Here is a 57,671-nt window from a genome sequence, read left to right on the forward strand (position 1 = left end):
TCAAGCGCCTGGTCGACTTCACGCCGAAAGAGGAATTGATGGAGATCGCCGGCCGCATCGCCACGCTGGGCTGGCACGTCGTGATCTATTTCGAGGCGCGGGACCTGCCCGAGTTGCGCGACTTCTTCACCGCCCTGCCGACCATCGTCGTGGTCGACCACATGGGCCGCCCCGACGTGGGCAAGCCGGTGGACGGGCCGGAATTCGCGCTGTTCCTCGCCTTCATGCGCGACAACGCCAATGTCTGGTGCAAGGTCAGCTGCCCGGAGCGGCTGTCCGTGCAGGGGCCGCCGGCGCTCGATGGCGAGGGCCGCGCGTACCGGGACGTGGCGCCGTTCGCGCGCCGCATCGTGCGGGAGTTCCCGGACCGCGTGCTGTGGGGGACGGACTGGCCCCACCCCAACCTCACCGACCACATGCCGGACGACGGCCTGCTGGTGGACTTCATCCCGCACATCGCGCCGACGCCCGAATTGCAGAGGAAGCTGCTGGTCGACAACCCGATGCGCCTGTACTGGCCCGAAGAACTGTAAAGACAAGAACAAGGAGACATAGTGAAAACATTCATACAAGACCCGAAGGAATTCTGGTCCGGGGCCATCTTCGCCGCCTTCGGGCTGGCGGCGGTGGCCATCGGCCAGGACTACCCGGTGGGCACCGCCGGGCGCATGGGGCCGGGCTACTTTCCCATCGCGCTAGGCGCGATCCTGGGGCTGATCGGCCTGGTGTCCATCGCGCGTTCACTGTTGCGGCCGGGCGAGGCGCTGGAACGCTTCGCCTTCAAGGAGGCGGCGCTGATCCTGTCCGGCGTTCTGCTGTTCGGCCTGCTGGTGCGCGGCGCGGGCCTGGCCGTGGCCATCCCCGTGATGGTGCTGCTCAGCGCCCGCGCCAGCGCCGGGTTCCGGCTGAAATCCACGCTGCCGCTGGCCGCGGCCGCCACCCTATTCTGCGTGCTGATCTTCGTCGCCGGGCTGGGCCTGCCGATGCCGGTGCTCGGCTCCTGGTTCGGCGGCTAGGAGCGCGGGCATGGAATTACTAAGCAACCTGGCGCTCGGCTTCGACGCCGCCCTCACGCTAACCAATCTGTTCTACTGCCTGGCCGGCGTGTTCCTCGGCACCGCCATCGGCGTGCTGCCCGGCCTGGGGCCGGTGGCCACCATCGCGATGCTGCTGCCGGCCACCTTCGCGCTGCCGCCCATCACCTCGCTCATCATGCTGTCGGGGATCTACTACGGGGCCCAGTACGGCGGCTCCACCACCGCCATCCTGGTCAACCTGCCGGGCGAATCGTCGTCCGTGGTGACCGCCATCGACGGCTACCAGATGGCGCGGCAAGGCCACGCCGGCAAGGCGCTCGCCACGGCCGCGCTGGGGTCCTTCTTCGCCGGCACGGTCGCCACCTTCCTGCTGGCCATGTTCGCCCCGCCGCTGGCGGCGCTGGCGCTCAAGTTCGGTCCGGCCGAATACTTCTCGCTGGTGGTGCTGGGCCTGGTGGCGTCGGTGGTGCTGGCGCACGGCTCGCTGTTGCGCGCCATCGGCATGATCGTGCTGGGGCTGTTGCTGGGCATCGTCGGCACCGACGTCAATTCCGGCGCGCCGCGCTACACCTTCGAGCTGCCGCAACTGTCGGACGGCATCAACTTCGTCATCGTCGCCATGGGCATGTTCGGCATCGGCGAGATCATCCGCAACCTCGAGCACGAGGAGACCCGCACGGTCGCCCTCAAGAAGGTGACCGGGCTGATGCCGACCAGGGAGGACTTGAAGCGCATCGTCGCGCCCGTCCTGCGCGGCACGGCCATCGGCTCGATGCTGGGCATCCTGCCCGGCGGCGGCGCCATGCTGGCCTCGTTCGCGGCGTACGCGGTGGAAAAGAAGGTGTCCAGGAACGCGGCCAACTTCGGCAAGGGCGCGATCGAGGGCGTGGCCGCGCCCGAGGCGGCCAACAACGCCGGCGCGCAGACGTCCTTCATCCCGATGCTGACCTTGGGCATCCCGTCCAACCCGGTGATGGCGCTGATGATAGGCGCGATGATCATCCAGGGCATACAGCCCGGGCCGGCCGTGATGACGGAACAGCCGGCGCTGTTCTGGGGCATCATCGCCTCCATGTGGATCGGCAACTTCTTCCTGGTGGTGCTGAACCTGCCGATGATAGGCCTGTGGGTGCGCATGATCATGGTGCCGTACCGGCTGCTGTACCCGATGATACTGATCTTCTGCGCGATCGGCGTGTTCAGCCTGAACAACAGCGACTTCGACATCCACCTGATGGTGCTGTTCGGCCTGTTCGGCTACGTGTGCGCCAAGTTCGACATGGAGGCTGCGCCCATGCTGCTGGGCTTCATCCTCGGCCCGATGATGGAAGAGTATCTGCGCCGGGCGCTGCTGCTGTCGCGCAGCGATCCCATGGTCTTCGTCGAGCGGCCGATCTCCGCCGTCATGCTGGCCATGGCGCTGGCGGCGCTCACCGCGGTTCTGCTGCCGGCCTTGCGGCGCAAGCGCGAGGAGGCGTTCGTGGAGTAGCGGCGCAAGCCTGGCACCGGCACAACACCATTTCTTAAATACAAAGGACAATAAAATGAAACATCTACTCAAACTGGCCCTCTCGGCTATTCTTTTCCTCTCCGCCTGCCCCCGGTGTCAGAATAGTTGTCGCCTGAACGTTGCATTTATGCCGCTTTTTTGAGTTCTGCTTTTCCCTCCTTTTTGTTGACGGGTTCCTTGACGTTTTTTCTGGATTCAGGTGCACGATCGTGACTGGCTCCCAGTTCCGCGTATAGCCGCTCCAGCGCGGTGGCACCCTTCATCGGACTGCCGTTATCGGAGTGCAGAACCACCTGCTGTGGCGCGATATTCTCCCGCGCACAAATAGCACAAGGCGCGCCACAACAAACGCCGCCTGCTGCAGAGCCCGTTCGTCAAGTTGCTGGCCGAACGCCTGGCGGCTACGCGCGCTGCCGGGCTGCATGGCGGTGCCGATCATCGCGGTTTCCGCCAGCACCTTCAGCCAGGACGAGGAACGCTATCTCGCCTCCGGCGTGAATGCCTTTCTTTCGAAGCCGATAGACCATGACAGCCTGCTCGCGAAAATCGCCCCCCTGTTGCAGCTGCCCTGATCTACGAACACTTCAATGTGGAATCGATGTTGGGCGAGTCGGTGATCGACGCGCTGGTGGTGCCGCCGAATGAACAGATCGAAGCCCTGTATCGACTCGCGCGGCTGGGCAACATGGAGGATGTCCTGCGCTGGTCCAACCGGCTCGATGCGCTTGACGAGCGCTATTGGCCGTTTGCCGATCAGTTGCGCGCATTGGCAAAGGGATATCAATCGAAGGCGATCCTGAATTTTGCGAAGCGCTACTATCTGGATGAGACGGAAACCTCCTTGGATCACGATACCTCGACGTTAGACAGGAAATAGAAACGATAAGTTGCTTGCATTGAAGTGGAATAGCGGTAAACTCAGGCTTGTTCTCCCAATGCAGTGCGAGGGGGGCGATGCGTCCGGCACCTTGTGAAACTGGAAGGAATTGATCGCATGCAATCCTTGGTGTCCGGTTTGTTCGCATCGCGGATACTGTTCGCCGCGGCCGATGGCACGGCACAGTCGGGCATGTCGCCGACCGAGCCGGTCAAGGCCAAGGGCGGCGGCGTGGTCACCGTCGTCAAGGTGGGCGACATCGTGCCACCCAGGGTGGCGCCGCCATGCAAGCCCGGCAGTTGCCTCTTCGCCGGTCAAAGCGTGACGGTGATCGTGTCGGACAGCGTCATCTATTCCTCCATCCTCGAAGGGAAAAAGGAATTCGAGGCCGCCACCGGCGCCCGGCTCAACATCAATCGGGTACCGTTCAGCGAGAATTTCGAAAACTTTTTTTCCGATCTGAGCAGTCGCAGCGGCAAGTACGATTCATCGATTGCTGGCGCCTGGTGGCTGGGCGAACTGGTGGGCGGAGACCATCTGCTTTCCTACGACAAGTACTACAACGATCCGCGCTTTCCGAAATGGAACATCGACGACGTATTGACGGCGCCGCGCAGCCTGCTGTCGTATGGCGGCAAGAAATACATGGTGGCCAACGATCACGACGGCCAGGTCATGTATTACCGACGCGATCTGCTGGCGGATGCACAGCATCAGGCGGCGTTCCGTCAAAAGTACGGCTACGCGCTCGATGTGCCGAAGACCTGGGCGCAGTTCCAGGATGTGGCCGAGTATTTCAACGGCAAGGATCTCAATGGCAACGGCATGCCGGACCACGGCGTGACGATGGCCTTGTATGCGGCGCGCGGCTGGGACGGTATCGATCCCGGGAGAACTTTTCATTTCCTGCCACCCGACGGCACCGGACAGATTGAAACCTATCTGAAAGCCGGTTGGAACGGAGCCGATGTCCGCAACTATCTGCATGCCTATTTCGATACCTTTGGCAACAGGCAGCAATTGCCTTACTTGCGTATTTCGGGCAACTACAGCTATTGGCAGGTACTTGATTTTCACCTGGCGCAGGCGACCGCCGGCCGATTGAGCCAGGAGTCGGCACCGAAGGCGACCGCTGTCGATTTCGAAGAGATGACGATACGCCTCGGACGCGCGCGACAGAGGGGTGTTTACCGGGCGTCGCTCGGATTTCAGTAGCGAAGTATTTGCCGCCGGTCATGACGGCCGTCGACAAGGAACGAACCATGGACAGGAACATGAATAGGAACGTAAGGCGGCTGGCAATGCTGATTGCGGCATGCTCGGTTTCGATGATGGTTGCGGCCCAGGAAGCGAAGCCGAAACGGGAACTCTATGAAGCAACGGTCGTGAAGACCGGGGAAATCGTTCCACCCCGGGTCGTGCAGCCATGCAAGCCCAGCCACTGTCCGTTCGCCGGCCAGACCGTCACGGTGCTGCAGGGAAAAAGGCAGAGAGGCGGCGCGATCGACGAGTTGAAGGATGAATTCGAGGCGGCCACCGGCGCCAGGCTCAATCTGGTTCAAATTGCGCACGAGGAGCAGTATCCGAATTTCATTTCCGATCTGACCAACCGCGGCGGCAAGTACGATGCGGCATACACTGCCGCCTGGTGGTTGGGCGAGCTGGCGGGCGAGGGTTATCTGCTTCCCTACGACAAGTACTACAACGATCCGCGCTTTCCGAAATGGAACATCGACGACGTATTGCCGGCGCCGCGCAGCCTGCTGTCGTATGGCGGCAAGAAATACATGGTGGCCAACGATCACGACGGCCAGGTCATGTATTACCGACGCGATCTGCTGGCGGATGCACGGCATCAGGCGGCGTTTCGCCAAAAGTACGGCTACGCGCTCGATGTGCCGAAGACCTGGGCGCAGTTCCGGGATGTGGCCGAGTATTTCAACGGCAAGGATCTCAATGGCGACGGCGTGCCGGATCATGGGCTCTCCATGCATCTGAAGGTGGGAGCGCAGGGCATGTTTCATTTCATGTCGTTTTCGGCGCCGTTCGTGATTGGGCCGGGCAATCCTCAGCTGTACTGGTTCGATCCACAGACGATGAAGCCGCTGATCGAGAGTCCGGGCCATGTGCGGGCGCTCACGGCGCTGGTCGATCTGGTCCAGTTCGGACCAAAAGAGATGCTCAATTGGGATCTGGGAAAAAGCTGGGACCACTTTCTGGCCGGCCGCGCGGCGCTTGCTTTCACTTGGGGCGATCTTGGCGCGCTGGCGCAGGAAAACGGCAGCAAGGTCAAGGGCAAGATCGGTTCCGCGGTGCTGCCCGGCACGCGCGAGTACTACAGCATCGCGCAGCACAAGTGGGTCAAGACGGCGCAGCCTAACCTGGTCGGTAATACCACCGGCGGCTCGTGGGCTGGCGTCATCTCGAAGCAATCGAAAGTGCCGGCGGCGACCTATTACCTCTTCGCCATGCTGGCGACCCGGGAAAAATCGCAGGTGTATGCGGCGCGCGGCTGGGACGGTATCGATTCCGGGAGAACTTTTCATTTCCCGCCGCCCGACGGCACCGGACAGATTGAAACCTATCTGAAAGCCGGCTGGGACGAGGTCGACATACGCGATTATTCGAAGGCGTATTTCGAAACGTTCACCAACAAGCTTCAGTTTCCCTATCTGCGCATTTCCGGCGCCTACGGTTACTGGCAGGCGCTCGACGTGCACCTGGCGGAAGCGGCCGCCGGCCAATTGAGTCCGGCGGCGGCACTGAAGGCAACCGCCGTCGATTTCGAAGAGATCACGATCCGCCGGGGACGCGAGCGGCAGCGGCGATCCTATCGTGCATCGCTGGGACAGTAGCGTGCGAGCCGGGGAATTCTTCACTCCGCTCATTCACTATCTGAAGCCGTTCAGTATCGGCCGCAAGCTGACGATCGGATTTGGTGCACTGGCCATCGTCACGCTGCTGGTTGCGACACGAGCCTTCGTTGCGGGGCGCAACGCCACCGAGGACATCCGTCTTGTCGAAGCGGTGCGCGCACCCGCGTCGCTGACTTCGGCGCAGGCGCAGGCTGGCCTGCTGAGAATGCAGCTGCATATGCGCGGCTATCTGGTGTTGTCCGACCCTGTCGACATCGAGGAATTCCAAGTGGCCCGGCATGCCTTCGAGGAGCGCCTTGCGTCCTTGCAGGCGATGTCCCGCAACTGGCCCGAGGAAGAGGCGAAGTGGGTCGTCGAACTGACTACCACCTATGCGCGCTGGGCCAAGCTGCCGCCGCATCTGTTCGAACTGCACGACAATCCGCTCAAGAACCGGCCGGCCTTGCGCATTGCCAGGGGTGACATCCAGGAACTGCGGATACGGATTCTCGATAATATCGATACCATGATCAGCATCCAGAAAGCGCGCGGCATGCAGCCGCAGAGCCGGGAATTGCTGGCCGACCTGCTGGGATTCCAGACCTCGTTCGATGCCATGGCGACCAACCTGATGGCGTACGGCGCGTCGGGAGAACTCAATTTCGAGCTGGCCTACGGACCGCAATTGGGAACCAATGCAGCGATCTGGAATACCCTGTCCGGCAAGCGCGCGCTGCTGTCGGACGAACAGCGGAGCAAGTTCGACATGATTTCCCGCGATCGGGCGAAAGTCGCGGAGCTGGCCTTGCAACTCATAGGCATAATCAACGGCGAGCATGCCTATGAGGATCTGTATCTATTCCGTACCGAAGTCACGCCGCAGGCGGAAGTTCTGCTCGGCCTGCTCAACAAGATCACCCAGCGGCAACAGGTGCAATTGCAAACCGATCTCGCACGGGCGCGCAGCAGCCTATCGGATGCGCACCTGCAAACGGCGGCCGGCGGTATGCTTGCCGTTGTTTTCAGCGTCGCGCTGGCCTATCTGTTCCGGCGCAGCATTGTCGATCCGGTACGCCGGCTGACCGAGGTGGCCGAGCAGGTCGCGGCCGGCAATCTTTCCACGCGCGCCGAGGTCGAGTCACGCGACGAGATCGGCGTGCTCGGAATCAGCATCAACATCATGACGAAGCGGCTGGCCGAAACCATTGAGCATCTCGAAGCGGTGTTCGCGGAAGCACAGCGTGCCAGGGATGCCGCCGATGCCGCCAACCGTGCCAAGAGCGAGTTCCTTGCCAACATGAGCCATGAGTTGCGCACGCCGCTCAACGGCATTCTGGGGTATGCCCAGATCCTGCAGCGCGACAGGACACTGGGCGAGCAGCAACTGTCCGGGGTGAACGTGATCCGGCACAGCGGCGAGCATCTGCTTACCCTTATCAACGATATCCTGGATCTGGCCAAGATCGAAGCCGGCAAGATGGAGCTCTACCTGGTCGACCTCCAGCTGGCCGGCTTCGCGCGCACCCTCGTCGAGATGGTCGAGGTGAAAGCGGTGCAGAAGGGCCTGGCGTTCGTCTGCGACCTGGCGCCGGATTTGCCGCGGTCGGTCCGGGCCGACGAAAAGCGGTTGCGCCAAGTGCTGCTCAATTTGCTGTCCAATGCGGTCAAGTTCACCGACCACGGCCAGGTGACACTGCGGGTGCGCGCCGTGTCGCCCGCCCGGCTGCGCTTCGAGGTGCAGGATAGCGGCGTGGGCATCAGTACCGATCAATTGGGCGCCCTCTTCCAGCCGTTCGAGCAAGTGGGCGAGGCGCAGCGCCGTCTGGGCGGTACCGGCCTGGGACTGGCCATCAGCCGGCAATACGTGCGCCTGATGGGGGGCGATATCCAGGTCGAGAGTCGGATCGGCCAAGGCAGCACGTTCTGGTTCGAACTGGCTTTACCGGTGGTGGTGGCCGATACGGCCACGGCATTGGCCCGCATCGTGACCGGCTACGCCGGGCCGCCTCTGAAGGTGCTGGTGGTGGACGATGTGGCCGGGAATCGGGCGGTGGTGGTCGATCTGTTGACGCCGCTCGGCTTCGAGGTGGTCGCGGCAGTGAACGGCCGCGAAGGGCTGGAAATGGCGCAGCGTTTGCGGCCGCATCTGATCCTGATGGATATGGCGATGCCAGTGATGGATGGCCTGGAAGCCACGCACCGCTTGCGCGAACTGCCGGCCTTCCAGGACGTGCCGATCATTGTGCTATCGGCCAGCGTTTCCGCGAGCGATAGTGAACAATGCCTGGCGGCCGGGGCGAATGCGTTTCTGCCCAAGCCGATCGACGTGGACCGGCTGCTGGGCCAGATTGCGACCTTGTTGCCGCTGGAGTGGGTCTACGCTCGGCCGGAAGCAGAACCTACTTCAGAACGGGACGCGAGCGAGGCGTTCGTGGTGCCGCCGCAGCAGGAAATGGAAGTGCTGTACCGTCTGGCCCTTCGTGGAAACATGCGAGACATTTTGGCGCACGCAGCGCACCTGGCCGAACTCGACCCGCGCTACGGCCCGTTCGCCGGCCAATTACGCGTGCTGGCCAAGAGCTTCCAGTCCAAAGCCATTTTCAGCCTGGTGGAGCGCTATCTGAATGGAAACCAGGTGCAATGACAGGGTTGATTTCGCTGTCGTGCCTTGCTATGGCGCTGAATCCAGCTTGGCATAATATTATGAATATTGCAATAAAATTCGATGTGCGCTTCCCACCATGCGTAACATTGCGCAGCTCGGTCGCCGATACAGTTATGCGCGGTAGGGCTCCACGGATCGTATCGTATAGGTACACGCTGAAGGAGCGTGGCGTCACGCTCAAGGCGACCGAGCAACCCATAGACACCCGCAGCGCGGCTGGCAAGGCATTCCTGGACATGCTGGGCGTGTTCGCGGAATTCGAAACGAACCTCCGGCGCGATCGAGGGCGTGGCGGCGCCCGAGGCGGCCAACAACGCCGGCGCGCAGACCTCGTTCATCCCGATGCTGACCCTCGGCATCCTGTCCAACCCGGTGATGGCGCTCATGATAGGCGCGATGATCATCCAGGGCATACAGCCCGGGCCGGCCGTGATGACGGAACAGCCGGCGCTGTTCTGGGGCATCATCGCCTCCATGTGGATCGGCAACTTCTTCCTGGTGGTGCTGAACCTGCCGATGATAGGCCTGTGGGTGCGCATGATCATGGTGCCGTACCGGCTGCTGTATCCGATGATACTGATCTTCTGCGCGATCGGCGTGTTCAGCCTGAACAACAGCGACTTCGACATCCACCTGATGGTGCTGTTCGGCCTGTTCGGCTACGTGTGCGCCAAGTTCGACATGGAGGCTGCGCCCATGCTGCTGGGCTTCATCCTCGGGCCGATGATGGAGGAATACCTGCGCCGGGCGCTGCTGCTGTCGCGCAGCGATCCCATGGTCTTCGTCGAGCGGCCGATCTCCGCCGTCATGCTGGCCATGGCGCTGGCGGCGCTCACCGCGGTCCTGCTGCCGGCCTTGCGGCGTAAGCGCGAGGAGGCGTTCGTGGAATAACGGCGCCCGCCCATAAATAAATAACCCAGGGTTATTTTGAAATTACCCCTGGGTTAATTAGCCTTGCTGTTGGAACGACACTAGGTTCAGACGAACTCGCCCACCTTGGCCACCACCGCCTCGCGCACCGAACCGCTGGTGACGAAGGAGTGGGCGACCTGGATGTCGTTGTGGAACCAGCGGTCGCCGTCCAGGCAGGCCGGGATCTGCTTGCGGATCTCGTCGTAGGCCGCTTGCGTGCCCTCGCCCAGCTTGAAGCCCGGCAGCAGGTCCTCGGTCATGGTCAGCGCCTGCGCCGCCAGCAGCATTTCCACGCCCACGATGTATTGCGTGTTCTGCACGATGGTGTAGGCCTTGCGCGCGCACCAGGTGGAGTTCGAGATGTGGTCTTCGCTGTTGGCCTTCGACGGGATCGAGTCGACGCTGCCCGGCATGGACAGGGTGCGGTTTTCCATCACGAGCGAGCTCAGCGAGCACTGCACCACCGGGTAGCCGGTGTTCACGCCGCGCAGGCCGGACATCAGGTTGCGCGGCAGCCCCCACGACAGCGTCGGGTCGATCAGGCGGGCGACGCGGCGCTCGCAGATCGAGCCCAGGTCGGTGATGGACATGGCCAGCAGGTCCATCGCCTGCGCCAGGTACTGGCCGTGGAAGTTGCCGCCCGAGATTATCTCGAAGCCGCCGCCTTCCTTGCCGAAGATCAGCGGGTTGTCGGTGGCCGAGTTGATCTCGTTCCTGACGATGGTGTCGATGTAGTCCAGCGCGTCGAACACGGGGCCGTATACCTGCGGCGTGCAGCGCAGCGAGTACACGTCCTGGATGCGCGGCGAGTACGGGATGTCGGTGCGGCGCAGCTCGTCCGGGAACTGGATCGCGCGCGCCTCGTGGGTGGTGCGGGTCGAGCCCTTGAGCAGCTTGCGCACGACCTTGGCGGTCTTGATCTGGCCGGGGTGCGGACGGGCCAGCTGGATGCGCGGATCGAAGCCGGCCATCTCGGCGCGCATCGCCTCCAAGGTCAGGCCCAGCGACAGGCAGGCGTCGGTCAGCAGGTCGCGCGCGTCCTTGGCGGCCATCACGGCCACGGCCAGCGAGGCGGTGCAGCCGTTGATCAGGGCCGAGGCGTCCTTGGCTTTCAGGTCGAATTTCACGGGGCCGATCTCGGCCTTGGTGATGGCCTCGGCGGCCGACATGCGGCGGCCGTCGTACATCACCTCGGCCTCGTCGAAGCCGGCGATGGCGGCGGCCAAGTAGGCCAGCGGGGCCAGGTCGCCGGAGGCGCCGACGGAACCTTTTTGCGGCATGATGGGGTGGATGCCGGCGTTGATGAAGGCGATCAGGCGGTCCACCACTTCCACCCGCGGCGCGGAGTAGTTGGAGGCGAAGGCGTTGGCGCGCAGCAGCATGGTGGCGCGCGACACTTCCTCCGAGAACGGCTCGCCGATGCCGCCCGAGTGGGCCTTGATCAGTTGGGTCTGGAACAGCTCGATGTGCTCGACCTTGATGCGGGTGTCCTTCAGCAGGCCGACGCCAGTGTTGAAGCTGTACATCATCGGCGCTTCGTCGTGCATCCAGGTCGATTCGATGTAGTCGCGGCTCTCCTTCAGGGCTGCGCGCGACGAGGCGGCCAATTCCACCTTGGCGTGGGGCGCGCGCGCCACGGCGAGCACTTGCTCGGCGGTGAGGGTGAAGCCGTCGATGGTTACGGTAGTCATATTCTTTCCTTCGTGTGGGGACGTGGCGTGCCGGGCGGCGGGCGCCGCCCGGCGTACTCTTATCAGTTCGCGCCTGCTTCGAACCAGGTGCCGATCAGTTGGCGTTCCGCGTCCGTCATTTGCGTCATGTTAGCCAGCGGCATGTCCTTGCTCTGCACGGCGCGCTGGAACACCTTGGCGGCGTGCTGGCGGGTCTGCTCTGGCGTGTCCAGCATCACACCGCCGGGGGCGGAGGCGAAACCGGCCTGGGTCGGCGCCGCCGAGTGGCATGACACGCAGCGCTGCGTCACCACCGTTTGCACGGCGGCGATGTCGGCGCCGGTGGCCGGCGCCGAGGCGGCGTCGGCGTGGCCGTGGCCGTCGGTCGCCGCGGCGGCGGCCGCCGGCGCCGAAGGTTGGGCTGCCACCGCCTTGCGTGGCGCCGGAGCGATGGCGATGGCCACGGCGACCAGCAGGATCACACCGGCCACCGGGAAGCCCAGCGACACCTTGCCGGCGTGGCGCAGGTTGAAGAAGTGGCGGATCAGGACGCCGGCGGCCATGATGGCGGCCAGAATCAGCCAGCTGTAGGCGTGGCTGTAGGTCATCGCGTAGTGGTTGCTGATCATGATCAGCAGCACCGGCAAGGTGAAGTAGTTGTTGTGCACCGAACGCACCTTGGCGCGCTTGCCGTGGATCGGGTCGGGCGACTGGCCCTTCTCCATCGCTTCCACCAGCTTGCGCTGGCCGGGGATGATCACGAACAGCACGTTACCCACCATCATGGTGCCGATCATGGCGCCGACGTGGATGTAGGCGGCGCGGCCGCTCAGGGTGTGCGTCAGCACGTAGGCGGCGGCCACGATCAGCACGAACAGCACGGTGCCCAGCACGGCGGGCGTCTCGGCCAGCTTGGTCTTGCACAGCAGGTCGTACACCAGCCAGCCGCCCAGCAGCGTGCCCAGGCCCACGGCCACGGCTTGCGTCGAGGACAGGTCGGCGACGTTCTTGTCGATCATCATCGCCGAGGCGTTGAAGTAGTAGACGATGAACAGCATCGCGAAGCCGGAGATCCAGGTCGCGTACGCTTCCCATTTGAACCAGTGCAGGTCGGACGGCAGTTCCGCCGGCGCCACCAGGTACTTCTGCGGGTTGTAGAAGCCGCCACCGTGCACGGCCCACAGTTCACCGGACACGCCGGCCTTGGCCAGCGGGCTGCCGGGTTTCGGCGGCCGGATCGAATTGTCCAGCCAGACGAAGTAAAACGACGCGCCGATCCACGCGATACCGGTGATCAAATGCAGCCAGCGCACCAGCAGATTGAGCCACTCCACCCCATACGATCCGAATAAAGCTTCCATGATTTTCCAATTGTTAGTCTTGTCATCTGCCTCTGGCGGGCACTTCAGATGAGCGAGGCTCGCGCCCCCAATCCAGTCGTTATCCTGCCGCCGCTACGACCGCGAAGGACACCGCCTCGGCGATGCCCGTTCAACCACTCCCCGGCCTTGGAAAGGCGTCTCCTCTGCCGCCGGGATGGTGGAACGATATCGCTGTTGCCGCCCCCAGTCCTGCACCCATCCGTATAACCCGCATACGTTTCCCCTTATAGCTGTTGCATGCGGGAATGTGCGAACCTGTTATGCATAAGTCGAAATAACCAACTCGAGGAGAACACGATGTCACGACTGCCCGAACACCTGGACCTGCACCTGATCCGGATTTTGTATCTGCTGCTGTGCGAGAAAAACGTCTCGCGCGTGGCGCTGAAGCTGAACCAGCCGCAGCCTTCGATCTCCGCGTCGCTGCGCAAGCTGCGCGAGCTGACCGGCGATCCGCTGCTGGTGCGCGGCGGCCGCGGCATGGTGCCGACCCAGCACGGCGAGAGCCTGCTGAAGCCGGCCAAGCGCATCCTGGACGAGACCGAAAGCCTGTTCAGCCCGAAGACCGCCTTCGTGCCGCAGGAGGAGGCGCGCACCTTCCACATCGCCGCGCCGGACTACATGAACACCCAGTTCTTCACCGAGGTGATCGCCCGCGTGCGCCGCGAATCGCCCAAGAGCCGCCTGGTGATCCACGCGCTGGGACCGGACGCCGACTACGTGCGCCTGCTGTCGGACGGCGAGCTGGACCTGGTGGTGGCGAACTGGGACGAGCCGCCCCACCACCTGCACATCTCGAAGCTGTTCGACGATCCAATCGTGTGCCTGATGCGCGCCAACAGCGCCTACGCGCGCCGCACGCCGAAGGACGGCATGACCATCGAGGATTACCTGACCCTGCCGCACGCGGCGCCGGCGCTGATCCTGCCCGGCTACCACGGCAACATCGACGCCTTCCTGGAGCAGCAGAACATGGAGCGCAACATCGTGGTGGAGTCGGCGCACTTCCGCATGCTGCCCTACATCGTCGCGCAGACCGACCTGGTGCTGACGGCCGGCCAGCAGTTCGCCAGCTTCTACGAGAACACGCTGGGGCTGAAATCGTACAAGGTGCCGGTGAAGTTCCCGCCGCTGCGCTTCTACCAGTTGTGGCACGAGCGCGCCCATCACGCCACCGAGCACAAGTGGCTGCGCGCGCAGGTCAGCACGGCGGCGCGCTTGCTGACGAAATAGCGGAAAGACTACGCTGCGATCCGCTATAGCCGCTATCGATTCGACCATATAAATCCGTCCATCCGGCCCACTATTATCAAATTGCAATAACCCTGACCCCTCTACCTGGAGCGGGCGGCGTCCACTGCCGCCCGATTGCACGATGACGACTCTGAAGCAACTGAACACATGCGACGTGCTGGCATTCAGCGCCACGCTGCACGGCCTGTATGAACACTCGCCGTGGATTCCGCGGCGCGCCGCCGAGCGGCGGCCGTTCCGCACCGTGGAGGCGCTCAAGCTGGCGCTGCAGCAAGTGGTGGCCGAGGCCACGCGCGACGAACAATTGGGCCTGATCCGGGCCCACCCGGAGCTGGCCGGCAAGGCCGCCGTGGCCGGCGAGCTGACGCCGGAATCGACCGGCGAGCAGGCCAAGGCCGGCCTGCACCTGTGCAGCGCCGAGGAGTTCGCCGCCCTGCACGAATTGAATGCGGCGTACAACAACCGCTTCGGCTTCCCCTTCATCGTCGCGGTCAAGGGCGCGGACGGCAAGGGCCTGACGCGGCAAGCCATCATCGCCACCTTCCGCCGCCGCCTGCGCAACCAGGCGGCCGACGAGCGGCGCGAGGCGCTGCGCCAGATCAACCGCATCGCCGAGATGCGCCTGAACGCGCTGCTGCAGTTCGAGCCCGTGATGGGCAACGCCGTGATGGCCTGGGCCGAGACCATCGGCGCATTCAGCGAGGACGAGCAGGGCCTGACCTGCACCTACATGACGGAGACCCACCGCCGCACCGCCAGGCAGCTGGCGCAGTGGATGCGCGAGGCCGGCATGCACGCCCACATCGACGCGGTGGGCAACGTGGTGGGCCGCTACCTGTCGACCGATCCGCTGGCGCGCACCCTGATCACCGGCTCGCATTACGACACGGTGCGCAACGGCGGCAAGTACGACGGCCGCCAGGGCATCCTGACCGCCATCGCCGTGGTCAAGCAGCTGCACGAGCGCGGCGAGACCCTGCCCTTCCACTTCGAGGTGATCGCCTTCTCGGAGGAGGAAGGCGTGCGCTTCAAGAGCACCTTCCTGGGCAGCAGCGCGGTGATCGGCGCCTTCGATCCCGAACTGCTGGACCTGCGCGACCGCGACGGCGTGCAACTGCGCGACGTGCTGGCCGACTCGGTGCAGGACATGGGCGCCATCACCGCGCTGGCGCGCGACCCGTCCGACCTGCTGGGCTATGTGGAACTGCATATAGAACAGGGCCCGGTGCTGCTCGACCGCGGCCTGCCGGTGGGCGTGGTGACGTCGATCGCGGGCAGCAACCGCTACCTGGTGGAATTCAAGGGCCTGGCCAGCCACGCCGGCACCACGCCCATGGGCATGCGCAAGGACGCCGCCGCGGCCGCCGCCGAGATCATCCTGTACGTGGAACAGCGCTGCGCGCAAGACCCGGACTCGGACCTGGTCGGCACCGTCGGCCAGCTCCAGGTGCCGGGCGGCTCCACCAACGTGATCCCGGGCCGCTGCCACTTCTCGCTCGACATCCGCGCCGCCAACGACGCCGCGCGCGACGCGGCGGTGGCCGATATCGTTGCCAAGATAGAAAATGTGTGTCTTTCCCGCCACATCGAATACACGATGGAACTGGTCGTCTCCGCCCCTTGCGCGCCGTGCGCGCCGTGGCTGATGCAGCAGCTGGCCGCCGCCACCGAGCGCGCCGGCGTGCCGCCCTTCCAGCTCGCCTCCGGCGCCGGACACGACGCCATGCTGATGGCCCGCGTCACCGACGTGGCCATGCTGTTTTCCCGCTGCGGCAATGGCGGCATCAGCCACAACCCGCTCGAGACCATGACGGCCGACGACGCCGACGTGGCGGCCCGCGTGCTGCTCGACTTCCTGCGCAACTTCAAGGCCCGCCCCGCGCGCGCGGCGAAAGAGGCGCGCGAGGCCAGGGAGGCGGCGCGCGAGGCCCGCGAATATACGGAATAGCTGATAACGAATATGTCCAGGCCCATAGGCCGCCGAGGAGCCCATAGACCAAAGTACAGATACGCGAAAGCGGGGATCGTCCGCAAGGACCGCCAAATTTGTCCGTCTCCAAGACGGGTTTCAGGCGTATAAAAATTAATCATGAGACAAGCAAAATGAACTTCCTGGATAACTACTTCAAGCTCAGCGAGAACGGGACCAATGTCCGCACCGAGGTGCTGGCCGGCCTCACGACGTTCCTGACGATGGCTTACATCATCTTCGTCAACCCGTCGATCCTCGGCGACGCGGGCATGCCCAAGGACGCCGTCTTCGTGGCCACCTGCGTGGCGGCGGCGATCGGCACCCTGATCATGGGCCTGTACGCCAACTTCCCCATCGGCCTCGCGCCGGGCATGGGCCTGAACGCCTACTTCGCCTACGGCGTGGTGCTGGGCATGGGCTTCCCCTGGCAATCGGCGCTGGGCGCGGTGTTCATCTCGGGCTGCTGCTTCCTGGTGGTCTCGCTGCTGGGCGTGCGTGAGAAGATCATGAACGCGATCCCGCCGTCGCTGCGCACCGCGATCCCCGCCGGCGTGGGCTTGTTCCTGGCGCTGATCTCGCTGAAGAACTCCGGCATCGTGGTGGCCAATCCCGCCACCTTCGTGACCCTGGGCGACCTGCACAAGCCCGAGCCCGTGCTGGCCATCATCGGCTTCCTGACCATCGTGGCGCTGGACCGCCTGCGCGTCACCGGTGCCCTGCTGATCGGCATCATGGTCGTCACCGCGCTGAGCTTCGTCTTCGGCGGCAACGAGTTCCGCGGCATCGTCGCGCCGCCGCCGTCGATCGAGCCAACCTTCATGCAGCTGGACGTGGTGGGCGCGGTCTCGAAGGGCCTGCTGAACGTGGTGCTGGTGTTCTTCCTGGTGGAGCTGTTCGACGCGACCGGCACCCTGATGGGCGTGGCGCAGCGCGCCGGCCTGATGAAGGAAGGCAAAATGCCCCCCGGCATGAACAAGGCCCTGCTGGCCGACTCCGGCGCCATCATCGCCGGTTCCGTGATGGGCACCTCGAGCACCACCGCCTTCATCGAAAGCGCCGCCGGCGTGCAAGCGGGCGGCCGCACCGGCCTCACCGCCGTGACCATCGCCGTGCTGTTCCTGCTGGCCCTGTTCATCGCGCCGCTGGCCGGCGTGGTGCCGGCCTACGCCACCGCGCCCGCCCTGTTCTTCGTGGCCTGCCTGATGCTGCGCGAACTGACCGAGATCAACTGGGCGGAGACCACGGAAAGCATCCCCGCCGTGATCACCGCGCTGGTGATGCCCTTCACCTACTCGATCGCCAACGGCCTGGCGCTGGGCTTCATCAGCTACGCCGGCCTTAAACTGCTGACTGGCAAACACCGCGAAGTCAGCCTTATGCTCTGGGGGATCGCCGGCATCTTCCTGTTCAAGACGATTTACCTGCCCGGCTAAAAAGAAATAGAGGAGTCCCACAATGTCACACCCAGTGTCTCAACCGATACGTTTTTACTATCAGGGCCGCGTCCAAGAAGTCGCGTCCGCTTCACCGACCCGCACTTTGCTGCAGCACCTGCGTGAAGACCGGCATTGCACCGGCACCAAGGAAGGCTGCGCCGAAGGCGACTGCGGCGCCTGCACCGTGGTGATCGGCTCGCTGGTCGACGGCGAACTGGAAATGCGGAACGTCAATTCCTGCATCCAGTTCCTGCCCACGCTGGACGGCAAGGCGGTGTTCTCGGTGGAAGACCTGAAGCAGCCGAACGGCGAACTGCACCCGGTGCAGGAGGCGCTGGTTGAATGCCACGGGTCGCAATGCGGCTTTTGCACGCCCGGCTTCGCGATGTCCCTGTGGAGCTTGTACCTGAAGCAGGAGGGTCAGTCCGAGCCCCTGTGCCGCAAGACGATCGACGAGACACTGTCCGGCAACCTGTGCCGCTGCACCGGTTACCGCCCCATTATCGACGCGGCGCACCGCATGGGCGAACTGCCGCCGGTGCGCTTCGACCGGGAGGCCCTGGCGGCCGCCCTGCAAGACCTGCAACGGGAAACCATGTTCAGCTACACCCACGACGGCCAGACCTTCCACGCACCGCGCACCCTGGCGGAACTGGCGGAACTGCGCACCGCGAAACCGGCGGCCACCATCCTGGCCGGCTCCACCGACGTGGGCCTGTGGGTGACCAAGCAGATGCGCAACCTGGGCGACGTGATCTACGTGCGCCAGGTGAAGGAACTGCACAAGCTGGGCATCGTGGACGGCATGCTGGAGATCGGCGCCGCCGTCTCACTGGACGACGCCTACCAGGCCGTGCTGGCGCATTACCAGGACGCCTCGCTGCACGAGCTGTGGCAGCGCTTCGCCTCGCAACCGATCCGCAGCACCGGCACCCTGGGCGGCAGCGTCGCCAACGGTTCGCCGATCGGCGATTCCGCGCCGTGGATGATCGTGCTCGGCGCCGAGATCGTGCTGAACGGTTCGCAAGGCCGCCGCTCCATGCTGTTGCAGGACTTCTACCTCGACTATATGAAGAAGGACTGGCAGCCGGGCGAATTCGTGGAGGCCGTGCGCATCCCGATGCCGAAGGCGAACCAGCGATTCCGCACCTACAAGCTGGCCAAGCGCTACGACCAGGACATTTCCGCCGTCGCCGCCGCCTACGCCATCACGCTGGAGAACGGCGTCGTGCGCGACGCGCACATCGCCTACGGCGGCATGGCCGCCACCTCGAAGCGCGCCCCGCTGGCCGAGGCCGCGATCAACGGCAAGCCGTGGAACGAGGAGACGCTGAAGGCCGGCATGGCCGCGCTGGCGCGGGATTACACGCCGCTGACCGACATGCGCGCCACCGCAAGCTACCGTATGAAAACCGCACAAAACCTGCTGCGCCGCTTCTGGATGGAAACCCGTACCGAAGACGCGCTGCCGGCATCCTCCGTCAATGCCTTTGCCTTCAATGAAAGGAGCGCGGCATGAACAGCAAGTCCGAAGCATTCATGACCCTGGGCGCGGCCAAGGGCTGGTCCGAGGTCGGCCAGAACCATCCGCACGAATCGGCCATCCTGCACGTACTGGGCGAGGCCACCTACACCGACGACATCCCCGAGGCGCAAGGCACGCTGCACGCCGCGCTGGGCCTGTCCACCAAGGCGCACGCGCGCCTGCTGTCCATCGACCTGGAGCCGGTGAAAGCCATGCCGGGCGTGGTGGCGGTGTACACCTACAAGGACATCCCCGGCACCAACGATTGCGGCCCCATCATCCACGACGACCCCATACTCGCCGAGGAAAAGGTCGAGTACGTGGGCCAACCCATCTTCATCGTCGTGGCCGAAACGCACGACCAGGCGCGCCACGCCGCGCGCAAGGCCGACATCCAGTACGAGGAACTGCCCGCCATCCTGACGCCCGAGGCGGCGCGCGACGCGGAATCGTTCGTGGTGCCGCCGATGCGCCTGCAGCGCGGCAACGCCGAGGAGGCGTTCAGGCATTCGAAGAACTTCCTCAAAGGGAAGCTGCACGTGGGCGGCCAGGAGCAGTTCTACCTGGAGGGCCAGATCTCCTACGCCCTGCCGAAGGAAGGCAAGGGCATGCACGTGTACTGCTCGACCCAGCACCCGACCGAGATGCAGCACGTGGTGGCCCACGCCCTGCACTACCCGTCGCACGCGGTGGTGATCGAATGCCGCCGCATGGGCGGCGGCTTCGGCGGCAAGGAATCGCAGTCCGCGCTGTGGGCGGCCTGCGCCGCCGTCAGCGCCGCCACGCTCAAGCGCCCGGTGAAGCTGCGCGCCGACCGCGACGACGACATGATGGTCACCGGCAAGCGCCACTGCTTCTACTACGAGTACGAGATGGGCTATGACGACAACGGCCTGATCACCGCCGCCAGGGTGCAGATGGTGACCCGCGCCGGCTTCTCGGCCGACCTGTCGGCGCCGGTCGCCACCCGCGCGATCTGCCACTTCGACAACACCTACTACCTGAGCGACGTGGACATCCGCGCCATGGCCGGCAAGACCAACACCCAGTCGAACACCGCCTTCCGCGGCTTCGGCGGCCCGCAGGGCGCGATCGCGATCGAGTACATCGTCGACGAGATCGCCCGCAACCTGGGCAAGGACGCGCTGGACGTGCGCAAGGTGAACTTCTACGGCCGCAACGACGAGGAAGGCCGCAACTACACGCAGTACGGCCAGAAGGTGGTCGACAATGTCATCCACGACCTGGTGGGCCAACTGGAAAACGAGAGCGCGTACCGCGCCCGCCGCGAAGCCATCGACAAGTTCAACGCCACCAGCCCGGTGCTGAAGAAGGGCCTGGCGCTGACCCCGGTGAAATTCGGCATCGCCTTCAACGTGACGCACTTCAACCAGGCCGGCGCGCTGGTGCACATCTACACCGACGGCTCGGTGCTGGTGAACCACGGCGGCACCGAAATGGGCCAGGGCATCAACACCAAGGTGTGCCAGGTGGTGGCGCACGAGCTGGGCATTCCGCTGGCCAGGGTGCGCGCCAGCGCGACCGACACCAGCAAGGTGGCCAACACCTCCGCGACCGCCGCCTCGACCGGCGCGGACTTGAACGGCAAGGCCGCGCAGGACGCCGCCGCCACGCTGAACAAGCGCCTGCGCGCCTTCGCCGCCGCCACCTACAACTGCGATCCGGACGAGGTGGTGTTCGCCAACGACGTGGTGTACGCCGGCGGCGCCACGGTCGGCTTCCCGGACCTGGTGCAGAAGGCCTACCTGGCCCGCGTGCAGCTGTGGTCGGACGGCTTCTACGCCACCCCCGGCCTGTCGTGGGACCGCGAGAAAATGAACGGCAACCCGTTCGGCTACTTCGCCTACGGCGCCTCGGTGTCGGAAGTGATCGTCGACACGCTGACGGGCGAATGGAAGCTGCTGAAGGTGAACGCGCTGTACGACGCGGGCAATTCGCTGAACCCGGCCATCGACGTGGGCCAGGTGGAGGGCGCGTTCATCCAGGGCATGGGCTGGCTGACCACCGAGGAACTGTGGTGGAACAAGGCCGGCAAGCTGATGACGCACGCGCCGTCGACCTACAAGATCCCGGGCGTGTCCGACTGCCCGGAGGACTTCGACGTGCGCCTGTTCAAGAACCGCAACGCCTTCGACAGCATCCACCGTTCCAAGGCCGTGGGCGAACCGCCGCTGCTGCTGCCCTTCTCCGTGTTCCTGGCGATCCGCAACGCGATTGCCTCGGTGGGCGGCCACAAGATCAATCCCCCGCTGCGCGCCCCCGCGACCAGCGAGGCGATCCTGGACGCCGTGGAGGCGGTGCGCGAACAGGCCGCCGCCTGATCGCGCCGGTTGATGGAAAATGAAAGCCGGGCCTGACTAAGGCCCGGTTTTTTTTCGCCCGCCGGCGGTGTTACTACTTTGACAGTAGTGACCCGGCTGGCCCGTTTGGTGCCGACATGAAGACTATCTTTTTCAGTATGCTGCTTCTGCTGCAAGCCGCGCACGCGACGGCCGGCGGCGCGGAGCCCGAGCTGCGCGTGTGCAGCCTGACCCTGGCGCCGCAGACCATGGAGGACGCGGACGGGCGGCCCGCCGGCTACGCGGTGGAGATCCTGCGCCATGTGGCCGCCGCGCTGCGCTGGCGCATCAGGATCGATTACATGCCCTGGGCCAGGGTGGCGTCCGAAACGCGCGCGGGGCGCTGCGACATGGCGATGACGGTCCTGTACTTCAAGGACTACGCGGAATACATGCTGTTCCCGCGCGAATCCATCCTGGACCAGAAGAACGTGCTGGTGGTGCGCCGCGACAGCAGGATCAAGTACGACGGCGACCTGGAGAAGTTCATGCGGCGGCGCTCCATCGGCCTGTACGCCGACAAGCGCGTCAACGACGAATTCGAACAACTGCGCCACGCCTCCTGGGCCAGGGTGGACACCGTGGCCACCGCCGCGCTGAACATGCGCAAGCTGCTGGTCAAGCGCTTCGACGCCATCGTCGAGAACGACTTGAACATCATCCACGAGATGCGCAAGCTGGGACGGCTGGACGACGTGGAGATCCTGTCGCCGCCGCTCAGCGTGACGCCCGCCTACATCGTCTTCGCGCACAAGCCGGAATCGGAGGCCAGGGCCAGGCAGTACGACCAGGCGCTGGCCAGCTTCAAAAAGACCGCGAAGTTCAAGACGCTGACCAGCCAATATCTTCCCGAGACGGCCGTGGCCGATTGAGTGTCGCCCGCCGCGCGGTGATTATTGCGCTGCTGACCGCCCAATTAAGAGTATAGTTATTTGCCTCGGAACAGGAATTAGCAGCGAGGATTTACCATGAACAAACTCATACTTCAAGCCGCGATGGCGCTGGCGTTCACGGCCGCATCCGGCTACGCGTGCGCGGGAGCCACGGTCACCTACGTCAACCCCGACAAGATGACCGATGTGCCCCGATTCAATTCGGAACTGGAATCCATGGAAGCCCTCTTCCGCGAACACGTCGACAAGCTGGCCGCCAAGCTGCCGGCGGGGCAGGAGTTGAAGGTCGAGTTCCTGGACATCGATCTGGCCGGCGACGTGTTTCCCCGCGTGCCGGTCCAGGACGTGCGCATCATGCGGGGCCGCGCGGACTGGCCGCGCATCCATCTCCGCTACAGCGTGGAACAGGACGGCAAAGTGCTGCGCAGCGGCGAGCGCCGCCTGGCCGACGCGGCTTACCTGATGGGCTACAACCACTACAACAACGAGTTGTACGGGCACGAGAAGCAGATGCTGGACGACTGGTTCCGCAAGGACGTACTCGCGGCCCGCTAGGGCCGGCCGATCTATCGGCTCTGCTGCTTCACATACCTCATCTGGTTGACGAAGGTGTCCACCCAGTACACGTCCTTGTGCGCGGCGAGGTGCTTCAGCAGTTCCTCGTGCGCCTCGGTGGACACGCTCGAGTAGTCGCCCCCGACGCCGTGGAAGGTGATGTTCGCCATCGTGCCTTTCGCGGCGGCCTCCCGCACGATGGCGATCAACTGCTGGCCCGTGACGCCGCTCGGGAAGGACACGCCCACCGCGTAGGGATCGAGCTTGCCCATGTCGGCCGTCACGCCGCTGCCGCCTTCGAGCTTGATGGCGACGAATTCCGACTTGACGGCGTCGATGTAGTTCCGCCCGCCCGCGTTCTTGTCGATGCAGGGCGCGGTGAAGCTGCGTTCGCGCTTGCCGTCGATGGCGTACAGCATGGTGTTGGCCATGACCACCTGGTCGCGCATCTGGGCCACGCTCATCTTGTCCAGGTCGCGGTGCGCCGCCACCCACTCGCGCCCGGCGGGTGAGCCCGAGCACTGGTGGAACAGCGTGTGGTTGGCCAGCTCGTGGCCCCGTTCCGCGGCGGCGCGCCATTCCGGCAGGCGCCGCTCTATGGTCTCGCTGGCCAGCGACAGGTAGAAGGTGCCCTTCAGCCCATGCTGGTTCAGCGCCGGTATCGCATGGTCGAGCTGCGAGGGCAGCGCGTCGTCGTAGGCGAGGTTGACGGCCGCCTTCTGCCCGTTCGGCCACTTGAACGCCGCGTCGGCCGCGCCGGCGCCGGCCGGGAACAGCGCGGCGCCGGCGCACAGGGCCAGCATCAGGCGGATGCTCACGCCTTGCCCCGCGTGTTGAGCGCGCGGTAGCGGAAGTCCCGCATGCGCACCGTGCCCTGCCCCGCGCTGTAGACGCCGACCTTCAGGCTGAGGAAGCCGCCCAGCACATTGTGGTGCATGCCCGACACCTCCATTTGCCACGGGTGCTGCGTCCAGTTCTTGCCATCGTGCGAGTAGCTGAAGGTCACGATGTGCCGGTCGTTCCGCACGCGCAGGTGCACGGTCGACGTGGGCATCTCGGTCCGCATCCAGCTCTGCTCCTCGCCGTAGTTCCAGGTGTACATGTGCGTCCCGCTGAAGCCGAGGCCGACGAACATGCGGTCGCTGTAGTGCAGCAGCAGGCCGCCCTGCGCGCCGCCGGAAATGTCGAGCGTCACCGTGGCCTCGTAGGCGCGGTCGCCGACGATGAAGGTGAGCGGCGAGCAGTTGGCGGGCGCGGTGCCCTTGCCGGCCACCGAGATGGCCCGGTCCTCGAATCGCACGCGCTGCATTTCACCGGGCGCGGGGTTGAAGAAGCTCCACTGCACGCCGAATTTGTCGGCCGGGAAGCCGCCCGACTTGGCGTAGTCCGACGGACCGGCCTTGCCTTTCCTGGGCATCGGCAACGGCGACGACAGGTCGCCGCCCTTCACCTTGAACCAGCCGTCGCTGGTCCATTCCACCGGTTGCAGCAGCGTCTGCCGGCCCAGCGTGCGGTAGCCGTTTTCGTAGCCGTGGTAGACCATCCACCAGTCGCCGGCCGGCCCTTCCACCAGCGTGGCGTGGCCGCGCGACCACCACATCTCGTCCGCGCTTTGCGTCCGCAGCAGCGGGTTCTGCGGGCAGTGCTCCCAGGGCCCGTGGATGGAACGGGAGCGCGCGGCGATGACCATGTGGCTGGTGGGCGGGCCGGAGGTGCCGCCAACGGCGGTCACCAGGTAGAACCATTCGCCGCGCCTGAGCAGCTTGGGCCCCTCGGGCGCGAACATCTCCACCACCCAGTCCTTGGGATACTGCCACGGCGCGTAGGCCTGTTCCAGTTCGCCGTCGGTGGCCAGGCCGTCGTCGGTGAGGCGGATGCGGCGCACGCCGTTGACGAACAGGTAGCGCTTGCCGTCCTCGCCGACGATGTGGCCGGGGTCGATGGCGCCCGAGATCTTCAGGTCGACCGGCTCGCTCCACGGGCCCTTGATGTCGTCGGCCCAGATCACGAAGATGGACTGCTTGCCATCCGGGTCGGCCGGGATGTAGATGAAATAGCGGCCATTGTGCTTGATCAGGTCCATGGCCCACACGCTGCCCAGGGGCTTGGTGAGCGCCGGTCCGATCGGCGCCCAGTTCACCAGGTCGCGCGAGTGCCAGATGATGGCGCCGGGATAGGAGAAGAACGACGAGAACGTCATGTAGTAATCCGCGCCGTCCTTCAGGATGGTGGGATCGGGGTGGTCGCCGGCGATGATGGGGTTGAGGAAGGTGCCATTGCCCAGGTCGGCCTTGCGCTGCCCCTCTATGCCGGCGGCCCACACCGGCTCCGCCGGTTTCGTCGCGCAGGCGCGGGCCGGCGCGGCCTGCGAGACCTGCGGCGCGATCGCGGCGCCCGCCAGCAATGCCTTCAATGTGGTGCGTCTGCTTGCTTTCATTTACTCTCCTGGTTTGTGATGGCCAGACGCAGCACCAGCGCGCTGCGCGGCGCGATGCGGGTCTCTAGTTTGGTGCTGGTGTCGCCCGTCCGCTTGCCCCAGACGTCGCTCCAGCGGTAGGTGGTTTTACCGAATTCGGCCGAGCGCTTGCTGACGTCGTCGCCTATCGGATGCTCGCGCCAATCATGGCGGTAATCGATGGCCTGGCCGGAACGGTTCAGGAACATCAGCGCCCACTGTCCGTCGGCCAACGGCCTGGCCCAGACTTCCATCCGGCCGTCGGCGTAGGCGCGGAACGCCGGTATGCCCAGCTTGTCCTGGTTGATGGCGATGATGCCCGCGTGGGTCAGGATGCGGCGCGTCGCTTCCGGCATCGTACGCAGGTCGTTGCCGGAGATGAGCGGCGAGGCCAGCATGGCCCAGATCGACATGTGGGCGCGGTCCTCGTCCTCGGTCATGCCATTGCCCACCTCCAGCATGTCCATGTCGTTCCAGTGGCCGGGACCGGCGAACTTGCGCGCGGGCGCCTGCTTGTCGAGGATGCGCAGCACGCCCAGCGAACTCCAGCTGCCATGGCCGATCTCGCAATCCCAGCATGGCGCGATGTCGCCGGTGGTGCGCCACGAATGGCCGACCGGGCCGGCCCATTCCCACGGCTTGTTGTCGCCCCACTCGCAGATGCTGAACAGCATGGGGCGGCCGGCGGCGCGGATGGCGTCGCGCATGGTGGTGTAGGCCGCCTCCGCGTTCAAGCCCTTGGTGTCGCACCAGTCGTACTTCACGTAGTCGATGCCCCAGCGCGCGTAGGTGATGGCGTCCTGGTATTCATGTCCCCGGCTGCCGGGGTGGCCGCCGCAGGTGGTGGCGCCCGCGTCCGAATAGATGCCCAGCTTCAGGCCCTTGCCGTGCACATAATCGGCCAGCGCCTTCATGCCGGACGGGAAGCGCTTGGCGTCCGGCTGGATGTTGCCGTCCGCGTCGCGCACGCCATGCCAGCAGTCGTCGATGTTGATGTACTGGTAGCCGGCGTCCTTCATGCCCTGCTTCACCATGGCGTCGGCGGTCTCGCGTATCAGGCGCTCGTCGATCTCGCAGGCGAACTTGTTCCAGCTGTTCCAGCCCATTTGCGGCGTGGCGGCCAGCTCTTCGAACTTCTGCGCCATGGCGTGGCCGGACAGCGCGGCGCCCAACAGCATGCACGCCCCCAGACGCGCCTTGAACCTGAACTTCATGGTGTCTCCTGGTGTAGTGTCACGGCGCGGGCTTGCCGTAAACGATGCCCCGGCCGGCGGTGCTCATGTAGACCACGCCGTAGGTGTTCATGTCGCCCGCCACGAACTGGCCATTGCCCGGGCCGCCGTACTGGTGCCGGTCGTCGTTCACGCGCACCCAGCTGGCGCCTGTATCGATGGAACGGTACACGCCGCGCACGCCGTCGACGGTGCCCCAGATGTAGATGGCCGGATAGGCGGCGCCGGCCGCGGCCTTGCCGAAGCCGACCGCGCCGCAATGGCTGACGCTGGCCAGCGTGGCGAACGAGGCGCCGGAATCGGTCGAGCGGGCCAGGCCGCCGTTGTTCAGCGCCACCCAGACATCCCCTTCCCGGTCCGGCGCGACGCGCACCACGTTGGAACCGCCGGCGGCCAGCGAGGCCCTGGCGCCGAAGGACGCGCCGCCGTCGGTGCTGACCCGCATCACGCCGTTGTCGTAGACGTAGAATTTGCCGGAGTCGACGGGGTCCGCCACCGGGCGGAGGTTCGCGGCCGCCAGGCCGCGGATCGCCGTCCAGGTGGCGCCGGAATCGATGGAACGGTAGCTGGTGGTGGAACCCTCGGGGCTGTGCAGCAGCGTCGCGCCGTCCGCGGACAGGGCGACCTGGCCCTTGCCGCCGTTCAGGCTGGCGGTCTTGGTCCAGCTGGCACCGCCGGTGGTCGAGTAATACATCTCCTTGCCCACTCGTACCATCGCCGCGGTGTTGGCCGCCGCCACGGCCAGGCCGGTGGTGGTGCCGATGCCGGGCTTGTGGATGGACGCGTAGCGCGTCACGTCGTCATGGCGGAAGCCGTCGTAGTCGCCGATGACCGAGACCAGCGGTCCGCCCGGGACGCTCACCAGGCCCAGCGGCACCGTCTCCTCCAGGCCCGCGACGTTGAAGGTCCAGGTGGTGGTGGCGGCGTTGATGTCGGCGGTCTTGAAGATGCCGTTGCCGGACGTGACCCATGCCGCCTTGGTGTCGAAGGGATCGAACACGATCGTGCTCGCCCAGTGGATCGCGTGGCCGTTGATCCATGATATGCCGGCCGTGTTCTTGGCGAAGCCGCGCGCCACCACGTCGGTCCAGCTGGCGCCGCCGTTGGTGGACAGGAAGAGGCGGTCGCCCTTGGCGTCGCCCTGCGGCAGATAGGTGCTGATGGTGGAAGCGGCCAGGCGTTGCGGATTGTTCGGATCCACGCTGATGCCGCTGAACGAGGCGCTGTAGCCCGACGGCGTGACGTCGGTCCAGGCGCCGTTGCCGGTGTTGTACTTCCATATCTGGCCCTTGTCCATGGGCTCGGGCCGCGACGGGTGGCCGTGCGGACCGGCGCCGTTGGCGTAGGTGAGGTACAGGTTGCCGGCGCCGTCCAGCGCGGCGCGCTGCGGCATCAGCGTGGCGGGCGCGCCACCCACGGCGGTGAAGCTGGCGCCCGCGTCGTCGCTGCGGTAAAGACTGGGGCCCACCGAGCCGTAGCGCGACACGCCCACATACAGGCGCCGCGCCACGCCGCCGGACACGCTGGCCGGGTCGGGCATGACGAAGCTGATGCCGGCCCCGTTGGGCGTGGTGGTGACGTTCAGTCCCGCCATGCGGGTCCAGCTCGCGCCCGAGTCGGTGCTTTTGAACAGGCCGTTCCAGCGCGTGCCGGCGTACAGCACGTTGCCCGAGCCCGGGTCGACCGCCAGCCGCTCGCCGTTCTGCCGTCCCATGCCGTTGCCGTGCGCCTTGAACTGGGCGGTGACTTCGGTGACGGCGAAGGTCTTGCCGTAATCGCTGGAGCGCAACACGACGCTCCTGCCCTTGTTGGCATAGCCGATGCCGGCCACCATATACACCTTGGCCGCGTTCTTGGGATCGACCGCCAGCGACTCGACGCCGAGGTGGCCGCCCTCGTCCTCCGCCACCCAGTCCAGCAAGGGCATCCAGCGCGCGGCGGCCTTGTCCCAGCGATAGGCGCCGCCCACGTCGGTGCGGGCGTAGACCACGCCCGCTTCCGCCGTGCTTGGAATGACGGCGGAAACGAAGCCGCCGCCGCCGATGGCGACGCTGTCCCACGCGTAGTTCGCCGACGGGGCGGCGTGGCTGGCGCAGTGCGCCAGCGCGGCGGCCACCAATAGGGTTTTCAGCAGTGTCATCCGCCGCTACTCCTTTGTTTATTCCAACTCGTTCCCGCTTCCGCCGAAACGACAAAAAGGCAGCGCCCCGCTTGCGCGGGGGCACTGCCGAGTGGCCGTCGTAAAACAGTTACGGCTTGCCAACCACGATGCCGCGGCCCGCCGTGCTCATATACACCACGCCGAAGGTGTTCATGTCGCCGACGACAAAATTACCGTTGCCCGGGCCGCCGTACTCGTGCGCGTCGTCGTTCACGCGCACCCAGCTCGCGCCGGTGTTGGTCGACCTGAACAGCCCGCGCACGCCGCCCACCGTGCCCCAAATGTACACGGTCGGGTAGGTGGCGCCCACGTCGGCCTTGCCGAAGCCGACCGCGGCGCAGTTGCTCACGCCGGAAATGGTGCTGAACGAGGTGCCCGAATTGGTCGAGCGGGCCAGGCCGCCGCCATTCAGCGGTACCCAGATGTCGCCCTCCCTGCCCGGCGCGACGCGGATCAGGTTCGAACCGCCGGACGCCATCGTGCCGCGCGCCTGGAAGGACGCGCCGCCATCGGTGCTGACCATCATGGTGCCGTTGTTATAGGCGTAGAACTTGTTCGAGTTGACGGTGTCGCCCACCGGACGCAGGTCGGCGGTCGACAGGCCGCTGATCGCCGTCCAGCTGGAGCCCATGTTCCACGAGCGGTAGCTGGTGGTCGAACCCTGCGGGCTGTGCAGCAAGGTCCCGCCGTTGGCCGACAGGGCCACCTGGCCGAAGGTGCCGTTCATCACCGGGGACTTGGTCCAGCTGGTGCCGCCGTCCCAAGTGTAATACATGCTGCCGTTGCCCGTGCGCACCATCGCGCCGTTGTTGCCCACGGCGTGCGCCAGGCCGATGGTGGTGCCCATGCGCGGCGCGTGGATGGGGGCGTAGGACGCGACGTTGGTGTGGCGGAAGCCGTCGTAGTCGCCGATCACCGACACCACGGGGCCGCCCGGCACGCTCACCAGGTTGAGCGGCACGGTCTCCTCCAGTCCCTTGACGTCGAAGCGCCAGGTGGTGGTGGTCGCGTCGATGTCGGAGGTCTTGAAGATGCCGTTGCCGGACGTGACCCACACCGACTTGCTGTCGTAGGGATCGAACTCGATCGATCCGGCCCAGTGGATGCTCTCGGTCGAGATCCACGACACCCCGCCGGTATCCATGGCGTAGCCGCGCGCGATCACGTCGGTCCAGCTGGCCCCGCCGTTGGTCGAGATGTAGACGCGGTCGCCCCATGCGCTGCCCTGCTGCATGTAGGTGTTGGTGGTCGAGGCGACCAGGCGCTGCGAATTGCCGTTGGCCACGCTGATGCCGCTGAAGGCGCGGTTGATGCCGGCCGGCGTGACGTTGGTCATGGCGCCGGTGCCCACGCTGTACTTGTAGATCTTGCCCTGGTCCATAGGCTCCGGCTGCGACGGGTGGCCATGCGGCCCGGCCCCGTTGCCGTAGGTGATGAACATGTTGCCGGCGCCGTCGTAGACGGCGCGCTGAGGCATCAGGTCCGATGGCGAGCCGCTCACCGCGGTGAAGGTGGCGCCGGCGTTGTTGGTGACGTACAGGTTGGTGCCGACCGAGCCGTAACGCGACACGCCCACCAGGATGCGCTGGGCCACGCCGTTGAACAGGCTGTGCGGATCGGGCAGCACGAAGCTGATGCCCGCCTCGTTCGGCGTGGTGGTCACGTTCAGGGCCGTCATGCGGTTCCAGGTGGCGCCCGAGTCGACGCTCTTGAACAGGCCGTTCCAACGGGTGCCGACGTACAGCGTGCTCGAGGTGCCGGGATCGACCACCAGCCGTTCGCCGTTCTGGCGTCCCATGCCGTTGCCGTGGGTTTTGAACTGGGCGGTGACGTCGGTGATGGCGTAGGTCTGGCCGTAGTCGCTGGAGCGCAGGATCACGGTCTTGCCGCCGTTGAAGTAGGAGATCCCGGCCAGCATGTAGACCTTGGCCGCGTTCTTGGGATCGACGGCGAGCGAGTCGACGCCGAGGTAGCCGGTTTCGTTTTCCGACACCCAGTCCAGCATGGGCTTCCATTTGAGCGCGGTTTTGTCCCAACGGTAGGCGCCGCCCACGTCGGTGCGGGCGTACACCATGCCCTGCTCGGTCTTGCTTGGAATGACGGACGAGACGAATCCGCCCCCGCCTATGGCCACGTTGTCCCACGTGTACGCGGCGGCGCTGCTGGCGGCGAACGCGAGCACCGCGGCCAGCATCGGCATTGATTTCAATACTTTCATTGCGCTTCTCCGGTTGGTTTCTTGAAGTTGCAAGACAGGTACTGCTGTGCGATTCCGGCTGGAACGTTAGCCGAGATGCGCGTCACGGCCGGCACGCCGCCGCCGCGTCCAACCCAGGGCCGCCACGCCCAGCCCGATCAGCGCGATGCTGCCCGGTTCGGGCACGTCGCTGGCCCGGCTGAAGGACAGGTCATCCATGACGAACCAGCCCTTGTCGCGCGTGATGCTCAGGCGCGCGACATTGCTGAAGCTGGCGGCGATGAAGGCGTAGTTGGACGTGATGGCCATGTTGCCGGTGCTGCCGATCAGCTGGTTCGCGCTGTTGTACGCGCTGATGTTGACCCAGCTGGCCTTGGCGCCGTTGGTGCCGGGAGTGGCGAACCAGGCGCCGGCGAAGTTGAAGGGATCCAGGCTGCTCATGGTCAGCAGGTTGTTGGCGCCGAAGCCGTTGCTCAGGAACTTGGTGCCCGAGTGCGCGGCGTTGCCATAGCCGGCCACCGAGGTGTCGCCCAGGAACATGTTGCCGCCCCACGTGAAGCCGGCGTAGGGAGTGGGGCTGGCTTTGTTGATGCCGGCCAGTTTGCCGCCCGCGTTCAGATCGTCGAAGTTGATGACGGTGGCGTGCGCCATCGATGCCATGGTCAGGCCGGTGCTGGCGATCAAGCCGATCAGGAAGTTTTTCATGATGTCCTCTTGTGCTGTGGGGAGGCGCCGGGGGCGCCTCCGATCGATATCAGTTGCAGGCGGCGCCGGTGACGGCCGGCACCGTCGCGGCGTTGTAATTGCCGACCACCATGCCGACACTCACGGTCGCGCCGGGGGCGATGTTGGTGTTCCAGCTCTCGGTGGCGGTGGCCGTGAAGGTCGGCGACGTGCCCGAGATACCGCCGTTCCACCAGCCGCTGATCGTCGAGTTCTCGCTGTAGGTCCAGCTGACCGACCAGCCGTTGACGGTGGTGGAGCGGTTGTTGGTGATGCGGATATCGGCGATGTGGCCACCCTGCCAGGAGGCGGTGATCACGTATTCGCACTTGTTGGCCGGCTGCGCCGGCGCCGTGACGACGCTGGAGTTGACGGTGGAGACCGTCACATCGCCGTCGTTCCCGGCCGTCGAGCCGTACACCATGCCGCGGCCCACCGAGCTCATATACACGGTGCCGTAGGTGTTCATGTCGCCGGTGACGAACTGGCTGTTGCCGGGGCCGCCGTACTGGTGCGCGTCGTCGTTGATGCGCACCCAGGTGACGCCCTTGTCGATGGAACGCAGCATGCCGCGCACGCCGCCCACCGTGCCCCACATGTACAGCGTGGGGTAGTTGGCGCCCGGGGCGGCCTTGCCCAGGCCGACGGCGCCGCAGGCGGTGACGTTGCCGATCTTGCCGAAGGTGGCGCCGCTGTCGGTGGTGTGCGCCAGTCCGCCGCCGGACAGGCAGGCCCAGACGTCGCCTTCGACGCCCGGGGTGGCGGCGATGAGCTTGGACCCGCCGGCGGTCAGCGCGCCCTGCGCGCTGAAGGACACGCCGCCGTCGTTACTCACCAGCATGCGGCCGTTGGCGTTGTCATAGGCGTAGAAGCGCAGCGGATTGACCGCGTCCGCCACCGGTTGCGCGTCGCGCACGCTCAGGCCGGTCACGGTGGTCCAGCTGGCGCCGAAGTTGGCGGAGCGGTAGGTGGTGGTCGAACCGGACGGCGTGTGCAGCAGGATCTGCCCGTCGGCCGACAAGGCCACCTTGCCGAAATTGCCATTGATGACCGCGGCCTTGGTCCAGCTGGCGCCGCTGTTGGTGGAGTACTGGATGGCGTTGCCCACGCGCGCCAGCACGCTGCCGTCGGCGCTGGCGGCCAAGCCGGTGGTGGTGCCCATGTGCAGGTTATGGCGCGCGCCGTATTGCGCCGGGCTGGCCTGGGTGAAGCCGTCGAAGTCGCCGATCACCGACACCAGCGGGCCGTTCGGCACGCTGATCGCCGCGAACGGCACGCTCTCCTCGATGCCGGCCACGTCGAAGCCCCAGGTGGTGGTCGGCGCGTCGATGTTGGTGGTGCGGAACAGGCCGTTGCCGGAAACGACCCAGGCGCTCTTGCTGTCGAAGGGATCGAACTCCACGCTGCCGGCCCAGTGGATGGACTCGCCGTTGATCCAGTTCGCGCCTTTCGGGTCGATCGCGAAGCCGCGGCCAATCACGTCCACCCAGGTGCGGCCGGCGTCGCGCGAGGTGAAGATGCGGTCGCCATAGTTGCCGCCCTGCGGGTACCAGACGTTGGTGGTGGACGCCACCAGGTGCAGCGGATCGGCCGGGTCGATGCTGATGCCGCCGAAGGGGCCGCTCATGCCGGCCGGGGTGATGTTGGTCCAGTTGCCGCCGGCGGCGTCGTATTCCCACACTTGGCCGGCGTTCATCGCCTCCAGCGTGGTGGGATGCGGGCCGGCGCCGTTGGCGTAGGTGATGTACAGCTTGCCCTCGGGCGACATCACCGCGCGCTGCGGCATCAGGCCGGTGGGGCCGCCCTCGACCGGCTCGAAGGTCTCGCCGCCGTCATAGCTGAAATACAGGTTGGGGCCGACCGAGTCCAGGCGGGACACGCCGACGAAGATGCGCTGGGCGGGGCCGCCGTCCACGCTGGTGGGGTCCAGCAGCACCAGGCTGATGCCGTTGTCGTTCGGCGTGGACGTGACCGGCAGCGAGGCCACCCGGCTCCAGGTCGCGCCCGAATCGGCGCTCTTGAACAGGCCATCGCGGCGGGTGCCGGCGTACAGAACGTTGCTGGCGCCCGGATCGACCTGCAGCTTCTCGCCGTTCTGGCGACCCATGCCGTTGCCGTGCACCTTGAATTGCGACGTGATGTCGACCAGGTCGAAAGTCTGGCCGTAGTCGCTGGAGCGCAGGATGGCGCTCTTGCCGTTGTTGAAGTAGCTGGTGCCGGTCATCAGGTAGACATTGGCGGCGTTGTTCGGATCGACCGCCAGCGATTCCACGCCCATCAGGCCGTCGCGCCCCTCGGGCAGCCAGTCCGTCAGCGCCACCCAGCGCGCGCGGTTCTGGTCCCAGCGGTAGGCGCCGCCGACGTCGGTGCGGGCGTAGACCACGCCGCGCTCGGATTTGCTCGGGATCACGCCCGACACGAAGCCGCCGCCGCCCATGGCCACGGCGTCCCATTTGTAGGTTTCCGCCTGGGCGGTCGACATCAACAGCGCGGCGGCCAGCAGCGCACACATAGGTTTCAAAGTCACAGGCACTCTCCTTCAGTTATTTTTTTAATCACGGCACAGGCGATATCCATCCCGCCCCCGTGTGGAGGGGGCAGGTGGAAACAAGGGGAATCAGGCGACGGCGTGGCCGTGCGCCGGGCGCGCTATCGCGGCGCCGACGGGGGCGCCGATGATATCGGTTTCATGGATTGCATTTGATCGTCTCCCAATTTTTTCGTTATTTTCCGGTGTCTGGCACCGATGTGTTTCTTTTCAGAACCATTAGTTCCTGAAATCGTTTTCACGTTACTATTAAACCGCTAGCCGTGGTCAAAGTCAATCGAATTGATGATTATTTGATCGGCCAGCAACGGAGGGGCGGCTCGGACGCGCGAGCCGCCCCCCCCACCTCAAGGCGCCGGCTTGCCGTAGGCTATGCCCCGGCCGGCGGTGCTCATGTAGACCACGCCGTAGGTGTTCATGTCGCCCACCACGAACTGGCCATTGGCCGGGCCGCCGTACTCGTGCTGGTCGTCGTTCACGCGCACCCAGCTGGCGCCGGTGTCGATGGAACGGTAGACGCCGCGCACGCCGTCGACGGTGCCCCAGATGTAGACGGCCGGATAGGTGGCGCCGGTGGCGGCCTTGCCGAAGCCGACCGCGCCGCAATACGTGACGTTGGACAGCGTGGCGAACGACGTGCCGGAATCGGTCGAACGGGCCAGGCCGCCGTTGTTCAGGGCGACCCACACGTCCCCTTCCCTGTCCGGCGCGACGCGCACCACGTTGGAACCGCCGGCGGCCAGCGAGGCCCTGGCGCCAAAGGTCGCGCCGCCGTCGGTGCTGACCCGCATCACGCCGTTGTCATAGACGTAGAATTTGCTGGAGTTGACCGGGTCCGCCACCGGGCGGATGTTCGCGGCCGCCAGGCCGCTGATCGCCGTCCAGCTGGAGCCGGAATTGACGGAGCGGTAGCTGGTGGTCGAATCCTGCGGGCTGTGCAGCAGCGTCGCGCCGTTCGCGGACAAGGCCACCTGGCCCTTGACACCGTTCAGGCTGGCGGTCTTGGTCCAGCTGGCGCCAGTGTTGGTCGAGTAATACATGTCGTTGCCCACCCTGACCATCGCCGCGGTGTTGGCGGCCGCCACGGCCAGGCCGGTGGTGGTGCCGATGCTGGGCGTGAGGATGGCCGAGTACTGCGTGACGTCGGTATGGCGGAAGCCGTCGTAGTCGCCGATGACCGAGACCAGCGGTCCGCCCGGGACGCTCACCAGGTTCAGCGGCACCGTCTCTTCCAGCCCCTTGACGTTGAAGGTCCAGGTGGTGGTGGTGGCGTTGATGTCCGAGGTCTTGAAAATGCCGTTGCCGGACGTGACCCATGCCGCCTTGGTGTCGAAGGGATCGAAGGCGATCGTGCCCGCCCAATGAATCGATTTGCCGGTGATCCACGATATGCCGGCCGTGTTCTTGGCGAAGCCGCGCGCCACCACGTCGGTCCAGCTGGAACCGCCGTTGGTCGAGATGAAGAAGCGGTCGCCCCAGGCGTCGCCCTGCTGCATATAGGTGTTGATGGTGGACGCGACCAGGCGCCGGCTGTTGTTCGGATCCACGCTGATGCCGCTGAACGGCGTGGTGAAGCCCGACGGCGTGACGTTGGTCCAGGCGCCGTTGGTGGTGTTGTATTTCCAGATCTGCCCCTTGTCCATGGGCTCGGGCTGGGCCCAGTGGCCGTGCGGACCGGCGCCGTTGGCGTAGGTGATGTACAGGTTGCCGGCGCCATCCAGCGCGGCGCGCTGCGGCATCAGCGTGGTCGGCGCGCCGCTCACGGCGGTGAAGCTGGCGCCCGCGTTGTTGCTGCGGTAAAAGCTGGGGCCCACCGAGCCAAAGCGCGACACGCCCACGTACAGGCGTTGCGCCACGCCGCCGGACACGCTGGCGGGGTCCGGCATGACGAAGCTGATGCCGGCCTCGTTGGGCGTGGTCGTGACGTTCAGCCCGGCCATCCGGTTCCAGGTCGCGCCCGAGTCGGTGCTTTTGAACAGGCCGTTCCAGCGCGTGCCCGCGTACAGAACGTTGCTGGAGCCCGGATCGACCACCAGCTTCTCGCCGTTCTGCCGTCCCATGCCGTTGCCGTGCGCCTTGAACTGGGCGGTGACATCGGTGGTGGCGAAGGTCTGGCCATAGTCGGTGGAACGCAGGATGACGCTCTTGCCGTTGTTGAAATAGCTGATGCCGGCCAATATGTAGACCTTGGCCGCGTTCTTGGGATCGACCGCCAGCGACTCGACGCCGAGGTGGCCGCTTTCGCCTTCCGCCACCCAGTCCAGCAAGGGCACCCAGCGCGCGGCGGCCTTGTCCCAGCGATAGGCGCCGCCCACGTCGGTGCGGGCGTAGACCACGCCCGATTCGGTCTTGCTCGGGATGACGGCGGAAACGAAGCCGCCGCCGCCGATGGCGACGCTGTCCCAGGTGTAGTTCGCGGATGGGGCGGCGTGGATGGCGGCATGCGCCAGTACGGCGGCCGTCAATGATAACGTTTTCATAAACTTCATCTGCTGTGGCTCCTTTGGTTATTAGTATTTTCCAGCGAGAAAGCAAGTAGAACAGGCTTCTGCGAGCCTTGCCATCGGCGGGAAAGGTCCACGGCGACAAGCCAGGGAGCCTTTACCTACGTGGTTATTTCGGGAAAAAAGTTCCCGGGAGAAAAAATAAAGCGCAAGTCATGCACAACGCATCCGGACCCCGCCCGAAACCCGCCGGGTGGGTCATTTTATGAAATCGTTTTCAGATGCAGGGCTTATTAAACTGCTTACGCGCGGCGAAGTCAATCGGCTTGATGAGTTTTTTGCGGCGGAGCGGCGCGGGCGTGTACGCCGCGCAACTCCGCCCGCGAGGCGGGATCAGTCGAACTGTTTCTTGAACTCGGCGAACTGCATGGCCAGTTCGCCCACTTCCTGGCGCAGCTGCGCCACTTCGGCTTCCAGCTGGGCCACGCGGCCGCCCTGCGCGGGCGCGCTGGTGCTGCCGCCGTAGCTGGCCGCCGTTTCCTCGCGCGCCAGCGCCTCCTCCCCGCTCAGCAGGTGGCCGTAGCGCGGCTCCTTGGTGCCGGGCGCCAGCGCCAGCTTGGACACCAGCGGCGGGTATTTGTCGATCAGGAACTGCAGCGCCTGCTCGACGTCCGGCACCGACTTGAAGTCGTGCAGGCGGCCGGTGCGGGTGCGGATCTCGCCGGCGGTCTGCAGGCCGCGCAGCATCAGCACCGTCAGCACCGCCACCTTGTCCTGCTCCAGCGACCATTTGATGCGCACGCGGTGCTCGTACTTGGTGACGCGCGCGCCGGCCTGCGTGATGCCGTTGACGAATTTGCGCTGCATCAGCCGCTGCAGCGTCTCGGCCACGGTCTCCTCCGACAGCGACATCACCGGGTCGCGGCTGGACAACTGGTTGCAGCCGTTGGTGATGGCATTCAGCGACATCGGATAGTTGTCGGGCGTGAGGGATTCTTTTTCTGCCAGCACGGCCAGCACCCGGACTTCAAACGGGTCCAGCAGGTTGGGGTTGTCCGCTTCGTTAGTCATGCGATTCTTCCTTAGTCGACAAGCTTGTTCAGTTGGGCTGAATCGAATTTATCACACTCTGGCACGCCCTTGCAGTCCAGCCCGGCCGCCTGCATGGTGGCGAGCATGCGTTCGATCTGCTGCTCCTGCGTGGCGGCCTGGTCGATCAGCGCGCGCAGGGCCTTGGACAGCGGGTCGTCGCCGTTGGCGGTGAGGCCGTAGGCCGAGAACAGCCGCGAGCCGGCGCTGGACGGGCCGCCGTCCTTCTGCACCACGTGGGCCGGGTTGCCGACCGCGGTGGCGCCGGCCGGCACGGGTTTCAGCAGCACCGCGTTGGAGCCCACCTTGGCGTATTCGCCCACCGTGAAGGCGCCCAGCACCTTGGCGCCGGCGCCGACGATGACGCCGCGCTCCAGCGTGGGGTGGCGCTTGCTTCCGCTGTGCAGCGAGGTGCCGCCCAGCGTCACGCCCTGGTAGATGGTGCAGTCGTCCCCCACCACCGCGGTTTCGCCGATGACGACGCCGAAGCCGTGGTCGATGAAGACGCGGCGGCCGATCAGCGCGCCGGGGTGGATCTCGATGCCGGTGACGATGCGCGCCACATAGGAGATGAAGCGGCCCGGCCATTTCAGGCCGCGGGTCCAGCACCAGTGCGCCCAGCGGTGCATGACGATGGCCTGCAGGCCGGGGTAGCAGGTCAGCACCTCCCAGCCGTTGCGGGCGGCGGGATCGCGTTCGATGATGCTGTTGATGTCTTGGCGCAGGTGGCGGAACATGGCGGCGGGAGGTCTATACCGGATGATTCATGGTAGCGCATTCGGTACGGGACGCGAAACCGGGGACAGACCGTACGCGCCACCGGCCCCGGAATTCGGCCGAGGCGCGGACCGCGGGGTCTGTCCCCTCGGAGACGGCGGCGGCCGATCAGCCTTCTTTGACCAGGCGCTGGCGGCGCGCCTCGTACAGGCAGACGCCGGAGGCCACCGACACGTTCAGGCTCTCGACGGTGCCGAACATGGGGATGCTGACCAGCATGTCGCAGGTCTCGCGCGTCAGGCGGCGCATGCCCTCGCCCTCCGAACCCATCACCAGCGCGGTGGGGCCGGTGAAGTCGGACTGGTACAGGTTCTTCTCGCCGTCGTCGGAAGTGCCGATCAGCCAGATGTCGCGGTCCTTCAGGTCGCGCAACGTGCGCGCCAGGTTGGTGACCGTGATGTAGGGCACGTTCTCGGCGGCGCCGCTGGCGACCTTGGCGGCGGTGGCGTTCAGGCCGACCGCGCGGTCCTTGGGCACGATCACCGCGTGCGCGCCGGCGCCGTCGGCCACGCGCAGGCAGGCGCCCAGGTTGTGCGGATCGGTGATGCCGTCCAGCACCAGCAGCAGCGGCGGGCCCTCGATGGCGTCCAGCAGCTCGTCGAGGTTGCGCGCCAGCGAGATCTGCTGGGCGAAGGCGATCACGCCCTGGTGGCGGTGCGTGCCGACGATCTTGTCGAGACGGCTCGAATCGACCGGCATCACGCGCACGCCCAGCGATTTGGCGTTGGCGACCAGGTCGGTCATGCGGCGGTCGTTGCGGCCGACGTCGACGAAGATCTCTTCCACGGACGAGGCCTCATGGCGCAGGCGCGAGGTGACGGCGTGGAAGCCGAATATCATTTTGTTCTTGGACATTGCTAGGTTTCTTCTTACAAAAGTGACCGTGGCCGCAGCGGTTGGCGGCGGCCACGTCGCTCCCGCGAAGGCGGGAGCCTGGTTTGCGTCCCGGGCGCCGCCGTGGCGGCCCCGGGTTCGCGACAACGGGATGGGCCGTTATCGCTTCTTCTTGCCCTTGGCGGCGGGCGCCGGCGCCTTGGCGTGCTTCGCCGCCTTCGGCTTGGCGGCCGACTTGCCGCCCGCGGATTTGCCGCGCGAGGACGACGGCGCGGGCGCCGCTTCGTAGCGCGACTGCGTCTTCGGACCGGGCTTGACGTTGGTGCGCGCGTCGGCGTTGGCGCGCGGCTTGCGGCCGCGGCCCGGCGACTCCTCGTCAGCGCCGTTCAGCGCGCTGACGCGCGGACCGCCGCGGGTGCCGGCGATGGCCGCCTCGGCCCCCGCCAGGCGCAGGTCGATCTTGCGGGTTTCGAGGTCGACTCGCACCACCTGCACGTTGACCTTGTCGGTCAACTGGTAGCGCTTGCCGGTGCGGTCGCCGCGCAGTTCATGGCGCGCCTCGTCGTACTGGAAGTAGTCCGCGCCCAGGTCGGTGATGTGCACCAGGCCCTCGACGTACAGTTCCTGCAGTTGCACGAAGATGCCGAAGGTGGTCACGCCGGTGATCATGCCGGTGAATTCCTCGCCCAGCTTGTCCTGCATGAAGTAGCACTTCAGCCAGGACTCGACGTCGCGCGAGGCCTCGTCGGCGCGGCGCTCGTTGGCCGAGCAGTGCACGCCCAGCGCGTCCCACACGGTCAGGTCGCCGGCGGCCTTGCGTTCCTTGCCCTCGGCCTTGTCCTTCGCCTGCTGGCGGCGGGTGGCGTTCGACACGGCGGTGTTCAGGATGCTGGTGTCGGCCACTTTCGGCTCGTACTTCTTGCCCAGCAAAATGGCCTTGATGGCGCGGTGCGTCAGCAAGTCCGGGTAGCGGCGGATCGGGCTGGTGAAGTGGGCATAGGCCTCGTACGCCAGGCCGAAGTGGCCGATGTTGTCAGGGCTGTAGACGGCCTGCTGCATCGAGCGCAGCAGCATGGTCTGCAGCAGCGACGCGTCCGGACGCTCCTTGATCTTGCGCATCAGCTCGGCGTAGTCCGAGGCGGCCGGCGTGTCGCCGCCGCCCAGGCTGAGGCCGACCTGCTTCAGGAAGTTGCGCACCTGGGTGAGCTTTTCCTTGGTCGGGCCGGCGTGGATGCGGTAGGTGCCGGGATGCTTGTGGCGCAGCAGCAGGTCGGCCGCGCACACGTTGGCGGCCAGCATGCACTCCTCGATCAGCTTGTGCGCGTCGTTGCGGGTGCGCGGGATGATCTTCTCGATCTTGCCGGCGGCGTTGCAGACGATGTAGGTCTCGGTGGTCTCGAAGTCGATCGCGCCGCGCTCCATGCGCGCCTTCAGCAGCGCGTGGTAGACGTCGTGCAGGTTCTGCAGGTGCGGCACGATGCCGGGACGGCGCGCGGCCTCCGGGCCCTTGGTGTTGCCCAGGATGGCGGCCACCTCGGTGTAGGTCATGCGCGCGGCCGAGTGGATCACGGCCGGGTAGAACTGGTAGGCCTTGATCTCGCCCTTGGCGGTGATGACGGCGTCGCACACCAGGGTCAGGCGGTCGACGGCGGGGTTCAGCGAGCACAGGCCGTTGGACAGCTTTTCCGGCAGCATCGGGATCACGCGGCGCGGGAAGTAGACCGAGGTGCTGCGTTCCAGCGCGTCGGTGTCCAGCGAGTCGTTCGGCTTGACGTAGTGGCTGACGTCGGCGATCGCGACGATCAGGCGGAAGGCGTTGGCGCGGCCGATCTTCACCGGTTCGCAGTAGACCGCGTCGTCGAAGTCGCGCGCGTCCTCGCCGTCGATGGTCACCAGCGGCACGTCGCGCAGGTCGACGCGCTCGCCCAGGTCGGCCTCGCGCACGTGGTCCGGCAGCTTGTTGGCCTGCTTCAGCGCGGCGTCCGAGAAGATGTGCGGCACGCCGAACTTGCGCACCGCGATTTCGATTTCCATGCCGGGGTCGTCCAGCGCGCCCAGCACCTCGGTGATGCGGCCCATGGGCTGCTTGAAGCGGCCCGGCTGCTCGGTCAGCTCGACGCTGACGATCTGGTCCGCCTTGGCCTTGCCGACCGGGCCCTGCACCACGATGTCCTGCGCGATGCGCTTGTCCTCGGGCGCGACCAGCCAGACGCCGTTCTCGTTGAGCAGGCGGCCGATGATGTGGGTGTTGGCGCGCTGCACCACCTCGACGATGGTGCCCTCGGCGCGGCCGCGGCGGTCCAGGCCGACGACCTTGGCCAGCACCTTGTCGCCGTGCAGCACTTTCTGCATTTCGCGCTCGGACAGGTACAAGTCCTCGCCCGGCTCGTCCGGGATGACGAAGCCGTAGCCGTCGCGGTGGCTGCTGACGCGGCCGGCGACGAAGCCGGAGTGGTCGGCCAGCGCGTAGAAGCCGGCGCCGTCGGAGACGATCTGGCCGTCGCGCTCCATCGCGTTCAGGCGGCGCGTGAGGACGGCGTGGGATTCGGCTTTGACGTCGAGCGACAGCGCGAGGGCGCGCAGATCGAGCGGCGCCTTGGCGCCGCGGAAGATGCCGAGAATTTCCTCACGGCTGGGAATGATGTGGGTAGATTGGTTCAAAAGTATTTCTATAGTCTTATTATTGGTTAAGAAAAATCGTGTACCGTCTGACCAGCCGCACTTCTTAACATGGCGAGCCGATAGTGTACCGGAGGTCGCGCGGTTTACCTAACAAGCGGGCCGACGGGTGCGCTCCCCCTCGCCGCTCGCCCGGGCGAGAAATCGGCGTCCGGGCTCATTGACATCTCTAAATTATGCTCTATAATTCGTGTCTCTCGCAGCGGCGACGCTGAGGGAACGGCAGAGTCGATGCGCAGTATGGAGCGGAAACGTTCATCTGGCGCGAAGCTCTCCAAGTCGCTATAATAGCAGAGTTGTTGAGCAGCATCAGTGCCCACGTGGCGGAATTGGTAGACGCGCATGGTTCAGGTCCATGTGCCGCAAGGTGTGGGGGTTCGAGTCCCTCCGTGGGCACCACAGAATTCCGCGAAAAAAGCCTCCCTCGGGAGGCTTTTTTCATTTCCGCCCCGCCCTTCGCGGGACATCGCGGCGAAATTCGCCTTGACGAAAGTCAATACACACCTTAAGATGCGTGCCTTCTGTCGCGGAACAACGCGGCGGAGACGAAGAAAACAGAGCCCACGTGGCGGAATTGGTAGACGCGCATGGTTCAGGTCCATGTGCCGCAAGGTGTGGGGGTTCGAGTCCCTCCGTGGGCACCACAAATTCCGCAAAAAAGCCTCCTTCGGGAGGCTTTTTTCATTGCTCAGTCCTTCTTGCCGGGAACGCCCTTCAGCACGGTCGCCAGGGCTTCGCCCACGGCTTTGACCAATTCCGCGCCGGGCAGCACAATCCCGGCGTCGCCATCCTTGTGCTTCCGCCCTTCCGAAAGCCTGCCCTCCCCCACCCCATCCACCGACAAGGAGTAGGTAATGCGCAGCAGGGCAATGGCCAGCACGGCGATCGCGAGCACCAGCACGGTGACCACCGCGACGACGGAGTTGCCTATGGAAGAGATGTCGACGCTGACGGAGGTGTTCACCGACACGGGGGCCGCCGCTGGCGCGGGTGAACCGCCAAGTGACGCGGCCGGCTTCTCGGCCTTCGCGCTCGCCACCAATTCCTTCAGGTTGACCGCCGGCGTGGCCTTGTCGATTTGCCGGGTGAAGGAAAGGACCGTACAAGCCAGTGCCCAGATCAGACTGGCGAGCACGATCATCGCAACAACGGTCGCGGTTGCGCGGAACTTCGCGATATTCTTGATCTGGAGGGCGAAATAGTCGGCACTTTGACGAGTCTGCCAATCCAGCCCCTCCCCGCCGGCGAGATCGTCGGATGGCAAAGGCCAAGCCGCCGGGGGAGAAGTCGCTTCGGCACCGCCGTTCAAGGCGGCTTGCGCCCCTCGCGATTCCCCAGGCGTCTCGCCGGGTCCGCTCACGGGCGGCTGCGTCATGTATTCAAGCTCAGGTTGCTCAATCGGTGCCCCATCGCCACCTTCGATACGGCAAACGCCTCGGCCAGCGCTTCCACGGACGTCAAACCGGTGAACGCCATCGCCTTCACCACCTTGGCCGGCATCAGCAACTCCGCGGCGAACTGATTCGCCTGCCGCTCCACCAGGCTATTGTTCTTGGAGCCAAAACTGTCGGGATAATCACGTGGCGCATCCTGATGGCCAAGGATGAAGTGCCCCAACTCATGCGCCACCGTGAAGCGCCTGCGAACCAGGGGATCGTTGACGTTGTATTCGATGGTCGGCACACCATCGCGGAAAGAAAAATAACCACTGAACTGGTACGCATCGTCGCCTTGCGCGCCCCTGCCCACCATCGCCACCTTCATCCGCTCGGCAATGAGTTCCGGACGTATGGGAATACGCCCGTCCCAGTAATGCTCCAATACCTTGGTCGCCGCCTCGACGCCGGTGCGGGGGCGAGCCTCTGCGAGAGCCATAGCAAAACCTCCGTACGCGAGTTAAATTCCTTGAGACACTATTGGACAGATTCTAACAAGATATCGGCCCGGGTGTTCAATACGGCGACATCAATGCTGTATATGGGTACAGTATAGCAGCATCCAAACCGCGCAATCGTTCGCCGTCGCGGGCAAGACGGCCCGGCCTACGCTGCCTATCGGGCAAAATTACCAAAAAACATGGAAACGCCCTTGACCGCCGGCCATCCTGCCCTTAAGATGCGTGCCTTCTGTCGCAGAACAACGCGGCGGAGACGAAGAAAACAGAGCCCACGTGGCGGAATTGGTAGACGCGCATGGTTCAGGTCCATGTGCCGCAAGGTGTGGGGGTTCGAGTCCCTCCGTGGGCACCACAGTTCTGTTTTCGACGCCGGTAGTTGCATCACATTGCCCACGTGGCGGAATTGGTAGACGCGCATGGTTCAGGTCCATGTGCCGCAAGGTGTGGGGGTTCGAGTCCCTCCGTGGGCACCATGAATTCCGCAAAAAAGCCTCCTTCGGGAGGCTTTTTTCATTTCCGGAACCGTATCTATTTGCCCAGCGCCGCCCTGACCGCGTCGGCCAGCGTCGTGGTTGGCCGGCCGGTCAGGCGGGACAGGGTGCCGCTGTTGTCTTCCAGCCCGCCCCGCGCCACGCCGGCGTCGGAATTCGACAGCAGCGACGCCAGCCAGTCCGGCAATCCCACGCCCAGCAGCGCCGCCTCGTATTCCGCCTCCGGCAAGTCCCGGTACGCCACCGGTTTGCCGGCCTGGCGCGACACCTCGGCCGCCAGTTCGGCCAGCGAAAACGAGCGGTCGCCCGCCAGCTCGTACACGGGCTCCGGCGCGCCGGCGGCGGTCAGCACGGCGGCCGCCGCGTCGGCGTAGTCGGCGCGGGCGGCCGCCGAGACGCGGCCGTCCTTCGCGCTGCCGAGGATGGCGCCGTGCGCCAGCGCGGCGCCCAGGTTGCCCGTGTAGTTCTCGAAGTACCAGCCGTTGCGCAGGATGGTGTGCGCCAGCCCCGAGCCGCGCAGCAACGCCTCGGTGGCGACGTGCTCGCCGGCCAGCGCCAGCGGCGAATCGGCGGCATGCAGCAGGCTGGTGTACGCCAGCAGGCCCACGCCGGCGCGCTTGGCGGCGGCGATCACGTTGCCGTGCTGCGACAGGCGCCGCCCCACTTCGCTCGAGGAAATCAGCAACAGCTTGTCCACGCCCTGGAACGCGGCCTCCAGCGCGGCGGCGTCGTTGTAGTCCGCCTGGCGCACTTCGACGCCCAGGGCGGCCAGGCCCTCGGCCTTGGCGGGGTCGCGCGCCAGCGCGACGATGCCGGCGGCGGGAACGGTTTTCAACAAGGCGGAAATGACGAGTTGGCCAAGCTGGCCGGTGGCGCCGGTGATTGCGATCATGATGCGGTCCTTTCATTTCGGTTGGGAATGGGCCATCTTAGCGGCTATACTTACTATTTGTAAGTACGCACATTTTGGTAAGTACCCGGGAGAGCATCATGAGCAAAGCAAGGACCCTGCGCGGCGCGCTGGCCGAATACAAGGACGCCGGGCGCGGCCAGTTGCTGGCGCCGGCCTGCCCCTCGCGCGCCGTGCTCAGCCACGTGACCAGCCGCTGGGGCGTGCTGGTGCTGGTGGTGCTGCTGGGCGGCATGCACCGCTTCAGCGAACTGCGGCGCGAGGTGGGCGGCGTCAGCGAAAAGATGCTGGCCCAGACGCTGGACGCGCTGGCCGGCGACGGCTTCGTGCTGCGCTACGCCCATCCCGTGATTCCACCCCGCGTCGAGTACAGCCTGACGCCCATGGGCAGGGAAATCGCGGAACGGCTGGAAGTGCTGGTGGACTGGATCGAGGACAACTTCCCGCGCATCCAGGCGGCACGAGGTGATGCCCAAAAGATACAAGACGCGTAAGGGTTGTTACTATTTGGCATCTTGTACTACACTGGCCTCACTTCAAGCATCACGGAACCCTCCATGGCGCCGCCCTTGCAGCAAACCATCCTGATCGTCACCGGCGCCGTGTATGACCAGGCGGCGTTGGAGGAGACGCTCGCCGCCCATGGATTCCGAGCGCAAATGGTCAACCGCGGCGACAAGGCGCTGGCGGCCGTGCACGGCGGCGGCGTGTCGCTGGTGCTGCTGGACGTCGCGCTGGCCGGCAGCGCCGACTTCGAGCTGTGCCGCCACCTCGGCGCGGCGGCGGGCCGCAAGCTGCCCATCCTGATGATGTCCCCCAGCCCCAACGACGACGAGCACAAGCGCGCGCTGGCCGCCGGCGCCACCGGCTATGGGCGCCTGCCCTACTCCGTCGGCGACCTGGTCGACCAGGTGCTGGTGGAGCTGACGGTGCACCACGCCTGGCCCGCCCGTCCCGGCGCGCCCGCCTTCGACACCCGCGGCTTCGAGGTCAACTACCACGACATGATGACCGGCACGCCGGACGCGGTGATGCTGTTCGACGCCGAGCACGGCCTGCCCATCGCCGTCAACCGCGGCGCCGAGGCGCTGCTGGGGCGGGAGAACGCCCAGCTGAGCCAGATGCGCCTGGTGGACCTGTGCCCGCCCGAGCAGCCCGACGGCCGGCCGTCCAGCCTGGCGGTGCGGGATTTGATACGCAAGGTGCTGGCCGGCGAGATCAGGGTGTTTTCGCTGAGCTTCGCGCACAGCGGCGGACGGCGCATCGACTGCGAACTGCGGCTGGTGATGCTGAACAAGGACGGCCACCGCCTGTACCACATGCGCATGGTGGACGTGACGGGCCACAAGCTGGCCGAGGCGCTGCGCGCGGGCCAGAACAAGCTGCTGGAGATGGTGGCGCGCGGCGCGCCGCTGCGCCAGACGCTGGACACGCTGATGCTGCTGGTCGAGGGCCAGTCCACCGGCGTGCTGTGCTCCACCCTGCTGCTGGACCTGGACGGCCGCACCATGCGCGCCGGCGCCGCGCCCAGCCTGCCGGCCGACTTCATGGCCGCCATCGACGGCCTGGAGATCGGCCCGGCCGTGGGCTCCTGCGGCACCGCCATGTTCCGCGGGCAGGCCGTGGTGGTGCACGACATCCAGGCCGATCCGCTGTGGGCGCCCTACGCCGCCACCGCCGCGCGGCACGGCCTGCGCGCCTGCTGGTCCATGCCCATCCTGCTGGACGAGGACAAGGTGCTGGGCTCCTTCGCCATGTATTACCGCGAGCCGCGCAGTCCCGGCGCGGAGGAGCTGCGGCTGATCGACGTGGCGACCCACCTGGCCGGCATCGCCATCGCCCGTACGCGGCACGAGGACGAGTTGATACGCCACCGCGCGCACCTGGAGGAACTGGTGGCCGCGCGCACGGCCGAACTGCGCCACGCCAAGGAGCAGGCCGAGATGGCCAGCGAGGAGCTGTCGACCGCGCTGGAAAACCTGAGCATGACGCAGGACGAGCTGGTGCGGCGCGACAAGCTGGCGGCGCTGGGCGCGCTCGTGGCCGGCGTGGCGCACGAACTGAACACGCCCATCGGCAACAGCCTGATGGTGGCCAGCACCATGGCCGAGCGCACGCGCGCGATCAAGGCCGTGATGGAGGGCGGCCTGCGCCGCTCGGCGCTGGAGTCCTACCTGCGGCAGTCGGCCGAGGCCGACGATATCCTGGCGCGCAACCTGGGCCGCGCGGCCAGCCTGGTGCAGAGCTTCAAGTCGATCGCGGTCGACACCGACCAGGCGCAGCGCCGCCGCTTCGCGCTGGGCAATTTCATTTCCGAGCTGGTGCTGCCCTTGCACGCGGCGGTCAAACACCTGCCCGTCGAAGTCGCGCTCGACATCCCCGAGGCGCTGGAAATGGACAGCTATCCCGCCCCGTTGGGCCGGGTGATCCACGCGCTGTTCGAGAACAGCCTGGTGCACGGTTTCGAGGGCCGCGCGGGCGGCCGCATCGCGATCCGCGCGCGCGCCACGGACAAGGACGAGATCGCCCTGTCGTACACGGACGACGGCGCCGGCATCCCGGCCGAGCACCTGGGCCGCATCTACGATCCCTTCTTCACCACCAAGCTGGGCGCGGGCGGCTCCGGCCTGGGCCTGCACGTGGCGCACAACATCGTGCTCGGCGTGCTGGGCGGACGCATCGGCGTGGAAAGCGTGCCCGGCAAGGGGGTCGCGTTCACTATGCTACTGCCGGCCGTGGCGCCGCTATAATGGGCCCACCATGAAGACCTTGCGCACCGCCCTGCTCATCCCGCCGCTGCTGGCCTGCTGCGCGCTGGCGTGCGCCGGGCCGGCGCCATGGTACTGGTGGGTCAGCAAGGTCGACGGCGCGCGCGTCTGCTCCCAAACGCCGCTCGGCCCGGGCTGGGAACAGGTCAAGCGCCCCTATCAAGATAGCCGTTGCGAAAAATTAGCAATTGCCAAATAATGAGGTCACAACAACTCGCCAGAGGCAACCGATTCAGCACGCTGTTCTATTCCAACAACCGAGGAGAACTGATGTTTACGAGTCCCGAGCAATTCGCAGCAACCACCAAAGCCTTGTTTGAGTTCCAGTTGGAGACCTTCAACACCCTCACCAGCAAAGCCGTGCAAGGTGTGGAGCAGGTGGTGGCGCTGAACATGGCGACCGCCAAGTCCAGTGTCGAGGAGCAACTGGCCGCCGGCAAGGAATTGAGCGTGGCGCGCGATCCCAAGGCCATCATGGCCGTGGCCGCCTCCAAGGTGCAACCGGGCGTGGCCAACGCCGCCGCCTACAACCAGCAACTGGGCGAGATCATCGCGGAGATCCGCGAGGAATTCACCCGCGCCGCCGACGCCCACATGACCGAGGCCAAGAGCACGCTCAGCGCGCTGATCTACGACGTGACGAAGAACGTGCGCCCGGGCTCGGAGAACGCGGTCGACATCGTCAAGTCCGCCATCGAGAACGCCTTCGCCGGCTATGAGCAGGTGACCAACGCCACCCGCCAGGCCGTCGCCAACGTCGAGGCGCAGATCGCCAAGGCCAGCGCCATCGTCAAGCCGGAAGAGGCGGCCTAACCCGCGGGGGCGGAAAGTCGCCCAAGCCGCGCTAAGGCAGCCAGACCTCCAGCACCGCCTGGCGCAGGGCGCCGACCAGCGCGTCCCCGGCCCGGCTCTTGAGATGGATGAACGACAACGGGCAGCCGCGCTTGGCGCCCGTCCACACCACCATCTGGCCATTGCGCACCGCCTCGTGCGCGATGTCTTCGCGCAGCAGGCACAGGCCCACGCCCATCGCCACCAGGCTGCGCATGGACGCCTCCTGGTCGACCTCGATCACACTGCTCAGCTCGTATCCCTGTTCGGCGAACATCTCGCTCACCAGCCGGTGCTGGGAACTGTGCACGGGCGTGCCTATCCACGGCAGGCGCGCGATCCGGTCCCAGCCGGCGCCACTGACCCGTTCCTCCCACTCCTTGGGCGCCACCACCAGGTAGGTCAGCACGCATAGCTCGGTGGCCTGGACGCTGGCGTCGTCCAGCGCGCCGAGGTAGAAGCCCGCGTCCACGGTGCCGGCGCGGATGCGTTCCAGCACCGAGCCGGAAATCCCTTGCGCCAGTTTGACGTCGATTTGCGGATGCCGCGCCAGCAGGCGGCCGAGCACCGCGCCCAGGCGCAGGCACTCCGGATCAATGATGGTGCCCAGCTTGACGGTGCCGGTGATCTCGCCGCGGATCTTGTTGGCCATGTTGACCAGTTCCAGCGCGCTGTCCAGGGTCTTTTCGGCCTGCGCCAGCAACAGCTGGCCGGACCTGGTGAGCGAGGTGCCGCTGGCGCCGCGGGCGAACAGGATCACGCCCAGTTCCTCCTCCAGCGCCTTGATCTGCTTGCTCACGGCCGACTGGCTGATGTGCAACTGTTCGGCGGCGCGCGTCAGATGGCCCTGCCGGGCGACGGTCAGGAAGGTGCGGAGCTGGTAGATTTCCATGGAAGGGGCTCAAGGTTCGAAAAGCGCCGGCTGGACCGGCATCCGATTGTACTTGAGCCTCGGGGGGGATGGTGCCGGGGCGCGGGAGGAGGCTACCCGGCGGTGATCAGGATGGCCCTGAAATCATTGACGTTGGTCCGGGTCGGGCCGGTGATGAGCAGGTCTTCCAGCCGGCTGAAGAAGCCGTAGCCGTCGTTGTTGGCCAGGCTGGCCTTGGCGTCCAGCCCCATGGCTTGCGCGCATGCCAGCGTCGACGGCCGCAGCACGGCGCCCGCGTTGTCCTCGGTGCCGTCGATGCCGTCGGTGTCGCAGGCGATGGCGTAGGTCGATTCCTGCCCGTCCAGCGCGATGGCCAGGGCCAGCAGGAACTCGGCGTTGCGTCCGCCGCGGCCGTTGCCGCGCACCGTCACCGTGGTCTCGCCGCCGGACAGGATCACGCAGGGTCTGGGCAGGGGCTGGTCGCGCCGCAGCACTTGCCGCGCGATGGCGGCGTGCATCAGCGCGATGTCGCGCGCCTCGCCCTCGATGCTGTCGCCCAGGATCAGCGGGGTGCAGCCATGCTCGCGCGCCACCGTGGCGGCCGCGTCGAGCGCCTGCTGCGCGGTCGCCACCACGCTCACCTGGTTGTCACGCAGCCTGGGGTCCATGGCCGTTGGCGCCGCGCGCGACGGGTCGAGCAGCAGCGCGCGCAGCGACGCGGAGACGGCGATGCCATACTTGTCCAGCACGCGCAGCGCGTCGCCGCCCGTGCCATGATCGGCGATGCTGGGGCCGGACGCGACCACCGCCGGATCGTCGCCGGGCACGTCGGAGATGACCAGCGTGACCATCCGGGCCGGATGACAGGCCAGCGCCAGCCGGCCGCCCTTCACCGCCGACAACTGCTTGCGGACGCAATTCATTTCCTGAATGGCCGCGCCGGACTTGAGCAAGGCGGCGTTGATCTGGCGTTTCTCGCGCAACTCGACGCCCTCGGCCGGCATCGACAGCAAGGCCGAACCGCCGCCGGAAATGAGGAAGACCACCAGGTCGTCCGCGGTCAGGCCGCGCGCCATCTCGAGCATGCGGCGCGCGGCGGTGACGCCGGCGTCGTCCGGGATCGGGTGCCCGGCTTCGATGATTTCTATCCGGCCGCAGGCCTCGCCATGGCCGTAGCGGGTCACGACCAGCCCCTCCAGGCCGCCCTGCCAGTGCCGCTCCAGCGCCAGCGCCATGCGGGCCGACGCCTTTCCGGCGCCAAACACCAGCGTCCGGCCTTTGGGCGGCGGCGGCAGATGGGCGGGGAGCACCAGCAGCGGATCGACCGCGTCCACGGCGGCGCGGAACATCTGGCGCAGCAGGTCGCAGGGATCGCCGGCGGCGCGGGCGCCGGCCAGGTTGGTGTGGGTGGCTGTCATATGCATCCTCGGTCTCTCTCCTCTATTCCCGCGGCCGGATGGACTGGCGGGTTGGACCCACTATAAGAAGCGCCGCGGCGGCGGTCCAATGGTAAGAATTCATCCTCCGCATGAGGATTTCGAATGACGGCCCGGCCCCGGACGCGGTACACTGTATATAAATACAGTCCGCAGCGCGCAGCAATGATCAAAGTTCTGGAAAACGAGTTTTATTACCTGGACAACTTCCACCAGGTTTTGCATTGGATAGGCGAGCGTTACGACGATCTGCTCGCGGACGACGAACGCGCCTTCCTCGCCACCTTCCCCACCCTGCCCCGTTCCTCGCGCGCGCTGTTCGTGCGCATGGTCATGCGCAAGGGAATGCTGTTCCGCGCCAGCAAACTGGCGTACGCGGAAATCGGCTGCGCGCAGGAGGCGGCCCGGCCGCTGGCCGAGCTGAAGTGGATAGACGCCGATCCCGTGCTGACGCTGGACCAGCTGTTCGAGCTGCTGCAAAAACCGGAGATCTGCCGCCTGTTCAAGCTGAACGGCCACGAGAAAAGCGCGCGCAAGGCCGAACAGCTGGAGGCGCTGCGCGAGCGGCACGGCGGCGCGCACCGCTATTCGGCGTGGTGCGGCGAGGCCTGCGACCAGGTCTACCACATCGTCGCCAAGCCGCTGTGCGACCGGCTGCGGCTTATCTTCTTCGGCAACTACCACCAGGACTGGTCGGAGTTCGTGCTGTCCGACCTGGGCGTGTACAAGTACGAGAAGGTGGCGTTCCCGCCGTCCGCGCGCGGCTTCCGCACGCGGCGCGACATCGACAGCTACCTGGAGCTGCACCGCTGCCGCGAGCGCTTCCACGACAACGAGCCGCCGGCGGACGTGCTGAAGGACTTGCCGCCGGTGGCCGACAACGAGTGGCTGAGGAGCCGGCGCGACAAGCTGCTGTTCCAGATGGCGCAGCACCTGGAAAAACAGCGGGACTGGGAGGGCGCCCTCGCCATGTACGCGGACTGCGGCTACCCCGGCGCGCGGGCGCGCCGCATCCGCGTGCTGGAGAAGCACGAGCAGCTGGGCCGCGCCTACGCGCTGCTCGGGCAGGCGATGGCGCAGCCTGAGAGCGAATCCGAGCGCCAGCAACTGCTGCGCATGGAGCCGCGCCTGCGCCGCAAGCTGGGCCACGCCAAGGCCGCCGCCGCGCCCGCCGCGCCGGTGGTGCGGCTGGACCTGAGCCTGCCGCTGCCGGCGCCCGAATGCGCCTGGCATGTGGAGGGCGTGGTGCGCGACCACCTGGCGCGCGCGGACGCGCCGGTGTACTACGTGGAGAACGCGCTGATCAATTCACTGTTCGGTCTGCTGTGCTGGGACGCCATCTTCACCAGCATCCCGGGCGCCTTCTTCCATCCCTACCACCACGGCCCGGCCGACCTGCACAGCGCCGACTTCCACCGCCGCCGCGCCGCCCAGTTCGCCGCCTGCCTGGCGCAGCTGGAGGATGGCGGCTACGCCGGCACGATACGCGCCAACCTGGCCGCCAAGGCCGGCATCCAGTCGCCGTTCGTGTTCTGGGGCCTGCTGGACGAGCAACTGGTGGAACTGGCGCTGGCCTGCATCCCGCCGGCGCACATGCGCAAGTGGTTCGAGCGCATGCTGCTCGACATCAAGGCCAACCGCAGCGGCTTCCCGGACCTGATCCAGTTCTGGCCGGCGGAGCGCCGCTACCACATGATCGAGGTGAAGGGGCCCGGAGACCGGCTGCAGGACAGCCAGCTGCGCTGGATAGCCTATTGCGCCGAGCACCAGATGCCGATCACCGTGTGCTACCTGCAATGGGCGGAATAATGGACGAGGTAGTGGGCGCACCAAGTCCGCCGGTCTACACCGTCGCCGTGCGCGCGCTGTGCGAGTTCACCGCCAAGGCGGGCGACCTGGACCTGCGCTTCACGCCCACGCCCACCGCGCAGGAGGGCATCGCCGGGCACGCGCTGGTGGCGTCGCGGCGCGGCGACGGCTACGAGAAGGAAATCAGCCTGTCCGGCGAGTTCGGCCCGCTGCGCGTGCGGGGCCGCGCGGACGGCTACGACCCGCGGCGGAACCAGCTGGAGGAGGTGAAGACCCACCGCGGCGATCTGTCGCGCATGCCGGACAACCACCGCCGCCTGCACTGGGCCCAGCTGAGGGTGTACGGCCACCTGCTGTGTTGCGCGCGCGGGCTGGATGAGCTGCGGCTGGCGCTGGTGTATTTCGATATCGGCAGCCAGAAGGAAACCTTGCTCACGGAAAAAGCCAGCGCGGCGTCGCTGAAGGCGTTCTTCGAGGAGCAATGCGGCCGGTTTCTGGCCTGGGCGGAGCAGGAAATGCTGCACCGCGGCGCGCGCGACGCGGCGCTGAAAGCCATGCGTTTCCCGCACGCGTCCTTCCGGCCCGGACAGCGCCAGCTGGCCGAGGCCATGTACAAGGCCAGCACCCGCTCCTGCGCGCTGCTGGCGCAGGCGCCGACCGGCATCGGCAAAACGGTGGGCAGCCTGTTCCCGCTGCTGAAGGCCACCGCCGAGCATGGGCTGGACAGGGTGTTCTTCCTGGCCGCGAAGACGTCCGGGCGGCGCATGGCGCTCGATGCCGTGGCCACGCTCGCGCGGGCGCATGGCGATGCCATGGCGTCGCGGACGCAGGCGCACGACGGCGCCTTGCCGCCGCCATCGCAGGCGCGGGCCCGTCCGCTGCTTCCGCTGCGCACGCTGGAACTGGTGGCCCGGTCGACCGCGTGCGAGCATCCGGACAAGGCCTGCCACGGCGAATCGTGCCCGCTGGCCAAGGGCTTCTACGACCGGTTGCCGGCGGCGCGCGGCGCGGCCCTGCTGGAGCCGATGCTGGACAAGGCCGCCGTGCGCGAGGTCGCGCTGGCGCACCAGGTCTGCCCCTACTACCTGGGCAGCGAACTGGCGCGCTGGGCCGACGTCATCGTCGGCGACTACAACTACTACTTCGACATCAGCGCCTCGCTGTACAGCCTGACGATGCTGAACGACTGGCAGGTCAGCGTGCTGGCGGACGAGGCGCACAACATGGTGTCGCGCGCGCGCAAGATGTATTCGGCGGAGCTGGAGCACGCCGGCCTGCGCATGCTGCGCAAGACCGCGCCGGAGACGCTGAAGAAGGCGCTGGACCGCGTGCACAAGCAATGGAACGCGCTGGAGAAGGAGCAGGAGGGCGAGTACCTGGTCCACCAGGAGCTGCCGGAAAAGCTGATGGACGCGCTGCAGACCGCCACCACCGCCATCGGCGATTACTACGCCGAGCATCCGACTCATGTGGACGAGGACTTGCAACGCTTCTACTTCGACGCGATGAACTTCGCGCGGCTGGCGGAAAGCTTCGGCCAGCACTCGCTGTTCGACATCACCAAGAGCGGTTCCGGCACCCGGTCCAACTCCGTGCTTTGCCTGCGCAACATCGTCCCCGCCCCCTTCCTGAAGCCGCGCTTCGAGGCGGCGCGCTCGGTGGCGCTGTTCTCCGCCACGCTCAGTCCCTGGAACTACTACAGCGACACGCTGGGCATGCCGGCCGACACCGCGTGGGTCGATGTCGAATCGCCCTTCATCGCGGAGCAGCTGTCGGTGCGGGTGGCGGGGCATATCTCCACGCGCTACCAGCACAGGGAAAGGTCGCTGCGTCCCATCGCCGCGCTGATGGGCGAGCAGTACGCGCGCCAGCCCGGCAACTACCTGGCCTTCTTCAGCAGCTTCGATTACATGGAGAAGGCGGCGGCGCTGTTCGCGCAAGTGCATCCCGGGGTGCCGGTGTGGCTGCAGGAGCGGCGCATGGACGAGGCCGGCCGCGAGCACTTCCTGGCCCGCTTCCACGCGGACGGCCGCGGCATCGGCTTCGCGGTGCTGGGCGGCTCGTTCGGCGAGGGCATAGACCTGCCGGGCGCGCGGCTGATCGGCGCCTTCATCGCCACGTTGGGACTGCCGCAACTGAATCCGGTCAATGAGCAGATACGCCAGCGCATGGACGCCATCTTCGGCGCGGGCTACGACTACACCTATCTGTACCCGGGACTGCAAAAAGTGGTGCAGGCGGCCGGCCGCGTGATCCGCACCGAAACCGACCAGGGCACGGTGCACCTGATCGACGACCGCTTCGCGCGGCCGGAGGTGCGGGCGCTGTTGCCCGCGTGGTGGCGCGTCGAGCGTAGAACGGACTAGGTTTCGCAGCGCACGTTCCACGCCGTGAGTTCGCGTCCGCGCTTGCGCACCGACACCACCGCATCCCCTCCCCGCTCGCCGCGGTAGGTGAAGCGGTAGTAGCCGTCGGCTCCCATGCCCACTGCGGCCAGCTTGAACTTGTGCGCGCGTATCGGCGCGCATTGCGTGTTGCCCGCGAAGAGCAGGCGCGCGCCCTGCAGCACCTGGCCCTGCCGCTCCAGCACCGTGACGATGTCCCTGTCCCCGATCTCGCTCCTGAGCTCCACGCGTTCGGGCGATACACCGCAGTCGCTGGCGCGGTCCAGCCACGCGTGGCGCGCCTCGCCGCCGCTGGCGCTCCAGCGCCCGCCGTCGTAGGCGTAGGGCGTGCGGCGCGCGAGGCACAGCCGCCACGCGCCGCGCTGCGGCCTGGTCTCGGCCCACGCCGCCACGCGCCATTCGCGCGCGCCCTCGTCCCGCCGGATATCGAACACGGGCTTGAGGTCGGCGCCGCCCGCCTGTTTCAGGAAGGCCGCGAAGGACTTGATTTCGTCGGGGGTGGCCTGGCGCGTCTCCGCCCGCGCCGCGGCCGCGCACACCAACAGCGTGATGGCCGGCAGCATCCTCATTGAACGCCGATCCCGATCACGGTCACGCCGGTCGTCACTTGGCCGGCCGCGTTGTTGGCGTGCTTGTTGTCCATCTTGATACTCCCCGGTCGATTCAAATTGTTTTTGCGGCGGCGGTGGTGATAATGCCCCAGACCAGCTGTTCGCGCCAGACTCCGGCGGGGAAAAGGAAAGGGCTCAGACCTTGCGGTGTGAGCCCTTGTGGGGAGGTGGCGCGGCGGAACTTTCAAGAACGCCCTCCGCTATTCATCTTTTGATCGTACATCATCAGGCCCCAGCCCAGCTGGCGGCGGATTTCCTCGGGCGTGGGCGGCGGCTTGACTTCCTGCGAGCGGCGTTCGAGATATTCACGCACCACGTATTTGGATGGGTGGTTTGTCTGTGTCATGATGACCTCCGTTTTTGTATTAGTAACGCCAGCCTGCGATCCAGTAAGACGCCAGAGCCAGCCTACGACTTTGGAATTGGTGCCGGTTCTCGAGGCGTCCGGCCCACCTGCGGTTGAGAGTGGGTGCAGCGGGTTTCGCTACACTGTTCATCAATCACGCAAGTCCATCTTATGCCTGCGACCCGCCAGGGACCGTACGTTGACGCACACTTATCCCGTCGATTGTTTGAGGCAGGTCAAAATGCTGTAGGACGGAATCCTGTCTATTTGCGCGCGCAGGATTACACCGGTTTTCCGGCGCGTTTTCGAGGGGCTTTCACAGCTTCCGCTGCAGGAATTCGAGGAAGCAGGCGATGCGCTGGGCGAGCTGCGTGTTGCGGTAGTAGACGGCGTGGATCTGCTGCTTGTAGCCGGTGCCGTGCTCCCGCAGCAGCGGCACCAGGCGGCCCGCCGCGATGTCGGCGCGCGTCATGAAGTCGGCCAGGCAGACGATGCCCTGGCCTTGCAGCGCCAGCTGGCGCAAGGTCTCTCCGCTGGAGGCGGTGAGCGCCGGCGCCACTTGCAGGCTGTTGCCGGCCGCGTGGCGCAGCGGCCACACATTGCCCTGTTCGTATTGCGCGAAGCCGAGCAGGCCATGCTGGCGCAGGTCCTCCGGGGCGGCGGGCGCGCCGTGGCGCGCCAGGTAGTCCGGGCTGGCCAGCACGTGCAGCGGACTGGCGCTCAGGGCGCGCGCGTGCAGCGTGGAATCGGTGAGCGCGCCGATGCGGATGGCGATGTCGGTGCGGTGCTCTATCAGGTCGGCGATCTGGTCGTTGCTGGTCAACTCCAGGCGGATGGCCGGATACAGGGCGCGGAACTCGGCCACGTGCGGCACCACGCAATGCAGCATGAAGGGCGAGGCCGCGTCCACGCACAGGCGGCCGGCCGGCTGCTGGCGGCGCATGCGGATGGTTTCCTCGGCCTGTTCCATGGCGCCCAGGATGGCGCGCGCCCGCTCCAGGAACAGCTGGCCCTCCTCGGTCAGCTCCATGCGGCGCGTGGTACGCGTGAGCAGCGTGGTGGCCAGCTTTTCCTCCAGGCGCGACAGCGCGCGGCTGACGCCGGACGTGGTCTGCCCCAGGTGCACGGCGGCCGCGCTCAGCGTGCCGCTGTCCACCACGGCCGCGAAAATCCTCAGGTCGTCCGAATTGATATCCACGCGCGCTCCACCATGTCCATGGCCCCGATTATATGTGATGACCCAGCGGCTACTAT

Annotated in this window: 44 protein-coding genes, 4 tRNA genes and 2 pseudogenes (1 of these 50 only partly in view); 27 read left to right on the top strand and 23 right to left on the bottom strand. The window is 66.2% G+C overall.

Annotated features, from left to right (window positions below; genetic code table 11):
• The 3 genes in view from BM436_RS16830 to BM436_RS16840 are tightly spaced (at most 21 nt apart) and all read left to right on the top strand, a layout consistent with a single transcriptional unit that may run on beyond the window.
• A protein-coding gene (locus BM436_RS16830; RefSeq protein WP_093556694.1) for an amidohydrolase family protein crosses the window boundary here: on the top strand, window positions 1–533 show its 3' portion. It extends 382 nt beyond the left edge of the window; only the last 533 of its 915 coding nucleotides appear in the window; its start codon lies beyond the left edge, outside the window; it ends in the stop codon at window positions 531–533.
• 21 nt (window positions 534–554) lie between these two features.
• On the top strand, window positions 555–1,016 hold the full coding sequence (locus BM436_RS16835; RefSeq protein WP_093556695.1) for a tripartite tricarboxylate transporter TctB family protein: 462 nt from the start codon (window positions 555–557) through the stop codon (window positions 1,014–1,016).
• A gap of 10 nt (window positions 1,017–1,026) precedes the next feature.
• A complete protein-coding gene (locus tag BM436_RS16840) occupies window positions 1,027–2,526 on the top strand; it encodes a tripartite tricarboxylate transporter permease (RefSeq protein ID WP_093556696.1) in 1,500 nt (499 codons plus the stop codon).
• 146 nt (window positions 2,527–2,672) lie between these two features.
• On the opposite strand, the gene BM436_RS37110 is transcribed toward BM436_RS16840, so the two are convergent.
• On the bottom strand, window positions 2,673–2,810 hold the full coding sequence (locus tag BM436_RS37110; RefSeq protein WP_177307273.1) for a hypothetical protein: 138 nt from the start codon (window positions 2,808–2,810) through the stop codon (window positions 2,673–2,675).
• A gap of 159 nt (window positions 2,811–2,969) precedes the next feature.
• Here BM436_RS37110 and BM436_RS36250 point away from each other — a divergent pair, with 159 nt between their 5' ends.
• The 7 genes and pseudogenes from BM436_RS36250 to BM436_RS16870 form a co-directional block, all read left to right on the top strand.
• Complete coding sequence (locus BM436_RS36250) at window positions 2,970–3,119, top strand: response regulator (protein WP_143133188.1); 150 nt, start codon at window positions 2,970–2,972, stop codon at window positions 3,117–3,119.
• Between the two features lie 17 nt (window positions 3,120–3,136).
• Window positions 3,137–3,424, top strand: coding sequence for a hypothetical protein (locus tag BM436_RS16845; RefSeq protein ID WP_143133190.1), 288 nt, complete (start codon window positions 3,137–3,139; stop codon window positions 3,422–3,424).
• A gap of 117 nt (window positions 3,425–3,541) precedes the next feature.
• Window positions 3,542–4,639, top strand: coding sequence for an extracellular solute-binding protein (locus BM436_RS16850; RefSeq protein ID WP_218164877.1), 1,098 nt, complete (start codon window positions 3,542–3,544; stop codon window positions 4,637–4,639).
• Window positions 4,640–4,725: 86 nt separating this feature from the next.
• A complete protein-coding gene (locus BM436_RS16855; protein ID WP_093556698.1) occupies window positions 4,726–6,279 on the top strand; it encodes an ABC transporter substrate-binding protein in 1,554 nt (517 codons plus the stop codon).
• Window positions 6,260–8,923, top strand: coding sequence for an ATP-binding protein (locus BM436_RS16860; protein ID WP_143133192.1), 2,664 nt, complete (start codon window positions 6,260–6,262; stop codon window positions 8,921–8,923). The genes BM436_RS16855 and BM436_RS16860 overlap by 20 nt, the downstream gene beginning before the upstream one ends.
• Window positions 8,924–9,057: 134 nt before the next feature.
• Window positions 9,058–9,192, top strand: a pseudogene (locus BM436_RS38695) (hypothetical protein); the annotation flags it as partial.
• A 7-nt stretch (window positions 9,193–9,199) separates the two neighbouring features.
• A pseudogene (locus BM436_RS16870) lies at window positions 9,200–9,835 on the top strand (tripartite tricarboxylate transporter permease); the annotation flags it as partial.
• An 86-nt stretch (window positions 9,836–9,921) separates the two neighbouring features.
• Here the strand turns inward: BM436_RS16870 and BM436_RS16875 are convergent.
• Together BM436_RS16875 and BM436_RS16880 are read right to left on the bottom strand one after the other, a co-directional pair.
• Window positions 9,922–11,547 carry an HAL/PAL/TAL family ammonia-lyase gene (locus tag BM436_RS16875; protein WP_093556700.1) on the bottom strand — a complete coding sequence of 542 codons (1,626 nt, stop codon included), beginning with the start codon at window positions 11,545–11,547 and terminating at the stop codon, window positions 9,922–9,924.
• Between the two features lie 62 nt (window positions 11,548–11,609).
• Complete coding sequence (locus BM436_RS16880; protein WP_093556701.1) at window positions 11,610–12,887, bottom strand: urate hydroxylase PuuD; 1,278 nt, start codon at window positions 12,885–12,887, stop codon at window positions 11,610–11,612.
• Between the two features lie 318 nt (window positions 12,888–13,205).
• Here BM436_RS16880 and BM436_RS16885 point away from each other — a divergent pair, with 318 nt between their 5' ends.
• The 7 genes from BM436_RS16885 to BM436_RS16915 all read left to right on the top strand — a co-directional run bounded on the left by BM436_RS16885 (window position 13,206) and on the right by BM436_RS16915 (window position 22,903).
• The gene (locus BM436_RS16885) at window positions 13,206–14,141 is read left to right on the top strand and encodes a LysR family transcriptional regulator (RefSeq protein ID WP_093556702.1); all 936 of its coding nucleotides are present in this window, start codon (window positions 13,206–13,208) and stop codon (window positions 14,139–14,141) included.
• A gap of 142 nt (window positions 14,142–14,283) precedes the next feature.
• The gene (locus BM436_RS16890; protein WP_093556703.1) at window positions 14,284–16,110 is read left to right on the top strand and encodes an allantoate amidohydrolase; all 1,827 of its coding nucleotides are present in this window, start codon (window positions 14,284–14,286) and stop codon (window positions 16,108–16,110) included.
• Between the two features lie 155 nt (window positions 16,111–16,265).
• A complete protein-coding gene (locus BM436_RS16895) occupies window positions 16,266–17,567 on the top strand; it encodes an NCS2 family permease (RefSeq protein WP_093556704.1) in 1,302 nt (433 codons plus the stop codon).
• A 34-nt stretch (window positions 17,568–17,601) separates the two neighbouring features.
• Complete coding sequence (gene xdhA, locus BM436_RS16900; protein WP_093556705.1) at window positions 17,602–19,089, top strand: xanthine dehydrogenase small subunit; 1,488 nt, start codon at window positions 17,602–17,604, stop codon at window positions 19,087–19,089.
• Window positions 19,086–21,437 (top strand): xanthine dehydrogenase molybdopterin binding subunit, encoded by a 2,352-nt coding sequence (gene xdhB / locus BM436_RS16905; protein ID WP_093556706.1) that lies wholly within the window; start codon window positions 19,086–19,088, stop codon window positions 21,435–21,437. The genes xdhA and xdhB overlap by 4 nt, the downstream gene beginning before the upstream one ends.
• A 116-nt stretch (window positions 21,438–21,553) precedes the next feature.
• Entirely contained in the window at window positions 21,554–22,327 is a 774-nt protein-coding gene (locus BM436_RS16910) for a substrate-binding periplasmic protein (protein ID WP_093556707.1), read from the top strand.
• A gap of 96 nt (window positions 22,328–22,423) precedes the next feature.
• Window positions 22,424–22,903, top strand: coding sequence for a DUF3016 domain-containing protein (locus BM436_RS16915; protein ID WP_093556708.1), 480 nt, complete (start codon window positions 22,424–22,426; stop codon window positions 22,901–22,903).
• Window positions 22,904–22,914: 11 nt separating this feature from the next.
• On the opposite strand, the gene BM436_RS16920 is transcribed toward BM436_RS16915, so the two are convergent.
• The 12 genes from BM436_RS16920 to rnr form a co-directional block, all read right to left on the bottom strand.
• Window positions 22,915–23,721, bottom strand: coding sequence for a polysaccharide deacetylase family protein (locus BM436_RS16920; protein WP_229490375.1), 807 nt, complete (start codon window positions 23,719–23,721; stop codon window positions 22,915–22,917).
• Window positions 23,718–25,340, bottom strand: a complete 1,623-nt coding sequence (locus BM436_RS16925) for a family 43 glycosylhydrolase (RefSeq protein WP_093556709.1) — start codon at window positions 25,338–25,340, stop codon at window positions 23,718–23,720. The genes BM436_RS16920 and BM436_RS16925 overlap by 4 nt, the downstream gene beginning before the upstream one ends.
• Window positions 25,337–26,572 carry a glycoside hydrolase family 27 protein gene (locus tag BM436_RS16930; RefSeq protein ID WP_229490377.1) on the bottom strand — a complete coding sequence of 412 codons (1,236 nt, stop codon included), beginning with the start codon at window positions 26,570–26,572 and terminating at the stop codon, window positions 25,337–25,339. Before BM436_RS16930 ends, BM436_RS16925 begins: the two co-directional genes overlap by 4 nt.
• A gap of 19 nt (window positions 26,573–26,591) precedes the next feature.
• Window positions 26,592–28,730 carry a WD40/YVTN/BNR-like repeat-containing protein gene (locus tag BM436_RS16935; RefSeq protein ID WP_093556710.1) on the bottom strand — a complete coding sequence of 713 codons (2,139 nt, stop codon included), beginning with the start codon at window positions 28,728–28,730 and terminating at the stop codon, window positions 26,592–26,594.
• A gap of 109 nt (window positions 28,731–28,839) precedes the next feature.
• Complete coding sequence (locus BM436_RS16940) at window positions 28,840–30,969, bottom strand: sialidase family protein (protein WP_093556711.1); 2,130 nt, start codon at window positions 30,967–30,969, stop codon at window positions 28,840–28,842.
• A 66-nt stretch (window positions 30,970–31,035) separates the two neighbouring features.
• A complete protein-coding gene (locus tag BM436_RS16945; protein WP_093556712.1) occupies window positions 31,036–31,653 on the bottom strand; it encodes a PEP-CTERM sorting domain-containing protein in 618 nt (205 codons plus the stop codon).
• 49 nt (window positions 31,654–31,702) lie between these two features.
• Entirely contained in the window at window positions 31,703–34,198 is a 2,496-nt protein-coding gene (locus tag BM436_RS16950) for a cellulose binding domain-containing protein (protein WP_143133194.1), read from the bottom strand.
• Window positions 34,199–34,566: 368 nt separating this feature from the next.
• Window positions 34,567–36,699 (bottom strand): WD40/YVTN/BNR-like repeat-containing protein, encoded by a 2,133-nt coding sequence (locus tag BM436_RS16955; RefSeq protein ID WP_229490379.1) that lies wholly within the window; start codon window positions 36,697–36,699, stop codon window positions 34,567–34,569.
• Window positions 36,700–37,056: 357 nt separating this feature from the next.
• The gene (locus tag BM436_RS16960) at window positions 37,057–37,734 is read right to left on the bottom strand and encodes a YceH family protein (RefSeq protein ID WP_093556715.1); all 678 of its coding nucleotides are present in this window, start codon (window positions 37,732–37,734) and stop codon (window positions 37,057–37,059) included.
• A gap of 11 nt (window positions 37,735–37,745) precedes the next feature.
• Window positions 37,746–38,489, bottom strand: coding sequence for a serine O-acetyltransferase (cysE, locus tag BM436_RS16965; RefSeq protein ID WP_093556716.1), 744 nt, complete (start codon window positions 38,487–38,489; stop codon window positions 37,746–37,748).
• 148 nt (window positions 38,490–38,637) lie between these two features.
• Complete coding sequence (gene rlmB, locus BM436_RS16970) at window positions 38,638–39,384, bottom strand: 23S rRNA (guanosine(2251)-2'-O)-methyltransferase RlmB (protein WP_093556717.1); 747 nt, start codon at window positions 39,382–39,384, stop codon at window positions 38,638–38,640.
• 138 nt (window positions 39,385–39,522) lie between these two features.
• On the bottom strand, window positions 39,523–42,024 hold the full coding sequence (rnr, locus tag BM436_RS16975; RefSeq protein WP_093556718.1) for a ribonuclease R: 2,502 nt from the start codon (window positions 42,022–42,024) through the stop codon (window positions 39,523–39,525).
• Between the two features lie 332 nt (window positions 42,025–42,356).
• Between rnr and BM436_RS16980 the strand changes: the two genes are divergently transcribed.
• Window positions 42,357–42,441 (top strand) — tRNA-Leu (locus tag BM436_RS16980).
• Between the two features lie 160 nt (window positions 42,442–42,601).
• Window positions 42,602–42,686 (top strand) — tRNA-Leu (locus BM436_RS16985).
• A 44-nt stretch (window positions 42,687–42,730) separates the two neighbouring features.
• Here the strand turns inward: BM436_RS16985 and BM436_RS16990 are convergent.
• Together BM436_RS16990 and BM436_RS16995 are read right to left on the bottom strand one after the other, a co-directional pair.
• Window positions 42,731–43,306 carry a hypothetical protein gene (locus tag BM436_RS16990; RefSeq protein WP_143133196.1) on the bottom strand — a complete coding sequence of 192 codons (576 nt, stop codon included), beginning with the start codon at window positions 43,304–43,306 and terminating at the stop codon, window positions 42,731–42,733.
• A 107-nt stretch (window positions 43,307–43,413) separates the two neighbouring features.
• Window positions 43,414–43,917, bottom strand: a complete 504-nt coding sequence (locus tag BM436_RS16995; RefSeq protein WP_093556720.1) for an ImmA/IrrE family metallo-endopeptidase — start codon at window positions 43,915–43,917, stop codon at window positions 43,414–43,416.
• A 289-nt stretch (window positions 43,918–44,206) separates the two neighbouring features.
• Here BM436_RS16995 and BM436_RS17000 point away from each other — a divergent pair.
• Window positions 44,207–44,291, top strand: a tRNA-Leu gene (locus tag BM436_RS17000).
• A gap of 36 nt (window positions 44,292–44,327) precedes the next feature.
• Window positions 44,328–44,412, top strand: a tRNA-Leu gene (locus BM436_RS17005).
• 55 nt (window positions 44,413–44,467) lie between these two features.
• On the opposite strand, the gene BM436_RS17010 is transcribed toward BM436_RS17005, so the two are convergent.
• Window positions 44,468–45,322, bottom strand: coding sequence for an SDR family oxidoreductase (locus tag BM436_RS17010; protein WP_093556721.1), 855 nt, complete (start codon window positions 45,320–45,322; stop codon window positions 44,468–44,470).
• A gap of 98 nt (window positions 45,323–45,420) precedes the next feature.
• Here BM436_RS17010 and BM436_RS17015 point away from each other — a divergent pair, with 98 nt between their 5' ends.
• The 4 genes from BM436_RS17015 to BM436_RS17030 all read left to right on the top strand — a co-directional run bounded on the left by BM436_RS17015 (window position 45,421) and on the right by BM436_RS17030 (window position 48,921).
• Window positions 45,421–45,834 (top strand): winged helix-turn-helix transcriptional regulator, encoded by a 414-nt coding sequence (locus BM436_RS17015; protein ID WP_093556722.1) that lies wholly within the window; start codon window positions 45,421–45,423, stop codon window positions 45,832–45,834.
• Between the two features lie 63 nt (window positions 45,835–45,897).
• The gene (locus tag BM436_RS17020; protein ID WP_093556723.1) at window positions 45,898–48,090 is read left to right on the top strand and encodes an ATP-binding protein; all 2,193 of its coding nucleotides are present in this window, start codon (window positions 45,898–45,900) and stop codon (window positions 48,088–48,090) included.
• A 10-nt stretch (window positions 48,091–48,100) separates the two neighbouring features.
• Window positions 48,101–48,307, top strand: a complete 207-nt coding sequence (locus tag BM436_RS17025) for a hypothetical protein (protein WP_093556724.1) — start codon at window positions 48,101–48,103, stop codon at window positions 48,305–48,307.
• A 71-nt stretch (window positions 48,308–48,378) separates the two neighbouring features.
• Window positions 48,379–48,921 (top strand): phasin family protein, encoded by a 543-nt coding sequence (locus tag BM436_RS17030; RefSeq protein WP_093556725.1) that lies wholly within the window; start codon window positions 48,379–48,381, stop codon window positions 48,919–48,921.
• Between the two features lie 31 nt (window positions 48,922–48,952).
• Here the strand turns inward: BM436_RS17030 and BM436_RS17035 are convergent, their stop codons facing one another.
• On the bottom strand, window positions 48,953–49,831 hold the full coding sequence (locus BM436_RS17035; protein ID WP_093556726.1) for a LysR family transcriptional regulator: 879 nt from the start codon (window positions 49,829–49,831) through the stop codon (window positions 48,953–48,955).
• 92 nt (window positions 49,832–49,923) lie between these two features.
• Complete coding sequence (locus tag BM436_RS17040; protein ID WP_093556727.1) at window positions 49,924–51,234, bottom strand: glycerate kinase type-2 family protein; 1,311 nt, start codon at window positions 51,232–51,234, stop codon at window positions 49,924–49,926.
• A gap of 177 nt (window positions 51,235–51,411) precedes the next feature.
• Between BM436_RS17040 and BM436_RS17045 the strand changes: the two genes are divergently transcribed.
• Together BM436_RS17045 and BM436_RS17050 are read left to right on the top strand one after the other, a co-directional pair.
• Window positions 51,412–53,055, top strand: coding sequence for a VRR-NUC domain-containing protein (locus BM436_RS17045; protein ID WP_093556728.1), 1,644 nt, complete (start codon window positions 51,412–51,414; stop codon window positions 53,053–53,055).
• Entirely contained in the window at window positions 53,055–55,421 is a 2,367-nt protein-coding gene (locus BM436_RS17050; protein WP_229490383.1) for an ATP-dependent DNA helicase, read from the top strand. The genes BM436_RS17045 and BM436_RS17050 overlap by 1 nt, the downstream gene beginning before the upstream one ends.
• On the opposite strand, the gene BM436_RS17055 is transcribed toward BM436_RS17050, so the two are convergent.
• The 3 genes from BM436_RS17055 to BM436_RS17060 all read right to left on the bottom strand — a co-directional run bounded on the left by BM436_RS17055 (window position 55,418) and on the right by BM436_RS17060 (window position 57,615).
• On the bottom strand, window positions 55,418–56,029 hold the full coding sequence (locus BM436_RS17055; RefSeq protein WP_143133197.1) for a hypothetical protein: 612 nt from the start codon (window positions 56,027–56,029) through the stop codon (window positions 55,418–55,420). The two genes, BM436_RS17050 and BM436_RS17055, sit on opposite strands and share 4 nt — an antisense overlap.
• 226 nt (window positions 56,030–56,255) lie before the next feature.
• Window positions 56,256–56,417: a hypothetical protein gene (locus BM436_RS37115; protein WP_177307275.1), complete on the bottom strand. Its 162-nt coding sequence runs from the start codon at window positions 56,415–56,417 to the stop codon at window positions 56,256–56,258.
• Between the two features lie 316 nt (window positions 56,418–56,733).
• Entirely contained in the window at window positions 56,734–57,615 is an 882-nt protein-coding gene (locus BM436_RS17060; RefSeq protein ID WP_093556731.1) for a LysR family transcriptional regulator, read from the bottom strand.
• Between the last annotated feature and the right edge of the window lie 56 nt (window positions 57,616–57,671).

This window comes from Pseudoduganella namucuonensis (assembly GCF_900116645.1).
Lineage (GTDB): Bacteria > Pseudomonadota > Gammaproteobacteria > Burkholderiales > Burkholderiaceae_D > Rugamonas > Rugamonas namucuonensis.

Coding starts and splice junctions, on each gene's coding strand:
- BM436_RS16840 (WP_093556696.1), top strand. CDS start 1,027: ATGGAATTACTAAGCAACCTGGCGCTCGGCTTCGACGCCGCCCTCACG.
- BM436_RS37110 (WP_177307273.1), bottom strand. CDS start 2,810: ATGAAGGGTGCCACCGCGCTGGAGCGGCTATACGCGGAACTGGGAGCC.
- BM436_RS36250 (WP_143133188.1), top strand. CDS start 2,970: ATGGCGGTGCCGATCATCGCGGTTTCCGCCAGCACCTTCAGCCAGGAC.
- BM436_RS16850 (WP_218164877.1), top strand. CDS start 3,542: ATGCAATCCTTGGTGTCCGGTTTGTTCGCATCGCGGATACTGTTCGCC.
- BM436_RS16855 (WP_093556698.1), top strand. CDS start 4,726: ATGCTGATTGCGGCATGCTCGGTTTCGATGATGGTTGCGGCCCAGGAA.
- BM436_RS16875 (WP_093556700.1), bottom strand. CDS start 11,547: ATGACTACCGTAACCATCGACGGCTTCACCCTCACCGCCGAGCAAGTG.
- BM436_RS16880 (WP_093556701.1), bottom strand. CDS start 12,887: ATGGAAGCTTTATTCGGATCGTATGGGGTGGAGTGGCTCAATCTGCTG.
- BM436_RS16885 (WP_093556702.1), top strand. CDS start 13,206: ATGTCACGACTGCCCGAACACCTGGACCTGCACCTGATCCGGATTTTG.
- BM436_RS16890 (WP_093556703.1), top strand. CDS start 14,284: ATGACGACTCTGAAGCAACTGAACACATGCGACGTGCTGGCATTCAGC.
- BM436_RS16895 (WP_093556704.1), top strand. CDS start 16,266: ATGAACTTCCTGGATAACTACTTCAAGCTCAGCGAGAACGGGACCAAT.
- xdhB (WP_093556706.1), top strand. CDS start 19,086: ATGAACAGCAAGTCCGAAGCATTCATGACCCTGGGCGCGGCCAAGGGC.
- BM436_RS16910 (WP_093556707.1), top strand. CDS start 21,554: ATGAAGACTATCTTTTTCAGTATGCTGCTTCTGCTGCAAGCCGCGCAC.
- BM436_RS16915 (WP_093556708.1), top strand. CDS start 22,424: ATGAACAAACTCATACTTCAAGCCGCGATGGCGCTGGCGTTCACGGCC.
- BM436_RS16925 (WP_093556709.1), bottom strand. CDS start 25,340: ATGAAAGCAAGCAGACGCACCACATTGAAGGCATTGCTGGCGGGCGCC.
- BM436_RS16930 (WP_229490377.1), bottom strand. CDS start 26,572: ATGAAGTTCAGGTTCAAGGCGCGTCTGGGGGCGTGCATGCTGTTGGGC.
- BM436_RS16935 (WP_093556710.1), bottom strand. CDS start 28,730: ATGACACTGCTGAAAACCCTATTGGTGGCCGCCGCGCTGGCGCACTGC.
- BM436_RS16940 (WP_093556711.1), bottom strand. CDS start 30,969: ATGAAAGTATTGAAATCAATGCCGATGCTGGCCGCGGTGCTCGCGTTC.
- BM436_RS16945 (WP_093556712.1), bottom strand. CDS start 31,653: ATGAAAAACTTCCTGATCGGCTTGATCGCCAGCACCGGCCTGACCATG.
- BM436_RS16955 (WP_229490379.1), bottom strand. CDS start 36,699: ATGAAAACGTTATCATTGACGGCCGCCGTACTGGCGCATGCCGCCATC.
- BM436_RS16960 (WP_093556715.1), bottom strand. CDS start 37,734: ATGACTAACGAAGCGGACAACCCCAACCTGCTGGACCCGTTTGAAGTC.
- cysE (WP_093556716.1), bottom strand. CDS start 38,489: ATGTTCCGCCACCTGCGCCAAGACATCAACAGCATCATCGAACGCGAT.
- rlmB (WP_093556717.1), bottom strand. CDS start 39,384: ATGTCCAAGAACAAAATGATATTCGGCTTCCACGCCGTCACCTCGCGC.
- BM436_RS16995 (WP_093556720.1), bottom strand. CDS start 43,917: ATGGCTCTCGCAGAGGCTCGCCCCCGCACCGGCGTCGAGGCGGCGACC.
- BM436_RS17010 (WP_093556721.1), bottom strand. CDS start 45,322: ATGATCGCAATCACCGGCGCCACCGGCCAGCTTGGCCAACTCGTCATT.
- BM436_RS17015 (WP_093556722.1), top strand. CDS start 45,421: ATGAGCAAAGCAAGGACCCTGCGCGGCGCGCTGGCCGAATACAAGGAC.
- BM436_RS17020 (WP_093556723.1), top strand. CDS start 45,898: ATGGCGCCGCCCTTGCAGCAAACCATCCTGATCGTCACCGGCGCCGTG.
- BM436_RS17025 (WP_093556724.1), top strand. CDS start 48,101: ATGAAGACCTTGCGCACCGCCCTGCTCATCCCGCCGCTGCTGGCCTGC.
- BM436_RS17030 (WP_093556725.1), top strand. CDS start 48,379: ATGTTTACGAGTCCCGAGCAATTCGCAGCAACCACCAAAGCCTTGTTT.
- BM436_RS17035 (WP_093556726.1), bottom strand. CDS start 49,831: ATGGAAATCTACCAGCTCCGCACCTTCCTGACCGTCGCCCGGCAGGGC.
- BM436_RS17040 (WP_093556727.1), bottom strand. CDS start 51,234: ATGCATATGACAGCCACCCACACCAACCTGGCCGGCGCCCGCGCCGCC.
- BM436_RS17045 (WP_093556728.1), top strand. CDS start 51,412: ATGATCAAAGTTCTGGAAAACGAGTTTTATTACCTGGACAACTTCCAC.
- BM436_RS17050 (WP_229490383.1), top strand. CDS start 53,055: ATGGACGAGGTAGTGGGCGCACCAAGTCCGCCGGTCTACACCGTCGCC.
- BM436_RS17055 (WP_143133197.1), bottom strand. CDS start 56,029: ATGAGGATGCTGCCGGCCATCACGCTGTTGGTGTGCGCGGCCGCGGCG.
- BM436_RS37115 (WP_177307275.1), bottom strand. CDS start 56,417: ATGACACAGACAAACCACCCATCCAAATACGTGGTGCGTGAATATCTC.